At 61.0% G+C, this 52,669-nt stretch carries 60 protein-coding genes (2 of these 60 running past the window's edge); 37 read left to right on the forward strand and 23 right to left on the reverse strand.

Annotation, left to right across the window (positions count from 1 at the left end):
• Window positions 1–92: the 3' portion of a TM2 domain-containing protein gene (locus tag ACTJJ6_RS10055; RefSeq protein ID WP_015376761.1), read on the forward strand. 127 nt of this gene lie to the left of the window's left edge; the window shows 92 of its 219 coding nt (coding positions 128–219); its start codon lies beyond the left edge, outside the window; its stop codon occupies window positions 90–92.
• A 50-nt stretch (window positions 93–142) separates the two neighbouring features.
• Here ACTJJ6_RS10055 and ACTJJ6_RS10060 read toward each other — a convergent pair whose 3' ends face one another.
• Window positions 143–673, reverse strand: a complete 531-nt coding sequence (locus tag ACTJJ6_RS10060) for a hypothetical protein (RefSeq protein ID WP_164053956.1) — start codon at window positions 671–673, stop codon at window positions 143–145.
• Window positions 674–1,158: 485 nt separating this feature from the next.
• Here ACTJJ6_RS10060 and ACTJJ6_RS10065 point away from each other — a divergent pair, with 485 nt between their 5' ends.
• The gene (locus ACTJJ6_RS10065) at window positions 1,159–2,274 is read left to right on the forward strand and encodes a hypothetical protein (RefSeq protein ID WP_240430138.1); all 1,116 of its coding nucleotides are present in this window, start codon (window positions 1,159–1,161) and stop codon (window positions 2,272–2,274) included.
• A 3-nt stretch (window positions 2,275–2,277) separates the two neighbouring features.
• Here the strand turns inward: ACTJJ6_RS10065 and ACTJJ6_RS10070 are convergent, their stop codons facing one another.
• The 5 genes from ACTJJ6_RS10070 to ACTJJ6_RS10090 form a co-directional block, all read right to left on the reverse strand.
• Window positions 2,278–2,982 (reverse strand): hypothetical protein, encoded by a 705-nt coding sequence (locus ACTJJ6_RS10070; RefSeq protein WP_240430139.1) that lies wholly within the window; start codon window positions 2,980–2,982, stop codon window positions 2,278–2,280.
• A 16-nt stretch (window positions 2,983–2,998) separates the two neighbouring features.
• On the reverse strand, window positions 2,999–4,174 hold the full coding sequence (locus ACTJJ6_RS10075; RefSeq protein ID WP_240430140.1) for a hypothetical protein: 1,176 nt from the start codon (window positions 4,172–4,174) through the stop codon (window positions 2,999–3,001).
• Entirely contained in the window at window positions 4,171–5,457 is a 1,287-nt protein-coding gene (locus tag ACTJJ6_RS10080) for a hypothetical protein (protein ID WP_337055485.1), read from the reverse strand. The genes ACTJJ6_RS10075 and ACTJJ6_RS10080 overlap by 4 nt, the downstream gene beginning before the upstream one ends.
• Window positions 5,458–5,510: 53 nt before the next feature.
• Window positions 5,511–6,035 (reverse strand): cytochrome b561, encoded by a 525-nt coding sequence (gene cybB / locus ACTJJ6_RS10085; protein WP_079451037.1) that lies wholly within the window; start codon window positions 6,033–6,035, stop codon window positions 5,511–5,513.
• Window positions 6,036–6,304: 269 nt separating this feature from the next.
• A complete protein-coding gene (locus tag ACTJJ6_RS10090; RefSeq protein WP_049299715.1) occupies window positions 6,305–7,906 on the reverse strand; it encodes an ABC transporter substrate-binding protein in 1,602 nt (533 codons plus the stop codon).
• 174 nt (window positions 7,907–8,080) lie between these two features.
• On the opposite strand from ACTJJ6_RS10090, the gene ACTJJ6_RS10095 reads away from it, so the two are divergent.
• The gene (locus ACTJJ6_RS10095) at window positions 8,081–8,662 is read left to right on the forward strand and encodes a flavin reductase family protein (protein ID WP_440801296.1); all 582 of its coding nucleotides are present in this window, start codon (window positions 8,081–8,083) and stop codon (window positions 8,660–8,662) included.
• Here the strand turns inward: ACTJJ6_RS10095 and ACTJJ6_RS10100 are convergent.
• Window positions 8,659–9,039 carry a winged helix-turn-helix transcriptional regulator gene (locus ACTJJ6_RS10100; protein ID WP_049299714.1) on the reverse strand — a complete coding sequence of 127 codons (381 nt, stop codon included), beginning with the start codon at window positions 9,037–9,039 and terminating at the stop codon, window positions 8,659–8,661. The genes ACTJJ6_RS10095 and ACTJJ6_RS10100 overlap by 4 nt on opposite strands.
• An 84-nt stretch (window positions 9,040–9,123) precedes the next feature.
• Between ACTJJ6_RS10100 and ACTJJ6_RS10105 the strand changes: the two genes are divergently transcribed.
• Complete coding sequence (locus ACTJJ6_RS10105) at window positions 9,124–9,891, forward strand: NAD(P)H-dependent oxidoreductase (RefSeq protein ID WP_049299713.1); 768 nt, start codon at window positions 9,124–9,126, stop codon at window positions 9,889–9,891.
• Here ACTJJ6_RS10105 and ACTJJ6_RS10110 read toward each other — a convergent pair.
• Window positions 9,888–10,136, reverse strand: a complete 249-nt coding sequence (locus ACTJJ6_RS10110; RefSeq protein WP_016928938.1) for a hypothetical protein — start codon at window positions 10,134–10,136, stop codon at window positions 9,888–9,890. The genes ACTJJ6_RS10105 and ACTJJ6_RS10110 overlap by 4 nt on opposite strands.
• Window positions 10,137–10,328: 192 nt before the next feature.
• On the opposite strand from ACTJJ6_RS10110, the gene ACTJJ6_RS10115 reads away from it, so the two are divergent.
• The 3 genes from ACTJJ6_RS10115 to feaR all read left to right on the forward strand — a co-directional run bounded on the left by ACTJJ6_RS10115 (window position 10,329) and on the right by feaR (window position 12,519).
• Window positions 10,329–10,733, forward strand: coding sequence for an Exc2 family lipoprotein (locus ACTJJ6_RS10115; RefSeq protein ID WP_016928937.1), 405 nt, complete (start codon window positions 10,329–10,331; stop codon window positions 10,731–10,733).
• Window positions 10,734–10,840: 107 nt separating this feature from the next.
• Complete coding sequence (locus tag ACTJJ6_RS10120) at window positions 10,841–11,482, forward strand: DsbA family protein (protein WP_049299712.1); 642 nt, start codon at window positions 10,841–10,843, stop codon at window positions 11,480–11,482.
• A gap of 137 nt (window positions 11,483–11,619) precedes the next feature.
• Window positions 11,620–12,519, forward strand: a complete 900-nt coding sequence (gene feaR, locus ACTJJ6_RS10125; protein ID WP_049299733.1) for a transcriptional regulator FeaR — start codon at window positions 11,620–11,622, stop codon at window positions 12,517–12,519.
• 33 nt (window positions 12,520–12,552) lie between these two features.
• Here feaR and ACTJJ6_RS10130 read toward each other — a convergent pair whose 3' ends face one another.
• Together ACTJJ6_RS10130 and leuE are read right to left on the reverse strand one after the other, a co-directional pair.
• Window positions 12,553–14,052 carry an aldehyde dehydrogenase family protein gene (locus ACTJJ6_RS10130; RefSeq protein ID WP_016928934.1) on the reverse strand — a complete coding sequence of 500 codons (1,500 nt, stop codon included), beginning with the start codon at window positions 14,050–14,052 and terminating at the stop codon, window positions 12,553–12,555.
• A 159-nt stretch (window positions 14,053–14,211) separates the two neighbouring features.
• Window positions 14,212–14,850: a leucine efflux protein LeuE gene (gene leuE, locus ACTJJ6_RS10135; protein ID WP_049299711.1), complete on the reverse strand. Its 639-nt coding sequence runs from the start codon at window positions 14,848–14,850 to the stop codon at window positions 14,212–14,214.
• 237 nt (window positions 14,851–15,087) lie between these two features.
• Here leuE and ada point away from each other — a divergent pair, with 237 nt between their 5' ends.
• Window positions 15,088–16,143: a bifunctional DNA-binding transcriptional regulator/O6-methylguanine-DNA methyltransferase Ada gene (gene ada / locus ACTJJ6_RS10140; protein WP_110146715.1), complete on the forward strand. Its 1,056-nt coding sequence runs from the start codon at window positions 15,088–15,090 to the stop codon at window positions 16,141–16,143.
• A complete protein-coding gene (locus ACTJJ6_RS10145) occupies window positions 16,140–16,853 on the forward strand; it encodes a 2OG-Fe(II) oxygenase (RefSeq protein WP_440801302.1) in 714 nt (237 codons plus the stop codon). Before ada ends, ACTJJ6_RS10145 begins: the two co-directional genes overlap by 4 nt.
• Here the strand turns inward: ACTJJ6_RS10145 and tehB are convergent.
• Window positions 16,848–17,711 (reverse strand): SAM-dependent methyltransferase TehB, encoded by an 864-nt coding sequence (tehB, locus tag ACTJJ6_RS10150; RefSeq protein WP_016928930.1) that lies wholly within the window; start codon window positions 17,709–17,711, stop codon window positions 16,848–16,850. The two genes, ACTJJ6_RS10145 and tehB, sit on opposite strands and share 6 nt — an antisense overlap.
• Before the next feature lie 100 nt (window positions 17,712–17,811).
• A complete protein-coding gene (locus tag ACTJJ6_RS10155) occupies window positions 17,812–18,270 on the reverse strand; it encodes a GNAT family N-acetyltransferase (RefSeq protein WP_049299708.1) in 459 nt (152 codons plus the stop codon).
• A gap of 129 nt (window positions 18,271–18,399) precedes the next feature.
• On the opposite strand from ACTJJ6_RS10155, the gene ACTJJ6_RS10160 reads away from it, so the two are divergent.
• Complete coding sequence (locus ACTJJ6_RS10160; protein ID WP_079449625.1) at window positions 18,400–19,503, forward strand: DUF1615 domain-containing protein; 1,104 nt, start codon at window positions 18,400–18,402, stop codon at window positions 19,501–19,503.
• Window positions 19,504–19,558: 55 nt separating this feature from the next.
• Here ACTJJ6_RS10160 and ACTJJ6_RS10165 read toward each other — a convergent pair whose 3' ends face one another.
• Window positions 19,559–21,238, reverse strand: coding sequence for an alpha-keto acid decarboxylase family protein (locus ACTJJ6_RS10165; protein WP_016928928.1), 1,680 nt, complete (start codon window positions 21,236–21,238; stop codon window positions 19,559–19,561).
• A gap of 675 nt (window positions 21,239–21,913) precedes the next feature.
• Between ACTJJ6_RS10165 and ACTJJ6_RS10170 the strand changes: the two genes are divergently transcribed.
• From ACTJJ6_RS10170 to ACTJJ6_RS10185, 4 genes are all read left to right on the forward strand, one after another.
• Window positions 21,914–22,393: a universal stress protein gene (locus ACTJJ6_RS10170; protein ID WP_016928927.1), complete on the forward strand. Its 480-nt coding sequence runs from the start codon at window positions 21,914–21,916 to the stop codon at window positions 22,391–22,393.
• Window positions 22,394–22,549: 156 nt separating this feature from the next.
• Complete coding sequence (pagP, locus tag ACTJJ6_RS10175; protein ID WP_028128205.1) at window positions 22,550–23,140, forward strand: lipid IV(A) palmitoyltransferase PagP; 591 nt, start codon at window positions 22,550–22,552, stop codon at window positions 23,138–23,140.
• 126 nt (window positions 23,141–23,266) lie between these two features.
• Window positions 23,267–23,755 (forward strand): DUF2501 domain-containing protein, encoded by a 489-nt coding sequence (locus ACTJJ6_RS10180; RefSeq protein WP_033637239.1) that lies wholly within the window; start codon window positions 23,267–23,269, stop codon window positions 23,753–23,755.
• Window positions 23,756–23,805: 50 nt separating this feature from the next.
• Entirely contained in the window at window positions 23,806–24,069 is a 264-nt protein-coding gene (locus ACTJJ6_RS10185; protein ID WP_016928925.1) for a putative hemolysin, read from the forward strand.
• 36 nt (window positions 24,070–24,105) lie between these two features.
• Here the strand turns inward: ACTJJ6_RS10185 and ACTJJ6_RS10190 are convergent, their stop codons facing one another.
• Both ACTJJ6_RS10190 and ACTJJ6_RS10195 read right to left on the reverse strand, forming a co-directional pair.
• Window positions 24,106–24,630, reverse strand: coding sequence for a hypothetical protein (locus tag ACTJJ6_RS10190; protein WP_239505755.1), 525 nt, complete (start codon window positions 24,628–24,630; stop codon window positions 24,106–24,108).
• Window positions 24,572–24,862, reverse strand: coding sequence for a hypothetical protein (locus tag ACTJJ6_RS10195; RefSeq protein ID WP_228009799.1), 291 nt, complete (start codon window positions 24,860–24,862; stop codon window positions 24,572–24,574). The genes ACTJJ6_RS10190 and ACTJJ6_RS10195 overlap by 59 nt, the downstream gene beginning before the upstream one ends.
• A 34-nt stretch (window positions 24,863–24,896) precedes the next feature.
• Between ACTJJ6_RS10195 and ACTJJ6_RS10200 the strand changes: the two genes are divergently transcribed.
• Both ACTJJ6_RS10200 and ACTJJ6_RS10205 read left to right on the forward strand, forming a co-directional pair.
• Window positions 24,897–25,679: a DeoR/GlpR family DNA-binding transcription regulator gene (locus ACTJJ6_RS10200; protein WP_016928923.1), complete on the forward strand. Its 783-nt coding sequence runs from the start codon at window positions 24,897–24,899 to the stop codon at window positions 25,677–25,679.
• 2 nt (window positions 25,680–25,681) lie between these two features.
• Window positions 25,682–26,065 (forward strand): VOC family protein, encoded by a 384-nt coding sequence (locus ACTJJ6_RS10205; protein WP_049299704.1) that lies wholly within the window; start codon window positions 25,682–25,684, stop codon window positions 26,063–26,065.
• Here the strand turns inward: ACTJJ6_RS10205 and ACTJJ6_RS10210 are convergent, their stop codons facing one another.
• On the reverse strand, window positions 26,066–26,974 hold the full coding sequence (locus tag ACTJJ6_RS10210) for a LysR family transcriptional regulator (RefSeq protein WP_033634044.1): 909 nt from the start codon (window positions 26,972–26,974) through the stop codon (window positions 26,066–26,068). It lies immediately after the preceding gene.
• Between the two features lie 125 nt (window positions 26,975–27,099).
• Between ACTJJ6_RS10210 and ACTJJ6_RS10215 the strand changes: the two genes are divergently transcribed.
• The 5 genes from ACTJJ6_RS10215 (at window position 27,100) to ACTJJ6_RS10235 (ending at window position 30,074) form a co-directional block, all read left to right on the forward strand.
• Window positions 27,100–27,981 carry a pirin family protein gene (locus ACTJJ6_RS10215; protein ID WP_016928920.1) on the forward strand — a complete coding sequence of 294 codons (882 nt, stop codon included), beginning with the start codon at window positions 27,100–27,102 and terminating at the stop codon, window positions 27,979–27,981.
• 116 nt (window positions 27,982–28,097) lie between these two features.
• On the forward strand, window positions 28,098–28,724 hold the full coding sequence (gene ycaC, locus ACTJJ6_RS10220; RefSeq protein ID WP_004928476.1) for an isochorismate family cysteine hydrolase YcaC: 627 nt from the start codon (window positions 28,098–28,100) through the stop codon (window positions 28,722–28,724).
• Between the two features lie 154 nt (window positions 28,725–28,878).
• Window positions 28,879–29,208: a hypothetical protein gene (locus tag ACTJJ6_RS10225; protein WP_049299703.1), complete on the forward strand. Its 330-nt coding sequence runs from the start codon at window positions 28,879–28,881 to the stop codon at window positions 29,206–29,208.
• A 75-nt stretch (window positions 29,209–29,283) separates the two neighbouring features.
• The gene (locus tag ACTJJ6_RS10230; protein ID WP_049299702.1) at window positions 29,284–29,736 is read left to right on the forward strand and encodes a thiol-disulfide oxidoreductase DCC family protein; all 453 of its coding nucleotides are present in this window, start codon (window positions 29,284–29,286) and stop codon (window positions 29,734–29,736) included.
• Between the two features lie 86 nt (window positions 29,737–29,822).
• A complete protein-coding gene (locus ACTJJ6_RS10235) occupies window positions 29,823–30,074 on the forward strand; it encodes a hypothetical protein (protein ID WP_016928917.1) in 252 nt (83 codons plus the stop codon).
• On the opposite strand, the gene ACTJJ6_RS10240 is transcribed toward ACTJJ6_RS10235, so the two are convergent.
• From ACTJJ6_RS10240 to ACTJJ6_RS10250, 3 genes are all read right to left on the reverse strand, one after another.
• The gene (locus ACTJJ6_RS10240; RefSeq protein WP_440801314.1) at window positions 30,065–30,613 is read right to left on the reverse strand and encodes a GNAT family N-acetyltransferase; all 549 of its coding nucleotides are present in this window, start codon (window positions 30,611–30,613) and stop codon (window positions 30,065–30,067) included. The genes ACTJJ6_RS10235 and ACTJJ6_RS10240 overlap by 10 nt on opposite strands.
• Before the next feature lie 95 nt (window positions 30,614–30,708).
• On the reverse strand, window positions 30,709–31,452 hold the full coding sequence (locus tag ACTJJ6_RS10245) for a DUF2076 domain-containing protein (RefSeq protein WP_049299701.1): 744 nt from the start codon (window positions 31,450–31,452) through the stop codon (window positions 30,709–30,711).
• A gap of 107 nt (window positions 31,453–31,559) precedes the next feature.
• Window positions 31,560–32,363 (reverse strand): helix-turn-helix transcriptional regulator, encoded by an 804-nt coding sequence (locus ACTJJ6_RS10250; RefSeq protein WP_016928914.1) that lies wholly within the window; start codon window positions 32,361–32,363, stop codon window positions 31,560–31,562.
• 117 nt (window positions 32,364–32,480) lie between these two features.
• On the opposite strand from ACTJJ6_RS10250, the gene ACTJJ6_RS10255 reads away from it, so the two are divergent.
• Window positions 32,481–33,251 (forward strand): class I SAM-dependent methyltransferase, encoded by a 771-nt coding sequence (locus tag ACTJJ6_RS10255; RefSeq protein ID WP_143778585.1) that lies wholly within the window; start codon window positions 32,481–32,483, stop codon window positions 33,249–33,251.
• A gap of 57 nt (window positions 33,252–33,308) precedes the next feature.
• Here the strand turns inward: ACTJJ6_RS10255 and aqpZ are convergent, their stop codons facing one another.
• Entirely contained in the window at window positions 33,309–34,004 is a 696-nt protein-coding gene (aqpZ, locus tag ACTJJ6_RS10260) for an aquaporin Z (RefSeq protein ID WP_004940529.1), read from the reverse strand.
• A 425-nt stretch (window positions 34,005–34,429) separates the two neighbouring features.
• Here aqpZ and ACTJJ6_RS10265 point away from each other — a divergent pair, with 425 nt between their 5' ends.
• On the forward strand, window positions 34,430–35,791 hold the full coding sequence (locus tag ACTJJ6_RS10265) for an esterase-like activity of phytase family protein (RefSeq protein ID WP_049299699.1): 1,362 nt from the start codon (window positions 34,430–34,432) through the stop codon (window positions 35,789–35,791).
• Window positions 35,792–35,822: 31 nt separating this feature from the next.
• On the opposite strand, the gene ACTJJ6_RS10270 is transcribed toward ACTJJ6_RS10265, so the two are convergent.
• The gene (locus tag ACTJJ6_RS10270; protein ID WP_016928910.1) at window positions 35,823–36,998 is read right to left on the reverse strand and encodes a low temperature requirement protein A; all 1,176 of its coding nucleotides are present in this window, start codon (window positions 36,996–36,998) and stop codon (window positions 35,823–35,825) included.
• 309 nt (window positions 36,999–37,307) lie between these two features.
• On the opposite strand from ACTJJ6_RS10270, the gene ACTJJ6_RS10275 reads away from it, so the two are divergent.
• Complete coding sequence (locus tag ACTJJ6_RS10275; RefSeq protein ID WP_004940519.1) at window positions 37,308–37,592, forward strand: YdgH/BhsA/McbA-like domain containing protein; 285 nt, start codon at window positions 37,308–37,310, stop codon at window positions 37,590–37,592.
• A gap of 241 nt (window positions 37,593–37,833) precedes the next feature.
• On the forward strand, window positions 37,834–38,391 hold the full coding sequence (locus ACTJJ6_RS10280; protein ID WP_016928909.1) for a class I SAM-dependent methyltransferase: 558 nt from the start codon (window positions 37,834–37,836) through the stop codon (window positions 38,389–38,391).
• On the opposite strand, the gene ACTJJ6_RS10285 is transcribed toward ACTJJ6_RS10280, so the two are convergent.
• Window positions 38,392–38,853, reverse strand: coding sequence for a GNAT family N-acetyltransferase (locus ACTJJ6_RS10285; protein ID WP_049299698.1), 462 nt, complete (start codon window positions 38,851–38,853; stop codon window positions 38,392–38,394). It lies immediately after the preceding gene.
• A 219-nt stretch (window positions 38,854–39,072) separates the two neighbouring features.
• Here ACTJJ6_RS10285 and ACTJJ6_RS10290 point away from each other — a divergent pair, with 219 nt between their 5' ends.
• The 4 genes from ACTJJ6_RS10290 to aroL all read left to right on the forward strand — a co-directional run bounded on the left by ACTJJ6_RS10290 (window position 39,073) and on the right by aroL (window position 43,510).
• A complete protein-coding gene (locus ACTJJ6_RS10290; protein WP_048795154.1) occupies window positions 39,073–40,188 on the forward strand; it encodes an ABC transporter substrate-binding protein in 1,116 nt (371 codons plus the stop codon).
• Window positions 40,181–42,304, forward strand: a complete 2,124-nt coding sequence (locus ACTJJ6_RS10295; RefSeq protein ID WP_049191782.1) for a TonB-dependent siderophore receptor — start codon at window positions 40,181–40,183, stop codon at window positions 42,302–42,304. Before ACTJJ6_RS10290 ends, ACTJJ6_RS10295 begins: the two co-directional genes overlap by 8 nt.
• A gap of 53 nt (window positions 42,305–42,357) precedes the next feature.
• A complete protein-coding gene (locus ACTJJ6_RS10300; protein ID WP_049299697.1) occupies window positions 42,358–42,876 on the forward strand; it encodes a GNAT family N-acetyltransferase in 519 nt (172 codons plus the stop codon).
• A gap of 109 nt (window positions 42,877–42,985) precedes the next feature.
• Entirely contained in the window at window positions 42,986–43,510 is a 525-nt protein-coding gene (gene aroL, locus ACTJJ6_RS10305; protein ID WP_049299696.1) for a shikimate kinase AroL, read from the forward strand.
• Between the two features lie 36 nt (window positions 43,511–43,546).
• Here the strand turns inward: aroL and ACTJJ6_RS10310 are convergent, their stop codons facing one another.
• Window positions 43,547–44,290, reverse strand: coding sequence for a helix-turn-helix domain-containing protein (locus tag ACTJJ6_RS10310; RefSeq protein WP_049299695.1), 744 nt, complete (start codon window positions 44,288–44,290; stop codon window positions 43,547–43,549).
• 96 nt (window positions 44,291–44,386) lie between these two features.
• Here ACTJJ6_RS10310 and ACTJJ6_RS10315 point away from each other — a divergent pair, with 96 nt between their 5' ends.
• From ACTJJ6_RS10315 to ACTJJ6_RS10350, 8 genes are all read left to right on the forward strand, one after another.
• Window positions 44,387–44,791, forward strand: a complete 405-nt coding sequence (locus ACTJJ6_RS10315; protein ID WP_033641170.1) for a nuclear transport factor 2 family protein — start codon at window positions 44,387–44,389, stop codon at window positions 44,789–44,791.
• 47 nt (window positions 44,792–44,838) lie between these two features.
• Window positions 44,839–45,039: a YaiA family protein gene (locus ACTJJ6_RS10320; RefSeq protein WP_015376810.1), complete on the forward strand. Its 201-nt coding sequence runs from the start codon at window positions 44,839–44,841 to the stop codon at window positions 45,037–45,039.
• Between the two features lie 144 nt (window positions 45,040–45,183).
• Entirely contained in the window at window positions 45,184–45,684 is a 501-nt protein-coding gene (locus tag ACTJJ6_RS10325) for an RNA polymerase sigma factor (RefSeq protein WP_025301723.1), read from the forward strand.
• A 76-nt stretch (window positions 45,685–45,760) separates the two neighbouring features.
• The gene (locus tag ACTJJ6_RS10330; RefSeq protein WP_049299694.1) at window positions 45,761–46,714 is read left to right on the forward strand and encodes a FecR family protein; all 954 of its coding nucleotides are present in this window, start codon (window positions 45,761–45,763) and stop codon (window positions 46,712–46,714) included.
• Between the two features lie 156 nt (window positions 46,715–46,870).
• Window positions 46,871–49,570 carry a TonB-dependent receptor gene (locus ACTJJ6_RS10335; RefSeq protein ID WP_049299693.1) on the forward strand — a complete coding sequence of 900 codons (2,700 nt, stop codon included), beginning with the start codon at window positions 46,871–46,873 and terminating at the stop codon, window positions 49,568–49,570.
• 78 nt (window positions 49,571–49,648) lie between these two features.
• Window positions 49,649–50,215, forward strand: coding sequence for a hemophore HasA (locus ACTJJ6_RS10340; RefSeq protein WP_016928898.1), 567 nt, complete (start codon window positions 49,649–49,651; stop codon window positions 50,213–50,215).
• Between the two features lie 72 nt (window positions 50,216–50,287).
• Window positions 50,288–52,072 carry a type I secretion system permease/ATPase gene (locus ACTJJ6_RS10345; RefSeq protein ID WP_033634212.1) on the forward strand — a complete coding sequence of 595 codons (1,785 nt, stop codon included), beginning with the start codon at window positions 50,288–50,290 and terminating at the stop codon, window positions 52,070–52,072.
• On the forward strand, window positions 52,069–52,669 hold the start of the coding sequence (locus ACTJJ6_RS10350) for an HlyD family type I secretion periplasmic adaptor subunit (protein WP_033641167.1). The gene runs 731 nt beyond the window's last position; 601 of the gene's 1,332 nt are visible here — the first part of the coding sequence; its start codon is at window positions 52,069–52,071; its stop codon lies off the right edge, out of view. Before ACTJJ6_RS10345 ends, ACTJJ6_RS10350 begins: the two co-directional genes overlap by 4 nt.

Genomic DNA, 52,669 nt, shown 5'->3' on the forward strand with positions numbered 1-52,669 from the left:
TCCCGGCGATTGTCGGCTTTATCGAAGGCATTATTTATCTGTTCCAGTCGGAAGAGAAGTTCAACCAGAAATACAATCCTGGTCTGATTTAAGGCTTTGCTGGCGGCGCTTCCTGCTAAGGGAAGCGCCGTTTTTCATTCCGTTATTGTTTCTTCATCATCTTGCCGCGCATTTCTTCACTCATCATTTTATTCGAGCTGGAAATTACGCAGTTATATTGCTTGCCTTGGTTAATGATCATAAAGGTGCTGACCGGATTTTTAAAATCCTTGTCGATGGTGAAATAAATATAGGCCTGCGGCAATGCGGCCGGTTTAAAGGCGCCGAAGGCATACACATCCGCCAGGCCCAGCGCGGAGAGATCGACCGTCAGTTCCATGGGCTTCATGGAATCCGGCGATGGGAACATCGATTTGGCCGACATCATCATGGTGCTGCTGTTGATGGTGTAATCGGTTTTAACCTTCATGCCCATATATTTCGATTCCGGCATGGAAAGTTCTTTTTTGCAGGCGGCGTCATGCTGCGGCGCCGGGCTGCCGTTTTCCATCACGGCGTGCACGTGTTCCAGCGTCACTTCTGCGTTGCCGGTGGTAGGTTGCGCATCGGCCGCGTAAGCCGCGCCGCTTAAGGCGGCCACAGAGGTAAGGATAATGCCCGTAACGATTTTCATTGTCGATCTCCGGAAAGCTAATAATGATATTAATTGCGGTGTGTAGCCTATTGGCCTGATAAAACGCAAAGTGACCCGTTCCGTGGAGATAAAATAGCCTCGGAATTTTTATAATAAATAGCGTGTCACCCACGCGGTGCGCGAGGGTTGTTTAATTATATTGAGAGTCTTTATCTTTTGTTTTTCAGTCTGTTTACCTGCATATAAAGAGTATGTATAAACATAGTCAATGTTTAGAATATGCACAAATTATTGCGGTTTTTTTCACTTTCATTTTTCTATTTTTAACAGGGTTATAAATATTGCATTGAGAAACAAGGAGTTGTCTTTTCTACGTTAAAATCACGCAGTGAAGCATTATTTATGTAATCTTCATAGTCACAGAAATAACGCTGAAATTATTATCTTTCTATTTAACGGCTAATTATTCATGGCATAGGCTTCAACCCCTTGCGTTTCCTGCGCTAGAATCAGGCGGTTTTCTTGTGGAAAAGGATATCGTCATGGCCGCCTGGGCGCTTTTGATCGTCGGTTGGGTGTTGATTTGGCAGGATCACCCGGTTTGGGGTGTGCTGTGCATCGCGCTGTTTGCCGTGCTGCAATGGGTGAAGTACGCCGCTAAAAGCGAGCAAGAACCCGAAGAGGCGGCAGAGTGGCGCAAGACCGACTGGCATTCGCAGCCGATTGAAATGGCGCACGCCGGCGACAGCGACCGGCAGATTGGCGGCGTGGGGGAACTGGGCATGGGCGGCCCCAGCTTTTGGACGCTGCTGCTGCGCGACGGGGCGATTGTGCATGGCGCCTATGCCGCGCCGCAGGACGTGGACGACGGCAAGCTGCGCCTGATCCCGACCCGCGGCCGCGAGGGGGAGGAGCTGACGGTCTATGAGCCTGCTGCCCGGGTGATGTACGCGCTGCCGGCATTGACCGATCGCGAGCAGGACGCGTTGGCCGCCGGTTCCGCTGAGGCGCTGGCGCGGCTGCGGGCGACGTGTCGGCAGGTGGAGGCCACGCCGTTGCACCTTGTACGCGGTCTGTGGGTGCCGCAGTGGGTAGCGGATCCGGCGGATCGGCTGGAGATCGCCTTACCCAACGGCCGGATGCTGGCGGCGCGCTCGATGTTGCCGGCGGATCTGCGCCAGGCGGACGATCCTGCCGCGCTGCTGCACACGCCGCCTTATGAGCTGCTGCTGGATAACCGGCCGACCGATCGCTTCGTACGCGATCTCGAACGCGTGGCGGGATCCCCGTCGGGTGACGGCTTGAGCGTCGGCGGCTGCCAGTTCCACGGCGAGCATATCGTCGATGGTCTGTATCATCTGTACTTCGCCGGCGAGTGGTTCAGCCTGCTCTCTTACGCGCATAAACCGGCGGGCGGGCGCGGTTCGGACACCACCTTTTTCGTCGAGCGGGTCGAGCCGCAAGACGGCGGGGTTTTTGTGATTGAATGGGATGCTTACAGCGTGGGGCCCGACGGGCGTGAGCCGCGCGTGCCGGCCCCGCCGGTATTGGTTATCGCGGTGAGTTGGCAGGAAACGCCGCTGCAGTTGCCAACGGCCAACAACCGCGTGACCGTGCGCTTGCCCAACGCCACGGCGTAAGGCTTAAGGCAACACCCTGACTTCGCCGTTGTGCAAGGTCAGCACCGCGATTGGGCTGCCGGAGAAGCACTCCTTAAAGATCCAGTCGCTGGGCCGAAACGCCGCCGCAGGCAGGCCGGCTTGCCACTCCTCCCACTGCGGGGCCGGCTTATCCGGCGGTAAAGAGAAAGAGACCAGCCAACCGGCTTCGCAGTGCGCCATTTGACCGGTTGGGCGGGGGAAAGTATGCGCATCTGCCAGCTCCATCACCGGCGGTAAAACCTCGAAGGCGATGATCGGCACGCCGGCCACGCTCTGCGGCTGAGGAAAGCGCACGGCGGTTACACCGTCCATCGTGATGGGGCTGTCTTCGGTGCCGGGCTGGCGCGGCTCCTGCCGGTTTACCCAGCTTCCCTTTGGCAGGGTGATTTCGCCGAACGGCCTGGCCGCCTCGAGCGTCAGGTAGCTGCGCCGATTCCAGCGTTCTTCCGCCCGCTGGCTCTTGAGATCCTGGATGGCAATGTCGATCAGCATCAGCGCGAACGCTACCGGGTAGATCGCCAGCGCCGAGGCCAACAGATAGCCGCCCCAGGAAAGCGGCGGGCGCGGGCGGCCGCAGCGGGCGGCGGCATATCGCCAGCCCCACCAGGCGAGCAGGATGCCGGCGAGCAGCAGGGCCAATAACAGCGCCAGCAGGCCGGCGACGCCGGCGCCATAACCTAACAGCATGGCAAGTTCCTTATGTTCACGGCGTGGTGGAGCGATAGCGAATGAAGTAGGGCAGCGCCGGGGTCTCCCCGTCATCGCCATAGTGGCTTTCCGGTTCGATCACGGTTTGGCGTGCGTCGTCGCGCCCGTTGTAGCGGTACTCCAACGGCTGTCGGTAGCGCACTTCGGATGAGCGCAGATCGAAAATCAGCGAAAGACGGGCATCGCCGTTATCCGTTTGGGCGACCAGCTTATCGTTGCCCGCCCAGAGCTGATACAGCGATTTATCGCCGGTCTCCAGCAGCACCTTCAACTGCCCGTCGGATTGATAACGCAGAAGCTGATACACTCCTCTGTCCAGCGTTTGGGCGATCAGGTAGATGCCGCCGTCCGGGGCCTGTGCGCTTTCCTCCACGCGCACCAGCAGCCAATGCAGTTCAATCACCTCGCCGGTTTTACCGTTAACGGCGATGTGTAACGCGCCGGATCCGAGCACCGGGTTCATCCAGAAATGCACGCGATCGCCATCAACGGCGGTGAAGATCTCGGGTACGGATTTGCGCTTACCGGAGGCGTAAGCCGTCGGTGAGTCCTCCTCGCCGCGCTCAAAGCCCAGCAGTTGCCGCGCGTCCAGCAGCGCCGGCAGATCCAGCGTCTGCCGCCAATGGGCGCCGAAGTCCGGGCTGTAGAATACGCCTTCGGTGCTGATGAGATACAGCGCGCGTTTTCCCGGTTGCGCCACCAGTTTGCCGCCGACAAAGGAAGGCCGGTTGTCGTCGCCCTCCGGCCAGGGGATCAGCGCCCCGATGGTGCCCCGTTGCACATCAACCAGCCTGCGGCCCTTAGAGAGAAAAAGCACGCACTCCTGCTCGCCGCAAACCGCATCATGGATCAAGTCGTCGAGTTCCCCCAGCATCTGTAACCCTTTGGGGCCAGCAAACAGCACCTGGCTGAGGTAGTTGGCCGCCCAGTCGTAAAAGCTATTGTACGCGCGGTCTTCACTTCTTTTGCTGGTGAGCAGCAGGGCGCCGTCCTGCGCCGGGTAGCTGTGGATGAGATCGTAACGGGCTATCGTCGGCAACGCCTGGTCGCCCTGAGTCCATTGCCACTGCTCATAGCGTTGCTCAGGGGCGAGCAAATAGACGCCCAGCGCGCTGGCCAAAAACAGCGTCAGGATAATAAGGGGTCTTTTATAAAGCGCTAACGTCATCATTTCAGCTCCGTCACCTGAGCCTGCCGCCATAAACTGCGGCGCAGATTTCTCAGGTATTTAAACGTTTTAAACGTGCGGTGCTGGTCAAAAGAGTACAGGCGGCAGATCTGGGCGAACCCCTCGATCAACAGCGCCAGGCCGCTGACCATCAGCATCAGCAACAGAATAATCGGCGGCAATTCGCTGCCGAGACGCTTCAGGGTCCAGGCATCCAGGTGAAAGCCGGCCGGGGTATCGGCGTTATCCACCACCATCATGCCGAGCACAAAACACGCCACGATTGCCCCAAAAATGAAGACAACGCGCGCGCACAGGTTAAGGCCGGCTTCGGTGAAGTAGCGGCTGCCGCCGATGAGATAGGTTTGGCGATCGCGATGATTGATGATCCCACGCACTTTGGGCAACTCGGGAATGACGTCGTTCTCGCAATACAGCACCTGCAGCGGATCGCCTTTGGCGATGAAAAGCGGATGTTGCCGACGAAATACCGGATGCAGTTTGGTATTGGGGACATTGAGCGCGCGGGTCGTCAACGCAAAGTGCGTCTCCTTCTGGCGCCACGCATACGTATCCAAATACTGCACCTGCCGCGGGATCTCATATTGGCAGAGTTCGTAGTTCAGGGCGTTGACCGTCTCGATGTCGGAGGCTTCGACGCCCTCGGGGAGGGGGAACTCGGTTTGTGGCGTTGCGGGCACTGGCGCGGCGTCTGCCCGGACAGCCCGGTATTTGATGCCGGGGATTTTCAGGCTGAGCGAGCCGGGTGGCGTGACGTCTTGCCCCTGCAGCACGCGATCCAGCGCCCGGAGCAGGCGCCTGCGGCCGCGGTGCCCGATCAGCAGGAGCTCCGAACCGACGAACAGCACTATGCCGATGCCGATAAGGCCGGCGATGATGGCGATAAAGAACAGGACGATGGTCAGCCAGGAATCTTCCCCGTCCATGATGAAAAAGGCCGCCGGGAAACCGCCGGCCAGCACCGCGCCCAGCAGCAGCAGGGCGAAGTATTTCAGCTTGTATTTCAGCGTCCTGTCAGGCTCCAGCCGGCCTTTCGTGCCGTGCAGCAGCCAGTGCAGCCAGTAGCTGCCGTCTTGCAGGCGGTGGGCACCGATCTTCACCCGATCGCCGGCGGCGAGCCTGGCCAGCAGATTTTCGCTGTCGCTGAAGTCGTCGCGGTAAAAAAAGAACGTCTGGCCGGAGGCGATGATCCTCACCAGATTGTCGGGCGCCGTCTGCTGGCAGGCGCATTGTTCGACGGTCACATTAAAAAATTGGGTTTGCATGTCATTCCCTGTCAGTGGGCGTGGCCCGAAAATTCATCCCTGGCGCCGGGTATTCAGCGTTTTTTCATCAGCGGCAGCATGCGCACCAGCGCATTGTCCTTGACGATATAGTGATGGAACAGCGCGGCGGTGGCATGCAGGCCGATCAGCCAGTAGCCGAATGACGCCAGCGTTTTGTGCCAGCCGATAATCGTCCGCGCCTGCGGCCGATCGGCCACGTCGGCGAACGGCATCGGCAGGCCGAACAGAAACCACTCCTTGCCGCCCAGATAGCGCGAATACACCCCCAGCACCGGCAGTGTCAGCAGCAGCAGGTAAATCAGGGTGTGCGTCAGGTGCGCCAGGCCGGTTTGCCACTTCGGCGGTTTGGGCGCGATGGCGGGCGAGGGGCGGCGCCAGCGCAGGAACAGGCGGGCGATCATCAGCGCAAACACCGTTACGCCGCAGCTGAAGTGGGTGACAACCAGCACGTACCAGGGGGCGCTGCCCGGTTCGGCAAAGCCCCGCAGCTCGATGGTGACGCAGGTGATGACCAGCAGGATCGCCACCAGCCAGTGCAGGCGAATTTGCCACGGCATGTAGGTGTTCTGCACCGGGTTACCTTTTGATGTTAAAGGGTCTGTGCGCCGATGGTAACGAAATGTTACATCGGAGGAAAGCGCGTGCGCGCAATTTAGGCAAAACGCCAGCTTCAACTCACTTATTAAGCTATTGGCTTAGTGGGATATGCGCCTGGCGATAGGTGAGCGTCGCAAGTTATGAAGCTAATAAACGATAGGTTCAGAGGCTGGCAGCTTATTAAGCGATGAAGCGGATTACGCCGCAGCCCTCGCTGCGGCGCCTGAGATCAGTTCAATTTGGCCTTGGCGAAATCGCTGCCGTTCACGTCCACCACGTAGCCGCTCAGGTTGCTGCGGGTGGCGTAGAACACTTTGCCGGTGGCCAGCGGCAGCCACGGCGCCTGTTTGGCGAAGATCACCTGCGCCTGTTGATACAGCTTGGCGCGCGCCTGTGGCTGGTTCTCCTGGATCGCCTGCTGGATCAGCCGGTCGTAATCCTTATCGCACCAGCGCGCCACATTGGCGCCGCTCTGCACGCCGGCGCAGCCGAGCAGGGTGGCGAAGTTGTCCGGATCGCCATTGTCCGATACCCAGCCGTACAGCGCGCTCTGTTGCTCGCCTTTGCGCAGCCCGGCCAGATACTGGCCCCACTCCCAGGTGACGATCTTGGCCTTCACGCCCACCTTCGCCCAGTCGCTCTGGATCATCTCGGCGATGCGTTTCGAGTTCGGGTTGTAAGGGCGCTGTACCGGCATCGACCAAATGTCGGTTTCAAAGCCCTGTTCCAGCCCGGCCTGCTTCAGCAGCTCGCGCGCCTTCTGCGGATCGTAGGCGTACTCCGGCAGTGTGTCGTTGTAGCCCAGCATGCCCGGCGGCAGCAGCGAATTGGCCGGCGTGCCGCTGTCTTTGAACACCGCGGCGACGATCGCTTTCTTGTCTACCGCGTAGCTCAGCGCCTGGCGCACCAGCAGGTTGTCGAACGGTTTTTTCTGGGTGTTGAACGCCAGATAGCCGACGTTCAGCCCGGTAATGTCGTGCAGCTGCAGGTTGCCGTCGGCCTTGATGGCGGCGAACTGTTCCGGCAGCGGCGCGGGGATGATCTGGCATTCGTTGGTTTTCAGCTTGGCCAGCCGGGTTTGCGGATCCGGCGTAATCGAGAAGATCAGGTGCTTGCTGGCCACTTCGCCCTGCCAGTAGTGCGGGTTGGCGGTGTAGCGGATCAGCGAATCCTGCTTGTACTGCTGCAGCGCAAACGGCCCGGTGCCGATCGGCCAGTTGTCGACGTATTCCGGCGTGCCCTTTTTCAGCATCGCGTCGGCGTATTCGGCGGACAGGATCGAGGCGAAATCCATCGCCCAGTCGGCGACGAAGGCGGCGTTGGGCTGGCTCAGCGTGAAGCGCACGTGGTGCTCGTCCACCGCTTCCACCTTGGTGATCAGCTTATCCAGGCCCATGTCGGTGAAGTATTCATAGTTGCCGCCGGAGACCTTGTGATACGGGTTGGCGGGATCCTTCTGCCGCATCACGGTGAACACCACGTCTTCGGCGTTGAAGTCGCGCGTTGGGGTGAAGTATTTGTTGCTGTTGAATTTCACGCCCTGGCGCAGGGTGAAGGTGTAGGTCTTGCCGTCCGGGCTGACGCTCCACTCGGTGGCCAGCGAAGGGGCGGGCGTTTTATCGCTTTCGCGCAGCGTCACCAGGCGGTTGTACAGCACCTGCGAGGTGGCGATAAAGGTCGGCCCGGAGCTGGAGAGCTGCGGGTTGAACGATTCCGGCGAGGCGACGGTGCAGTACACCAGCGCATCGGAAGCGGCCAGCGCGCCGCCCGCCGACAACAGGCCGCAGCCGGCCAGCACCAATCCGGCGATAGGGTGTTTTAAAAACGTCAAGGCAAGATCCTCAGGTGGAATGAGCCGTTACCGGCGAATTGATCTAACTATAGATAACGGATGGCGAGATCGGGAACAAGCGCCTCATCGGTGCATTCTGTGCGCCCCGCGTTGCTTGCCTTTACGGCGCAGATCTACACTGCTGGGAAAACAGTCACTCGCAAGGATTTCCCGATGAGCCACTTTCGTCCTGTCGCCCTCGAACACGCCAGCCGCCTGCTGAACCACGGCCCGACGGTATTGATCACCAGCCGCAGCCGCGACGGCGCCAAACGCAACGTGATGGCCGCCGCCTGGTCGATGCCGGTGGAGTTCAGCCCGCCGCGCATCGCCATTGTGGTGGACAAAGGGGCGCACAGCCGGCAAATGATCGAGGAGAGCGGCGCATTCGGCATTTGCGTGCCGGCGGCCATGTTCATCGACGCCACCTACGCGGTCGGCAGCGTGTCCGGGCTGGATGACGACAAGTTCGCCCGCTTTCACATCGCCGCTGCGCCGAGCGCTACGCTGCAGGTGCCGCTGATCGAACAGGGTTGCGTGGCGTGGCTGGAGTGCCGATTATTGCCGGAAAGCGGCGCGCAGGAAAAATACGACACCTGCTTCGGCGAGGTGTTGAGCGCGGCGGCGGACGAGCGGGTGTTCCAGCAAGGGCGCTGGAACTTCACCGCCGCCAATTCGGATCTGCACACCATTCATCATCTGGGGGCCGGCAACTTCGTGCGCAGCGGCGAGACGCTGCGGGCCAAACCGCTTTAATCGGCTTCGCGCCCGCGGTCGGCATCATAGCGCTCGCGGGCGGCGTCCAGCTCGGGGAAATGGTATTCCGCCCATCGGTCCAGCGCCGTCAGCGTCTCGACCAGCGAGCGGGCGACGGCGCTGAGCCGGTATTCCACATGCGCCTGATTCTTTTCACTGAAATCCAGCCGTTCGAGCAGCCCGTTGCGTTCCAGCTGGCGCAGCGTTTGCGTCAGCACCTTCTGCGAAATGCCGTCGATGCGGCGCAGCAGCTCGCCGTTGCGCATCGGGCGCTGCGCCAGCGCAGGCAGGATCAGCATCACCCACTTGCCGGAAATCAGCGCCAGCGCATCGCGCGCGGAACACTTGCTCGAATAGACGTCGCCGGGATAAGCCATTGGGGGTTACCTTCAGGTGCGTAATTGCCAAGGGGGCGATAAAACCACAGCATAACAGCACCACCTTACAACGGGAGACACAGGATGAACGTGCTGATTGTGCTGGCTCACCCCGAGCCGCATTCTTTCAATGCCCATTTGGCCGAACAGGCGCGGCAGGCCTGGCTGGCGCAGGGGCATCAGGTGAAAACGGTCGATCTGTATCAGGAGGGGTTTGATCCGCGCGAGGGCGCCGGCCACTACCCCAGCAGAAAGCAGGCGGACAGGTTCGATGCGATGCAGGAACAGCGCCATCACTGGACGATCCAGGCGCTGCCGGTGGAGATCCGGCGGCATATTGAGCTGCTGCGCTGGGCGGATACGCTGGTGCTGCAGTTCCCTTTCTGGTGGTTCGGCGCGCCGGCTATCATCAAGGGCTGGATGGATCGGGTGTTCGTTTACGGCGGGATCTACGACAGCCGCCACCGCCATGAGAACGGCGTAATGCGCGGCAAACGGGCGCTGCTGACCGTCACCGCCGGCGCTTCCGCACAGGCCTGCGCGCCGAATGGGCGCGACGGCGACATGCGGCTGATGCTGTGGCCAATCATGCATGCGCTGCACTATATCGGCTTTAGCGTGCTGGAGCCGTTCCTGGTCTATGGCGTGCGCGGCGGGTTGGCGGGTGAAGCTCTGCAGGCGCAAAACGCCGCGTTGGCGCAGGTGACACAGGCGTACCGGGACGGTTTGAACGCGTTTTCCGCCTGGCCGGCGGTGCCGTTCAACCGCAATGAAGATTTTGACGCCGATCTGGCGCTGAAGCCCGGCGCGCCGGTGTACAGCCCGTTCGTGCGGCACTGCGATCCGGCTTAGAACCCGGCCTTCAGCAGTTCCTCGCGCAAATCGTCGATAATCGCCGGTTCGATGTCGGGGAACTGCTGCTGAATATCGGCGATGGCTTCGGCTACGCTGGGGCCGGCGAAAGTGCCGGAGAAGGGCACCAGCGGCAGATTCGCGTCGCTGTCCGGCAGTTCACCGCGGATGGTGCCGGTGATCATGCCCGCTTTTTTTTCCGCCGTGAGGTCGTACTCCCCCACGTTTTTGTCGATCGGTTTCATTGGCCGCCTCGCTGTCGGTGAGTGTTTACCCTGTCTGTTAAAGCATAGTGTTTCAGGCAATGAATACCAATCAATGTATATAATATTAATATAAAACAAAGTGATGCGCGATTTGTCGTTTGACGTTCACCGGGGGCCGGCGCTATGCTCGTGGCGCTAAAGGAACCTTCCTCACTGACAGGGACAGACGACATGAAAAGACTGAAAAGCGCGGCGCTGTTGTTGCCGCTGTTGGCGCTCAGCGCCTGCACTCATCACCTCAGCAGTGCCGAGCAGCATGCCAAACACTACGTTTATCAAACCCGCGACGACTTCGATCCGCAATTCCGCACCGATGTGAACGGCAGCATTAAAAACGCTGTGCCGATGTTCGAACAGTTCTACCAGCAGGGGAAAAAGGATCGCGCGGCGGGCGTGGCGCGCAGCGAGGCGCAGAAAAAGGCCGATTACCTGGCCAGCGCGGAGTTCCAGCAGAACATGGAACACAAAACCATTTTCATCAATCGCGCCTACAGCAGCGCCGACAATCCTAAGCGCCGCCAGGTGCTCTCGCAGGAAGCGGTGGGTGCCTATTGGGACGGCTACGAAGGACGCTGACTTAATCCCTCACAAATAGAAGGTAATAAAAACTGGTCTTCTGGCGGTTATTTGATTATAAAAACCGCCGCTAAGGACGATGTTCATAGATGAAACCAGGAGTGTTTATGTTGGCAAAAGTTAAGCGTTCGTTCGCCGCCGCCGTCGTATTGATGTTGGCGCTGCCCGCGGTTCAGGCCGCGGATTACCGTGCGGGCGAGCAATATACCCGGCTGGATAAGCCGGTGGCCGCCGCGCCGGCGGTGGTGGAGTTCTTCTCCTTCTACTGCGGCCCTTGCTATCAGTTCGCCGAAACCTACCGCGTAGGCGGCACCGTGGCGCAGGCGCTGCCCGCCGGTGAGAAAGTCACCAAATATCACGTCAGCCTGATGGGCAAACTGGGCAATGCGCTGACCGAAGCCTGGGCGGTGGCGACGGTGCTGGGCGTGGAAGACAAGATTGAAGGCGCGATGTTCGACGCGGTGCAGAAACAGCGCGCCGTCAACGGCGCCGACGATATTCAGCGGGTGTTTACGGCGGCCGGCATCGATGCCGCCACCTATGAAAACGCGCGCCACAGCCTGCTGGTCAAAGGATTGATCGCCAAGCAGAACGAAGCGGTGAAAGCGTTCGACGTGCGCGGTACTCCGTCGTTCTACGTGGCAGGCAAATACAAGATAGACAATGCCGGCATGGCCAGCACCAGCGTTGAAGGCTACGCCAAAGAGTACGCGGCGGTGGTGCGCTATCTGTTGGATACGCAGCCTTAAGGCGATGCCTCCCGGCGCCCGATGATCTGTGATCGCGGCGCCAAATCCCCCGCTCGCCATTGATTGTGTGTTAACGGATTGTTATGGTGTTTTTCTGTTCAACGGCGCAGCACCGCTGCTGTTTGAAGGGAGAGATCATGACGGCATTGGCAACGCTCCGGGACGTCGGCTTCGAAGAGTGGCTGGGGAAAATCAACACCGCCTGCGGCCGATTCTGCGCGAAAACGTTGGGGCCCGGCTTCAGCGGGGCGATGCAGGAGTTTCGCGCCCATGCCCTGCGCCTGAGCGTGGTCGACGTGTCTCAGGCCCGGCTGTACCGCACGCCGCGTGAGATCGCCCGCAGCGACGGCGCGCACTTTTTCACCGTCATCCAGCTGCGCGGCAGCGCGTTGATGGAGCAGGGCGATCGCCAAACGCTGCTCTCTCCCGGCGACATGACGCTGATCGATGCCTCACGGCCCAGCAGCTTCACCTTCCAGCGCGATTCGCGCCAAATATCCCTGTTGTTGCCGCGCGGCTGCCTGCCGCTGCCGCCGCCCTGCGCCCAGCGTCTGGGGGCCGAGCTCAGCGCGGTGCGCCTTAGCCGCCAGCTGGTGCTGAGCAGCATGCAGGATCCTCAGCTCGCCGCGGCGGAAAGCGAGGCGGTGCTGAATGCGCTGGCGGCGCTGCTGCGCCCGGCGTTGGCGCTCGAACAGGCGCGCCCAGAGGGACAACAATCGGTCTTCGACAAGGCGCTGGCGTTGATCGACAGGCATATTCAGTCGGCGCAGCTGCGCCCTGAGTGGGTGGCGGCCGAGTTGGGGGTGTCGTTACGCAGCCTGTATCGGCTGTTCGCCCGTCAGGGGCTGGTGGTGGCGCAGTACATCAGGAACCGCAGGCTGGATCTGTGCGCGCAGGCGCTGCGCAGCGCCGCCGGGCAGGAAAAGCTGGCCGGGGTCGGCCTCGACTGGGGCTTCGCCGATCACAGCCATTTCTCGACTGCTTTCAAGCAGCGTTTCGGCATGTCGCCGAGCGAATACCGTCGGCAGTATCAGTAAGTCAGGGCGCGGGCCAGGCCCGCGCCGCTTCACTCAATAGCGGATGCAGACCGATTTCGACTCGGTGTAGGCATCCAGCCAATCCGGGCCGAAATCGCGGCCGCTGCCCGACTGTTTGAACCCGCCGAACGGCATGTTCGGGTCGATCAGCGTATGGGTGTTGACCCACACGGTGCCGGCCTGAATGCGCGGCGTCAGCGCCATCGCCTGCTGCAGGCTGGTGGTCCACAGGCTGGCGGTCAGCCCGAAGTCGGTGTCATTGGCCTTGCTCAGCGCCTCTTCGGCGCTCGCCACACGGATCAGGTTGACCACCGGGCCGAACACTTCCTCGCGCGTCAGGTTCAGCCGATCGTCCGGGTTGATCACCAGCGTCGGCGGAATGTAGAAGCCGTTGGCGTCCGGCCCGGCCGCGCCGCCGATAAGCTCGGCGTTTTTCGCCCGGGCGTCGTCCAGGTAGGCCGCCACCTTGTTGCGGTGCGCGAGCGACACCAGCGGGTTGATTTGCGCGCCGGTATCCATCCCCGGCCCGACCGACAGCGATTTCACCGCCTGTTCGAATCCGGCTACCAGCCGATCATAAATCGGCGCTTCAATATAAATTCGCGAGCTGGCGGCGCACACCTGCCCTTGGTTGAGGAAACTGCCGAGCATCAGGCCTTCGATCACCTGCTGCGGATCGGCATCTTTCAGCACGATGGCCGGGTTTTTGCCGCCCAGCTCCAGCGTCACGCGGGTCAGGCGATCCGCCGCCGCGCGCGCGATGCTTTTGCCCACCGGGGTGGAGCCGGTAAAGCTGACTTTGGCGATCAGCGGATGTTCGGTCAGCGCCTTGCCGCACACGGTGCCGCGGCCGGTGACCACGTTGAACACGCCCGGCGGCACGCCGGCTTCGCTCGCCAGTTCGGCGATGCGCAGCAGGGTGAGCGGGGTGGTTTCCGACGGCTTGATGACGATGGAGCAGCCCGCCGCCAGCGCCGGCATCACTTTCCACATGCCGATCATCAGCGGGAAGTTCCAGGGCACGATGCCGGCGACCACGCCGATCGGCTCTTTGCGGGTATAAACCTGATATTTGGCGCCCGGCGGCATCGGAATGGAGACGTCCAGCGTCTGGCCGGTGATTTTGGTCGCCAGCCCGGCGGTGTAACGCATCCAGTTCAGGGTGCTGCCGACTTCGAAAGCGCGGGCGATGTTGATGGATTTGCCCTGCTCCAGGGTTTCGAGCTGCGCCAGCTCTTCGGCGTGCTGCTCCACCAGATCGGCGAAGCGCAGCAGGATGCGTTCGCGCTCTACCGGCAGACGCTGCGCCCAGACGCCTTCGCTGAAGGCTTTGTGGGCGGACTGCACCGCCAGCGCGACGTCGTGTTCGTTGGCGTCGGCGGTGGTGGCGATCTGCTGCCCATTGGCGGGGTTATACACCGCCAGGCGGCCTTCCGCGGCGGACGCGCGCCACTGGCCGTCGATATACAGCCCATGCTGACGATCGAGAAAACGCGACACGCTATCCAGCACGGCTACGGTATTGTCAGACATACATCCTCCGATCAGGCTCATCAGGTTATCGTTAACCCTGAGAGTCTAGATCAGCGGTAAAGCGGCGGCTTTGCTCTGCCTGACATTCGGTTTGTCCTGCGTGTCATTTTGCCGTGACGGAACAGTAAACCGCGGCCGGCGGGCGCCGGCCGGGAGGGATCACGAGCTCAGGGTCGCCAGACGGGTGGCGAAACCGAGGAACAGCAGGCCGATCAGGCCGTTGCCGAGCTTCGCCAGGCCTTTCTTGTGGTTGAAGAAATGCGCCAGCATCGCGCCGGAGAAGATCAGCGTGCTCATGTAGATAAAGCTGACGGCTTCGAGGATCAGCGCCAGAATGGTGAACGACAGCCCGGTGTGCGCGTAGTTGAAGTCGATGAACTGCACGAAGAACGACACGTAAAACAGAATAGCTTTCGGGTTGGTCAGGCTCAGCGTCAGCGACTTGCGCAGAATGCTGTGGCCGCCTTCAATTTGCTGCTGTTGCGCCTGCGCCTGCTGCACGAAGGTGGCGTAGAGGATTTTTGCGCCGAGGAACAGCAGGTAAATCGCGCCGAGAAAACGTACCAGGGTAAACAGGAACGGCGTGGTGCGGATCAGCGAAGCCACGCCGATATAGGCGCAGAAGATCAGGATCGCATCGCCGATAAACACGCCCAGCGCCGCGGTATAGCCGGCGCGCACGCCGCGCGATACGCCGGTTTTCAGCACGTACAGCGTATTCGGCCCCGGCAGAATGATGATGAAGACCACCCCGGCCAAATAGGTCCATAAATTCAGGACGCCAAAACTCTCTAACACAATAACCTCTCCATGCGCGCAACTAACAGGCAGAAACACTGGCCACGCCCGTGGCCGGCCGCGATCCTAACGCCGTGCAACCGGGTTGGCAACGTAATAAACTTCATGTTGTTGGTTAAAAATTGTCGAAACATTGTTGAAAACGTTGGCATCGAATTAAAAAGCAAGAGTCGGCGTGTTTCGCCAATGGCCCGTCACTATGCTGGTTAACATCGAAACCGCAGTGAGGAACGGATGATGAAAAACGTAATCGACAGCGCCGATCCGCGCTGGCTGGCGATCGTCAGCCGCGACAAGCACGCCGACGGCCGCTTTATCTACGCGGTGAAAACCACCGGCGTGTATTGCTCTCCTTCCTGCCCGTCACGCCAGCCGAATCGGCAAAACGTGGAGCTGTTCGACGATGCGGAGCAGGCGGAGGCGGCGGGTTATCGGCCCTGCAAACGCTGCCGGCAAGGGCTGACGCCGCTGACGGAACAGCATGCGCGGCAGATAGCCGCGGCCTGCCGCTATATCGAACGGGCGGAAAAAGCGCCGTCGCTGCAGACGCTGGCGCGCCACGTCGGGTTGAGCCAATACCATTTCCACCGGCTGTTCAAAGCGATCACCGGCCTGACGCCGAAAGGCTACGCCGATGCGCAGCGCAGCCAGCGCTTGCGCGCCGGTCTTACACAGCGGGAAACGGTGACCGACGCGATCTTCGACGCCGGCTATGGCGCCAATGGCCGCTTCTACCAGCAGGCCAACGCCGCGCTGGGCATGACGCCGAAGGCCTATCGGGCGGGCGGCAAAGGCATGCGCATCCATTTCGCCGTCGGGCGCTGTTCGCTGGGCGAGATCCTGGCGGCGCAGAGCGAGGTGGGCATCTGCGCTATTCTGCTGGGGGACGATGCGCAGCAGCTGGTGCAGGATCTGCAGGACAAATTCCCCAACGCCGAGCTGATCGGCGGCGATGCGCAGTATGAAGCGCTGATGGCGCAGGTGGTGGGCCTGATTGAAGCGCCGGAGAACGGGCTGGCGCTGCCGCTGGATATTCGCGGCACCGCGTTTCAACAGCGAGTCTGGCGGGCGCTGCAGGCGATACCGGTCGGCGAAACCGTCAGCTATGCCGATATCGCCCGGCGCATTGGGGCGCCCAAAGCGGTGCGCGCGGTGGCCGGCGCCTGCGCCGCCAACATGCTGGCGGTGGCGATCCCCTGCCACCGGGTGGTGCGCAACGACGGCGCCTTGTCCGGCTATCGCTGGGGCGTCGAGCGCAAGAAAGCCTTGCTGGAAAAAGAGGCGCAGCGATGAGCGGCGGGCTGGCGGCTCGGCTGGCCGAATTGGACTGGGCGGCGATCGAGCGCGAACTCGATGCGCAGGGCTGCGCGCGGCTGCCCGGCGTGCTCAGCCAAGAGCTGTGCCGCGAGCTGACAGCGCTCTACCCGCAGGATGCGCACTTCCGCAGCCGCATCGTAATGGCGAAGCACGGTTTTGGCCGCGGCGAGTACCGCTATTTCGCCTATCCGCTGCCGTCGCCGGTGGCCGAGGCGCGCAGCCTGATGTATGCACGGCTGGCGCCGGTGGCCAACCGCTGGAACGCCTTGTTGGGCCTGGCGGCGCGCTATCCCGCCGAACACGAAGCCTACCTGGCCGAATGCCACCGGGCCGGCCAACGGCGGCCGACGCCGCTGCTGTTGCGCTACGAAACAGGGGATTACAACTGCCTGCATCAGGATCTGTACGGCGAGCGGGTGTTTCCGCTGCAGGTGGCGTTTTTGCTCTCCGTCCCCGAACGGGATTTCACCGGCGGCGAATTTGTGCTGACCGAACAGCGGCCGCGGATGCAGAGCCGGCCGGAGGTGGTGCCACTGCAGCAGGGCGACGCGGTGGTGTTCGCCGTGCATCACCGGCCGGTGGCGGGAATGAAAGGTTACTATCGGGTCAATCTGCGCCACGGCGTCAGCCGGATACGCACCGGCCAACGCCATACGCTAGGGGTGATCTTTCACGACGCGCTATAGCTTGCGCGCCAGCAGGGTGGCGAAGCGCAGCGAGATGCGGTTGCCGTTGGCGTCGGTCTTATGCAGTTGGCCGACGTCTTCGTTGTATTTGAGGATTTCCCAGTCGCGATAATAATGCTTCAGCTCACCCGGGCTGAAGGTGAACGGGAACGGCAGCGGGCAGGGATAATCTTCGGTATCCATCGCCGCCACGATCAGGTTATGGCCGCCGCGCACGGTGCTGTCCTGCATGTTTTGCACGATATGCGGGATTTGCTGCCGCTCGAGGAACATCAACACCACGGTGGACAGGATGAAGTCATATTCGCCGCTGAAGCGGTGAGTATTGAGATCCTGCACCCCGGCGCGCAGGCGGGTCAGCTGCTCGGCGTCGACGATCTGGTTGAGGCGAGCTATCGACGGCGCGTGCTTGTCCCAGGCGGTGACGTCGAAACCTTTCAGATTGAGATAGAGCGAATTGCGGCCGCCGCCGCAGCCCAGATCCAGCGCCTTGCCCGGCGCGATGCGCGCCGCCGCCTCGATCACTTCGGAGTGGGTGCGCGTCAGTTCGTATTTCTTGTGGTAGTAATCTTCCGGCGTGCAGTAAAACGCCAGCCGGCAGGTCATGTCGTCCGAGAAGGAAACGATGCGATGCCACTGCTGCGGCGCGATAAACGGCGGCTGGCTTTCGGGGCTGAACTGCCAGGTTTCGGTGGTGGCGCCGTCTTCGGTCATCATGGCGAACGTCAGGTTGCCGCTCAGCACGGTGAGCTTCGCCCAGGTGCCGCTCTGGGTGTTGTGGCGCTGGCGGAAGGCTTCCGGCAGCGTATCGCTGTTCCATTCCGGCAGGGTTTTATAGCAAAGCAACTGCTGCTCCATAGGGGGCTCCTCTGGCTGGGTGAGCAAAGTGATTTATATGATGTATATAAAATACATCTTTATGCGTCATTTGAAAATCCCGAGCTTCGATAACCTATTGCTACAAACGGCGGCGCATACGGGTGGTGACCGCATCGAAACCTAACTTGGAATACAGGCGTGCGGCCGTCGGATTATCGTTGAACACCGTCAGTTCGGCATATTCCGCCCCCTGTGCTCTCGCCGCGTCCAGCACCGCGTTTAGTACCCGTTCGCCATAACCTTTGCCACGCCAGGCGTGTGTCACTTCAAAATCATAGATAAACAGCTGCTTACCGAAGGTTCGTTGCTCAATGGCGTACCAGACGGTGGCGATGCTGTCCTCGACATTCGGCAGTCTCGCGCATACCAACCGTTGATCGGGCATCGCCAGCCCTCGTTTGAAATTGGCTTCGGCCTCGATCAACGCGTGTTCCTGGCTGAGCTGAAACGAACGCGCCAAATCGTCTGCGTAAGCCTTTACCCCGTATTTACGGTAGTGATCCAGTTCCTGCGTCGTCATTTCTTTGAGTTCGATCATTTTGTTCTCCCTGCGTTGTTGGGTATTTCCCGGCCCACCTGTGCGGCGGAACGGGTATATTTATACTGGATTGTGCGCGGCGGCTGGGCTAATTTCAGTGCTGTTCATGTCATCACGTTCAGGGAAAAGATGCCGATACCTCGTTTATTCCACCCGATGCCCTTCCGTTGGCTGAGCCTGGCCGCGCTGCTGGCGCTGGCGGGCTGTACCAGCAAGACCACCACCACGGCGCCGGCGGCGCGTCCCGCCGACGTCAAAGCCCGACTGATGACGCTGATCCCGGCCAACGCCGGCGATCGTCAGGGCTGGGCCACCGATATTACCGCCGCCTTTGCCGCGCAGGGCATCGAACCGAGCGATGAGAACCTGTGTTCGGTGCTGGCGGTGACCGAACAAGAGTCGACGTTCCAGGCTAACCCGCAGGTGCCGGGGCTGCCGAAGATCGCCTGGAAAGAGATCGACCGCCGCGCCGATCAGATGCACATCCCGAACTTTTTGGTGCATACCGCGTTGAAGATCTCGTCGTCGAACGGCCAGAGCTACAGCGAGCGTCTGGATAAGGTGCGCACGGAGAAGGATCTGAGCGATATCTTCGATGACATGATCGACCGCGTGCCGATGGGACAGAAACTGTTCGGCCATTTGAACCCGGTACATACCGGCGGCCCGATGCAGGTGAGCATCGCCTTCGCCGAGGCGCACGCCAAAGGGTATCCTTATCCGGTCGACGGCTCGATTCGCCGCGAAGTTTTCAGCCGGCGCGGCGGTATGTACTTCGGCATTATGCATTTGCTGGGGTACCCGGCCGATTACAGCCGGCCGATTTACCGCTTTGCCGACTTCAACGCCGGCTGGTACGCCAGCCGCAACGCGGCGTTCCAAAACGCGGTCAGCCGGGCGAGCGCCATTCCGCTGGCGCTGGACGGCGATCTGATCGACTTCAGCAGCGACAAGCCCGGCTCGACCGAGCTGGCGGTGCGCACGCTCGGCAAGCGCCTGAACATGAGCGACAGCGCCATTCGCCGGGCGCTTGAGAAAGGCGATACGGCTGACTTTGCCGATACCGACCTGTATAAGAAGGTCTTTGCGTTGGCGGGCGGCAAGCTGCCGCGTGAGATGCTGCCGGGCATTCAGCTGGAAAGCCCGAAAATCACCCGCAAGCTGACCACCGCCTGGTTCGCCAAGCGGGTGGATGAACGCCGCCAGCGTTGCATGGCGCGCGCCGGCGGGTAACGGCATGAAAAACGCCGCCGGCAGCCTGAACCACCGGCGGCGCGATCATCGCGTCTCAGGCGCTGCGGCGCGGGTTGGTCAGGCCGAAGTTAAAGCTGTTGCAGCGATTACAGAACTCTTTCATCACTGGCGGCGTGTCCATCATCGGCACTTTCACCTCGATAAACGCCAGCCGATCCTGCCGCGAGGCGTGTTCCAGGGCCATTTCCAACTGTTGTGTGGTTTCCACCGCCACGCTGAACGGCTGCGCCTGGGTATTCAATACCGCCGGCAGTTTGGCGTAGTCCCACGGGCTGATGTCGTTGTAGGACGAGTTTTCGCCGAGGATATAGCGTTCGATGGTGTAACCGTCATTGTTGATCAGGAAGATGATCGGTTTTTGTTCACAGCGCAGCAGGGTGGACACTTCCTGCGCGGTAAGCTGGAAGGAGCCGTCGCCGATGAACAGCAGGTGACGGCGTTCAGGAGCCGCCATCAGGGTGCCGAGCAGCGCCGGCAGGGTATAACCGATCGAGCCCCAAATCGGTTGGTTGACCACCTTGACGCCGCCCGGCATGCGCATGCCGCCGATGGCCGCGCCCGAGGTGCCGTTTTCCACCACCACCACATCATCCGCCTGAATGAAGCGTTGGATCCGCCGCCACAGATAGGCCTGGTCGAGAGGCGCGTCGCTCGGCGTCGCCAGCTTGTCACGCGGATCGGCCAGCGGTGATAAAGGCTGCGCCGGCGCGTCTTCGCTCAGATCCAACAGCGCCTGCAGCAGATCCGCCGTCGACACCGCCGGGTAGGAAGTCTTGTCCAGCGTCATCGAGAACGGCTGAATATCTACCTGAGCGGCGGCGGGAATTTGCTGCGAGAAATAGCCGGTGGTGGAGTCCACCAGACGCACGCCGAAACTCAGCACGCAGTCCGAGTGGGCCATGCGTTCATAGAGTTCGGGGCGCGATAGGTTGCCGCTGTAGCCGCCCATCCAACCGGCGGTATCTTCCGGAATAATGCATTTGGCGGTTGGCATATTGGTCAGCGGAATGGCAAAGCGGTGAGCGACGGCGATAACCTGCTGCTGCAACCGATAACGATCCACCATTTGGTCGACCAATATGATCGGGCGCTGTGCGCGTTTTATTTTGGTTAACAGCGCCATCGCCGCTAATTGCACATTGTATTTATCGCTCGCCGGCAACTGCGGCGGTGCTGCGGCTGCGGCAACTTCAATTTCGACATCGCAAATATCAGACGGCAGCTGTAAATATACCGGTTTCTTCTCTATCCAGGCGCGAGAAATAACGCGTGGAATTTCCTGAGCGGCATTTTCCGGCGTGATCAGAGCCTGAGCGACGGTGAATTGTTTAAAGCAGTTCATGACGTTGTCGAAATTGCCGTCGCCCAGGGTATGGTGCAATAGCTGATGATTCTTCATCGCGTGCAGCGGCGGCGTGCCGGCGATGCAGACCACAGGTGAAGATTCGGCATAGGCGCCGGCGATGCCGGACAACGCGGCCAGATCGCCGACGCCGTAGGTGACGATCAGCGCGCCGGCGCCTTTCATCCGTGCGTAGCCGTCAGCGGCGTAGGAGGCGTTCAATTCATTGCAGTTGCCGACAAATGTCAGCCGTTCGTCGCTTTCCAACAGCTCCAGCAGGCTGAGGTTATAGTCGCCGGGCACGCCGTAAATACGATCGACGCTCAGGGCATGAAGCTGTTGCAGAATGAATGACCCGATAGTTATTTTCATTGATTGCTCCGGATTATTTATCTTTATTTTGTCAGGCGAAAATCAGCAAAAATAAATTGCTGGCGATGTTGTGTCGTTAGCATTAACAGTTATTTAAAGTCTCGGCTTGTTCAAGATAAGGAGGGCGGCCGGTGAATAGGCGGTTTGTATTCGGCGCTTTACGCGAATGAGTAATACATAAAAAGTAGGGTTATTGGATTTTGGGAAGAGACGGTATTTTTCATTGACGGTATATCGGCAGAGAAGCGGCGGCGCATTGGCATTTATCGTGATGCAGGGCGAGACATCCGGTACTTTTGACGCCGCGTTAAATCCCATCGGGTGGCGTAACGCTTTTTGCCTGGGAAAGAAAAGCAGAACCTGGCGTAAAGGGGGATTTTGGTGATCCGCCGCACGCTTATTTCATGAAACCACTCTGTAACTAATAAAAAACAAAAAATTAACAATGAGGTTTTTTTATTCGGTCATGGTTGTCAGTTTTGCTTTACAGATGCCGCAATGCGCGCCGCGTCGGGCTGGTGTAAAAATGGGCCGTCACGGGCGTTAATATAACGTGGCGGTCATCACATTCTGTGGGAAGTGATACGTAAACTTTTCTCTACGTGTGCACGGATGGCGTATACCTACCAGAGGGGATCATGTCCCATTAGCGCTGGCCTGAGAGGGGGAAGTGTGATGAAAGGCTATCGACATATTTTGGTACTGATTCATAACGAGCGTGATGGGCTGCCGTTGCTGAGTCAAGCGGCGGCGATGGTGCGCGGGCAGCCAATCGCCCTCACTGTCGGCCATCTTAACGCCGACTATGCGGAACTGGAGTACGGCAGCGATGCGTTAATCAAGGATCGCCAGGCGCAGGAAGTGATCGCCGCCAAGGCGATGCTGAGCCGGTTGGTGAGCGCCGTCGATGTGCCGGTCGCGGTCAAGGAGATTGTCACCATAAGGCGCTTTAAGGACGTGAGCGATTTTATTCACCAGGCCGGCATCGATCTGGTGGTGGTCGGGCACCAAAACCGCCTGTTCGGCCTCTATTCCTCTTATTCCCTGGCGTTTGTGAACCGTCTCGATGTCGATGTGTTGGTCAAGCACCTTGCTCGCGAGTCGCGTGCGACAAAGCGGACTTTTCCCACGGTTTTGCCGCCCGAAAGGCGATAGCATGCGGATATCGGTACGGTCTGTCATGAATTATTGGGCATTTTCCGGTGCTAAACTTAACCAAAGCACAACGGGCGTTGGATAAATTAGATACGGCTTGATCTTGCCCAAGCTATCGGTAAAAATCTGCGGCCGTATTTTTACAGGAGCTTTACGATGTTTCTAAAACGGACTCTTTTGGCGTGTTCTCTGGCGTTGATATTTCCTGCACTGCCTTCTTACGCTGAGGTTGGTGCAGAAAGTGGCAATGCCGCACAGGCTGAAAAACCGGGTTTATGGCAGCGTTTTACCGATAACGTGGCGGAGACCTGGAACAACTCGCCTAACCACGATCTCTATATCCCGGCCATCACCTGGCACAACCGTTGGACTTATGATGATGAGCATATCGATAAGTACAACGAACGCCCGTGGGGCGCCGGTTACGGCATCTCCCGCTACGACAGCGACGGTGACTGGCACGGCATCTATATCATGGCGTTCAAGGACTCCTTCAACAAATGGGAGCCGATCGGCGGTTACGCCTACGAGAAGATCTGGCGCCCGCTGGATGACAAGGATTTTCGCCTGGGGCTGGGCTTCACCGCCAGCGTCACCGCGCGCGACAACTGGAATTACATCCCTATTCCGGCGCCGCTGCCGCTGGCCTCTATCGGCTATCAGCGGCTGACGTTCCAGGCGACCTACATTCCCGGCACCTATAACAACGGCAACGTGTTCTTCGCCTGGCTGCGCTGGCAGTTCTAAACTTCCTGAATTCCGAAAAACGGCGCGGCGGCGAGATAAAAGGAACTTGTCGCCGCCGACGGCGTCGGAAGGGTATCCCGGCGCGCTGCGCCGATTGCATGCCGTTATGACAGGAGTTTCACCACTATGATCACCAAACATCGTTTATTGCTGGCTTTGGCGCTGTCCGCTACCCTGGCCAGCGGTGCCTCCCAGGCCGCCGGGCTGATGGATTCCCTCAGCAGCGCAGCGGGCGAACTGAGCAAGTCGGGCGGCGACAGCAGCGGCGGCATGTCGCTCTCCTCGTTGACCGGCCTGCTGAACGGCGGCGACAAGGCGTTGAGCTCCAGCAGCATGACCAATGCCGCCGGTATCCTGCAGTACTGCGTGAAAAACAATGTGCTGTCGGCTAACGGCGCCGAAGGGGTGAAAGATCAGCTGCTCAGCAAGCTGGGCATCACCAGCACCGAAAACGCCAAGAGCCAGGATTATCAGCAGGGCCTGGGCGGCTTGCTGCAGACCGGCGAAGGCAAGAGTCTGGATCTGAACAGCCTGGGCACCTCGCAGATCACCGAGAAGGTGAAGCAAAAAGCCTGCGATCTGGTGCTGAAACAGGGCAAATCCTTTATTTCATGATGAGCGAACGGCGGAGCGCTCCGCCGTTCGTTTTTGCATAAGCTGAAAAAATGAAAAAAACGTTGATGCTTTCCCTGCTGGCAGGGATGACGATGTTGCAGGGGTGTTCCGTGAAATCCAATGAGGCGCCGCCACCGCCGCAGGTGAAACCGATCGGCATGGCGAACCCGGCCGACGTGTACTGCACCCAAATCGGCGGCAAGTTGAACGCCAAAGAGAATGCGGCAGGCCAGTATTCCACCTGTACCTTGCCGAGTGGGCAGGAAATTGAAAGCTGGGAACTGTTCCGCCGCGATCATCCGGTGAAAAAGTAACCCTATGCGGCGCCGGCTCTTCCGCCCGGCGCCCGATCAGAATTGGCGATCGCCTATCGGCTGCAGCTGCAGGCTGCCATCCTTCTGTGGCGTCAGCGGCATGCGCCAATCGCGCTGTTTATCCAGGTTGAACGGCCGGGAGCGGAACATGCAGCCGGTCTTGATGTTCTTGATTTTCATCACGTGTTCCGCGTCCGCATTGATTTTTACCTCGAAGCTGCCGGCGGGCGGAATAAAGACTTCCGCCAGCTGTTGCGGCGCCGCCGGCGTTTCCAGTTTGACCAGCACCGCGAAATCGTTGCCCTGATTATCCAGCGTCAGCCGATGCAGGCCGGATGCGGGCAGCCGCGTCGGCTGATGCAGATAACCGGCTGAGGCGGGCCACGGCTGGCCGGCATTGTCGTGCAACGGCCCACCGCACTGTTCGCGCGCCTCTCGCAGCGGCATTTCGCGCTTGATTGCGCGATTGTAATCGGCGGGGGCGGCGAGGCTGAATTCGTCGTCATATTGGTGGGCGTGCAGATAGCGCTTGGCGCCGAGCACCCCAACGGCGACCAGCATGAAGAACAAAAATATCCTCAGGCGATTTTTGAAAATCAGTCCGAACAGCTTCCCGGGGAGTTGAAACAGCCACCTTGCGATCGTCAATAACATTGTTTTCCCTTAGCGCCCAAGCCGTTACGTCTGCGGTAACTTCGCTTGCCTCAGTATAGCCAACATCCCGCAGGCGAAAATCCTGCCCGGCGATTTTTCTTCCGCCCTGGATTGTACGTTTTTGTTTGTTTGTGTACATTTATGATCACTTTTAGCGTCACCGGATTGACATGATGTCCAAACTGTTACCGAATGAGCGTCACCAGGCCATTCTTGACACGCTCCGCCAACAGGGGCGGGTGCTGGCCCTGGAGATGGCGCAGCGGCTGAACACCACCGAAGCGACCATCCGCCGCGATCTGCGCCAGCTGGCGGCGCAGAACCTGTGCAAACGCATCTATGGCGGCGCGCTGGCGCCGACGCCGGCCGAGGGGCCCGTTGCGACGCGCATTGCGCTCAGCGGTGACGAGAAGCTGGCGCTGGCGCAAACCGCGCTGGGGGTGATCGGTGAAGAACAGCTGATCTTCCTCGACGCCGGCAGCACCCACCTGTATCTGGCGGATCTGTTGCCGCGCGATCGGCGTTTAACGGTGGTGACCAATGCATTGAGCATCGCCGGCAAAATGCTGGAGCGGCCGGGGATCCGCACCATCCTGATCGGTGGCGAGTTGGATGCGCAGGTCGGCGGCTGCGTGGACGCCAAGGCCGCGGAAGAAATCGACGGTTTCCATTTCGATTTGGTGTTCACCGGCATTTGCGCCTACGACCCGGCCGGCGGCTTCTCCGCGTTGAGCTACCAGGACGCCACCTTCAAAAAGCGGCTGTTGACGCGCGCCGGCAGCGTGGCGGTGCTGTGCACCCGCGACAAGCTCAATACCTACGCCCCGTACCCCTTCCTGCCCGCCGGGCGGGTGGATCATCTGGTGACGGCGCGCGGCGCGCACCCGCAGCTTGAGCTGCAGGTGGCGCAGGGCGGCGGCCAGGTTTGGCACAGCGATTTACCGACCGGAGAATGATGATGAAAATAGCCCATGTTGCTCTGTGGACCCGTGACATCGACGCGCAGCTGGCGTTCTGGCAGCGCTATTTCAACGGTGCAGCGGGGGAGGAGTACGTCAGCCGCAACCGGCCGGGGTTCGTTTCCCGCTTCGTCAGCCTGGCGGCAGGGCCGACGCTGGAGATCATGCGCGTGCCGACGTTGCTGCCGGCGCAGGCGCAGGAGGAGCGGGTCGGTTGGGCGCACATCGCGCTGTCGCTGGGGGATGAGCGGCAGGTCGATCGGTTGGCGCAGCGCGCGCAGCAGGAGGGCATTTTGCTGTCCGCGCCGCGCTGGACCGGCGACGGTTTCTACGAGGCCGTCATTCGCGATCCAGACGGCAATGCGATCGAAATCACCGCCTGATCACTCTTCTTCAATGCTGGCGAACTGCTCGCCCAGATAGTCGAGCAGCAGCCGCACCGCCGGGAGCAGGCCGCGGCGCGACGGGTAAACCGCATGCACCACGCCGCCCTGCGGCTGCCAGCCCGGCAACAGTTGCACCAGCTCGCCGCGCAGCATGTCGTCGCGCATCATCATCGCCGGCAACTGGACGATGCCGGCGCCGGCGATGGCGGCGGTGCGCAGCATCAGCATGTCGTCGGTGACCAGCCGCGGCGTGTGCTCCCACTCCACCCGTTCACCCTGCGGGCCGGTCAGCCGCCATTGGTGCTGACCGCGCGCCGGGCCGAGATCGAGCGTCGGGTATTTACGCAGGTCTTCCGGCGTGTGCGCCGGCCCGAGGGTGCGCACCAGCGCCGGGCTGGCGGCGACGCACCAGGTGCGCTGCGCCAGGATTTTCAGCACCAGATCGCTGTCCTCCAGCGGCGGCGGCCGCACGCGGATCGCCAGATCCAATCCTTCCCCCACCACGTCCACCCGGCGGTTGGTGGCCTCCAGATGCACCGTCACCTTGGGATAATCGGCCATAAAGGCCGCCACCATGCTGCCGACGCGAGTGTGCAGGATCGCCACCGGGCAGGACATGCGCACCGTGCCGCAGGGCTCGGCGCGCGTCTGTTCGATCGCCTGCTGCGCCGCTTCCGCTTCCACCAGCATCGCCTTGCAGTGCGCGTAATAGGTTTGGCCGACCTCAGTCACCGAGAAGCGCCGCGTCGAACGCTGGATCAGGCGCACGCCCAACCGCTCCTCCAGCAGCGCCACGCGGCGGCTGAGCTTGGATTTGGGAATGCCCAGCGCCCGGCCGGCGGGGGCGAATCCCTGGTGATCGACCACGCTGGCGAAGAAAAACAGATCGTTCAGATCGGTCAGCATCGTATCCCTTATCGTTCTATCAGTAGAACGCTGAGTGTACATCTTGCCTACTACTGCAGCAAACTCCGGCGGATTAAACTTCTGACATCAACTTAAGGCCGTGAGGTCTGAAACGGGAGTTCAAGATGAAAAAAATCCTCGGTATTCACAACAGCCCGGAAGCACATTGGGTCGGTAACGGTTTCCTGGTGAATTCGCTGTTCTCTTATAACGATTTGGGGGCGGAAATGAGCCCGTTCCTGCTGCTGGATCACGCGGCGCCAACCAAATTCCGCTCCGCCTCCGGCACCCGTGGCGTGGGTCAGCACCCGCATCGCGGGTTTGAAACGGTGACCATCGTCTATCAGGGCGAAGTGGAACACCGCGACTCGACCGGCAGCGGCGGGGTGATTGGCCCCGGCGACGTCCAGTGGATGACCGCCGCCTCCGGCATCCTGCACGAAGAGTTCCATTCGCGGGACTTCTCGCGCAAGGGCGGCACCATGGAAATGGTGCAGCTGTGGGTCAACCTGCCGGCCAAGGACAAAATGGCCGAGCCGGGTTACCAGACGCTGTTGAACGCCGATATTCCGGTGGTTCCGCTGGCGGACGGCGCAGGGCAGGTGCGGGTGATCGCCGGTGATTTTGGCGGCCACGCCGGCCCGGCACGCACTTTCAGCCCGCTCAACGTGTGGGACATGAAGCTGAATGCCGGCCATACCACCACGCTGACGGTGAAAGAAGGCCATACGCTGGCGCTGGTGATGCTGCACGGCGCGATCCTGGTCAACGGCGAAGACGTGGTACGTGAAACCCAAATGGTGCGTTTCGACCGGGCGGGGGATTCGATCACCATCGAAGCCAACAACGACGTCGCGCTGCTGGTGCTGAGCGGCGAACCGATCGATGAGCCTATCGTCGGCTACGGCCCGTTCGTCATGAACAGCGACGCGGAAATCCAGCAGGCGTTCCGCGATTTCAACAGCGGCAAGTTCGGCAGCATGAACGCCGAAGCGAGCGCCGGTTGAACTTTGGCGCCTGGGGCGGGCCGTGTTTCCCGGCTCAGGCGCTACACTTAAACCTCAACGCCCCGCCGCAAGGCGGGGCGTTCCATCCGCAACATCAACCCCACAGGAGTAAAACCATGACTGCAAACTACAAGCGCCTCGACAAAGACCAGGCCGCCGTATTGCTGGTGGATCATCAGGCAGGGCTGCTTTCGCTGGTGCGTGATATCGATCCCGATCGGTTTAAAAACAACGTGCTGGCGCTGGGTGATTTAGCGAAGTACTTCAACCTGCCGACCATTCTCACCACCAGTTTCGAAAACGGCCCCAATGGCCCGCTGGTGCCGGAACTGAAAGCCCAATTTCCCGATGCTCCCTTTATTCCGCGCCCCGGCCAGATCAACGCCTGGGACAACGATGACTTCGTCAAAGCGGTAAAAGCCACCGGCCGCAAGCAGCTGATCATCGCCGGCGTAGTGACCGAAGTGTGCGTGGCATTCCCGGCGCTGTCGGCGCTCAATGAAGGTTTCGAGGTCTTTGTGGTGACCGACGCCTCCGGCACCTTCAATGAGCTGACGCGTCAGTCGGCCTGGAGCCGCATGGAAGCCGCCGGTGCGCAGCTGATGACCTGGTTCGGCGTCGCCTGCGAGCTGCACCGTGACTGGCGTAACGATATCGAAGGGCTGGGCACGCTGTTCTCCAACCATATCCCGGACTACCGCAACCTGATGACCAGCTATAACACGCTGACGAACGGTAAGTAACGCGACGACCCTTTACCCAACCTTTCGCCTTTCATCACGTTAGACACGGGATGTAAGCAAAACGCAGTGAGGCGAAAAGGTAGCGAAAAGCGGCTTTCTCATGGGCCGGGGGCGGGGTAGCGTAATCCCGAACCCGGCAAATGAGGCTAATTCAATGAAACAAGCAATCAAGATCCTGGCGCTGCCCTGCATGGGCATGGCGCTATTGTTCAGCGCGAGCGCGATGTCGGCGCCTGAGAAGCCTGCGGCCAACGCGTTGCCGCCTTTGATGGATGCGCCGATGCGCATGCCGCCTTTCCCGGGCGGGCACCCGCCCAAGCCGGGATTCTGCCACGGCGGCGAGCTGTTCTGCGCCACCTCGGCCAGCGACAATCCGGTGGAAACCATCAACAAACTGACGGCGGTAATCCCGGCGGGCAGCGCCAAACATTACGAAGTGCGCGTCGCGGTGGTGGCCGTGCCTGACGCGCCGCCTGCGTCTTAACGAGCCCTGTCATCCCGTCCTGGCCTGGGCGCGCCAGGCGCGTTAGGCTAAGGAGAGCGGTTCTCGGGAGGCGGGATGACCCTTTTATCACAGCTGCCTTATCTCCAGCCCGGCGATCGCGCGCTGTTGTTCGACGGCGAATGCAATCTGTGTCACGGGCTGGTGAGATACCTTATTCGCGCCGATCGGCAGCGGCGCATTCTGTTGGCGACGGTGCAATCCGTCGAAGGGCAGGCGATCCTGCAGGCGCTGGGATTGCCGACCGATCGATTCGATTCCGTGGTCTATGTTGAGCAGGGGCGCTGTTGGCTACGTTCGGCGGCGTTGTTTCAGGCGCTGCGCCAATTGGGATGGCCGTACCGCGCGCTGGCGCTGGCGCGTTACCTGCCGCCGCGACTGGCGGACAAGGTCTATGATGCGGTCGCCGGCAATCGCTACCGGCTGTTTGGCCGCAACGACGGTAGCGGCCTGCCGGGCGCCGATCAGCCCGGGCGTTATCTGTCTCGGCGGCGGGAGCCGCCGGCCTGAGCTTTACGCTTCTTTACCATCCAATCGCTTGAAATATCAGCACTCCAACTCCATATAATGGAACGTTCAACCAACAAGGAGCGCGTATGGGAATCAGTGAAGAAGAGCGCATTCGCCGTTTGACCCAGGAGAAAAACGACATGGGCAATACGGCGAAATGGGTGGCGATCGTTTCCGCCGTGTACTTTGCCTTGATGGTGTTTTACGGCCACCCGACCGGCGTGTTGGCGATGTCGGGCGCGGTGTTCATCGTGTCGACCACGACCTGGCTAAAGAAGCGTCAGAAGGTCAAATCTTATCGCATGGCATTGGCCAAAATCAGCGACGATCAGCCCTGATAGTCGCCGCGCTTTAGTGTGTACACCAGGCTCGGCGCGGCGCCGGGCACGTCATCCAGCGTATCCACCCGCCGCATGCCGATCTTTTCCAGCACTCGCCACGACGCCTGATTCTCCGCTCGCACAATGGCGGAAATTTCCTCCATCGCCAATCCGACAAAACCATATCGCAGCGAAGCCCGCGCCATCTCGGTGGCCAACCCCATGCCCCAGACGCGTGTATCGAATCGATAGCCGAGGTTCACGGTGCGCTGCGCGCCGAGCGGTTTCCAGGACAATCCGCCAAAGCCGATAATCCAATCCGGCCGTTCGCGCAGGGCGATCGCCCAGGAACCGTAACCGTGTTGTTGCCACCCGAAAATCCTCTCTTGCAGCGCCGAGGCGGCCTGCGCTTCGCTGGTGAGCGGGCCGGCGGGATTGAAACGCTGGGTTTGCGGATCGCCGAAGATGGCGTAGAAACGTGCGAGATCCGCCATCACCGGCGGGCGCATCTGCAGGCGTTCGCTGAAAAAAGGGTCTGAAGGAGTAAGGCTCATCATCGTTTCTCCCGGCTGGATAAATGAACAGTGTTCACTGTAGACCAGATTGGTGAAACGGGAAATCCCCCTCTGCGGGTGAGAGGGGGCGAAGGGAATTACAGGAAGGAGTCGTCGTCGTCGCTGTAATCGTCGTCGGCGTAATCCGTGTCGTCCTGATAGCTGGCGTTCTGGAAGCCGTTGTCCTGGTTCAGGAAGCTGCCACCATCGCCGTTGTTGAAGGTATCGAGGTTGTTGGAGGCGTCGAAATTGCGCATTGCGCTGTCGTCCAGCGGCGCCGGGGTTTCCTCGATAATATTTACGATTTCCTGTGGTTGCGAATGGCGGAACATGCCGGTCAGCATGTCGGCCAACACCACGCCGCCAGCGACGCCCGCCGCCGTTTGCAAGGCGCCTCCCAGGAAGCCGCCGGCGCGTGAAGGCGCCGCCTGCTGCGGTTGGGCATAGGCAGGCTGCTGCTGCTGCGCGTAGCCCCCCTGCTGCGCGTTGTTCCAGGCCGCCGTATTTTGCTGCTGTGCCTGATACTGTTCGCGCGGGCTTGGCGTGCGGCTGCCGCCGCCGAACAGACCGGCCAGGAAGCCGCCGCTGCTCTGCTGGCCGTTGGCGGTTTGCTGCAGCTGTGCCACCTGAGCCTCCAGCTCTTTGACCCGCTGATCCATCTGCTTGAGCGCCGCCTCCTGAATAATCATCGCCTGCGCCATGTAATAAGGGGCGGAAGGCTGCTCGCGAATATGCTGGTTGATTTGCTGCTCTGCCTGGAGATCCCGTGGGCCCGTCTTGGTCTCGGCGTCTTTCAGGCGGCCAAACAGACCATCGATAAGGCGTTGTTCTTCGGATTGCATAGGAGTACCTCAGGAGATAAATAACGGTGCTGGATGATCATTATCATCGGTATTAATCACCCTAGCGCGTTTACATGAACCAATAAATAAATGGCGGGTAAACTTGCCTATGAATTTGTTACCAATTGCGGCAGCGGGATGAGCATCACCAGCTTCAAACCGGCGTGTTCTGCCGGGTGGAAGGTCAGTTGGCGATAGCGCAGTGCGCCTTGCCGAGAATGTTCGAACGCTCTTTCGCCGCCTTCGCGCGCCATGACGTCATGTTGCTTCCACCAGTGATTAAAGTCCGCGCTGTTGTGCGTCATGTTGCGCACGAAGGCGCGCATCTCTTCGGTATTTTGATGATGGCTGGTCTCGGCGCGAAACTCGGCCACCACGCGGCGAGCGCGTTCCTCCCAATCGCTGACCAGCGTTTTCGCCAACGGGTGGAAGAACATGAAGTGCAGCAGGTTGGGGCTGTTGGCCACATCCAGCCAGCCGCTGAACAGCGCCGCCGCCTGCGGGTTCCAGGCGACGACGTTCCAGGTCACGTCCAGCAGGTAGCAGGGCACCGTCATCTGGTGCACGCTTTGCAGCACCGCGTCGTTGGCGGTTTCGCGGTGTGTTTCCTGCTCGGGGTCGGCGACGCGCGCGAGGGTAAACAGGTAGTGGCGTTCGGCCGGGCCGAGCCGCAGCGCCTTGGCGATGCGTGCCAGCGTATAGGGGGAAATGGATACCTCGCGGCCCTGTTCGATCCAGGTATACCAGGTGGCGCTGATGCCGCTGATTTGCGCCAGCTCTTCGCGCCGCAGGCCGCTGGTGCGACGGCGCGAGGAGCTGGGCAGGCCGAGCATTTCCGGCGTGATGCGTTCGCGGTGCGCCCGCAGGAACGCGCCGAGGGCCTTTGGCCCGGATAAGGCTTCTGATGTCATAGCGTGGTACCTATTTATACCAGGATAACTGCTCATATTGTACCCGTATAGTAGCCTGATTATAGTAGCCGAAAGCCTTCAGGCACAGGCGCAAGCCGGATAATAACGGGAGCAAACATGAGCATCAGCAACAGCCATAAAAATGCGGTAGACCGGCAGTTCGGCGAGCAGGCCAACGCCTACTTAACCAGCGCGGTACACGCGCAGGGCAAGGATTTGCAACGCCTTGCACAGTTACTGGAGCCGCACGCCGACGCGCGCCTGCTCGATCTGGGCTGCGGCGCCGGGCACGCCAGCTTCACGGCGGCGGCCAGGGTGACGCAGGTGGTGGCCTACGATCTGTCGGCGCAAATGTTGGCGGTGGTGAAGCAGGCGGCGGCGGAAAAAGGCCTGAATAACATTCAGCTGCAGCAGGGCGTGGCCGAGTCTTTACCGTTTGAAGACGCCAGCTTCGATCTGGTCATCAGCCGCTATTCGGCGCACCACTGGCACGACGTCGGCCAGGCGCTGCGCGAGGTCAGGCGGGTACTCAAACCGGGCGGCAGAGCGATCTTTATGGACGTGGTCTCGCCGGGGCATCCGCTGCTGGATATCTACCTGCAAACCGTGGAAGTGCTGCGCGACACCTCGCACGTGCGCAATTATGCGCCGGGCGAGTGGCTGACGTTATTGACCGAAGCCGGGTTGGTGGTGCGTGAGGTGACGTCGGATCGCTTGATGCTGGAGTTCGGCAGCTGGGTGGCGCGCATGCGCACGCCGGCGCATTTCGTTACCGCGATCCGCGCGCTGCAGCAAAGCGTGTCGCAGGAGGTGGCGGCGCATTTCGCCATTCAGCCGGACGGCTCCTTTACCAGCGATATCATGATGTTTGCAGTGACGAAGGGCTGAAAGCAACGGGGCAGCCGATGAAGGCTGCCCCGTGAAACGCGATCGACTGCGATACGCTTATTTTTTGTCTTCCAGCAGGCAGCGGTAGATCAGGCCGCCGATAATGCCGCCGACCAGCGGCACCAGCCAGAACACCCACAGCTGCTGCAGCGCCCAGGTGCCCTGGAAGATCGCTACGCCGGTGCTGCGCGCCGGGTTGACGGAGGTGTTGGTCACCGGGATGCTGATCAGGTGGATCAGCGTCAGCGTCAGGCCGATCGCCAGCGGGGCAAAGCCTGCCGGCGCGCGCTTGTCGGTCACGCCGTGAATAACGATCAGGAAGAAGGCCGTCAGCACCAGCTCAATCACGATCGCGGCTTGCAGAGAATAACCGCCCGGTGAGTGTTCGCCGTAACCGTTGGAAGCGAAGCCGCCTGCGGTGGCGTCGAAACCGGCTTTGCCGCTGGCGATCAAATACAGCACCGCCGCTGCGGCGATACCGCCGATGACCTGAGCGATAACGTAAGGAATCACGTCTTTCGCCGCGAAACGGCCGCCGGCGAATAAGCCGACGGTGACCGCCGGGTTAAAATGCCCGCCGGAAATATGGCCGACGGCATAGGCCATCGTCACCACGGTCAAACCGAAAGCGAGCGCGACGCCGAGGAAACCAATACCCAGCTGTGGGAATGCCGCTGCCAATACTGCGCTACCACAACCACCAAACACCAACCAAAATGTGCCAAAAAATTCAGCAAAAAGTCGCTTTGACATAGATTCCATCCTGCGGAATAGACTAACGGGCGTTAGCACTAAAAACTATAGAACAGCTTTTTGAGTTCATGCAGATATTCTATAGAATTTTCTTAATGCACCTTGAATAACGGCGGTATTAAATCCCTGGTATTTTATTTTGTCTATGAGAAAAACACCGTTTTTCCCCGTGCCGACGTGCGTTTGCCGTTTTTTTTATCTTTACTATAAGAATTTACCCTAAGCAAAATGGCGGGGTATTTTCGGGCGGTTTTTTCCAGCGGTTTTCTCCATTCAATACGCTCAGGTTAATTGCTAATTTCTATTTGCCAGCCAACCTTATTGCTTGTTTTACATTTGACGCAGCGCCTGTTGTCATCTAAGTGTCATGCTAAATTAATATCTTCTTCTGCCTGATAACGCTTCATTCAACCTCGGGTAAAAACATGAGAATAAAATCGCTCTCCCTGCTGTTGGCTTCGCTGTTTCCTGTATTCACCTACGCTGCAGATATTGAGGTGGCGCGTTATGTGGTCGGCTTCCCCGGCGGGGAGCGCGTCGCCTATCAGGGGGCGTTTGCCAAGCATTTCCCGCAGGGGCTGCCGGTGGGGATCGGCTCAGGGCTGTCGTTCAATCGCAAGCAGGGCGACGATCTGGTGCTGACGACGCTGACCGATCGCGGCCCGAATGCTGATGCCCCTGCGGTGGGCAAGCAAGAAGCCAAGATTTTCGCCAATCCGCAATTCACGCCTCTGTTGATGGATATTCGCATCGGCGGCGGCAAGGCCGTGGCCGAGAATGCGCGGCCCTTGCATGACGAAAAAGGGCCGATTAGCGGGCTGCCGCTGCCGAGCGAGCTGATTGGTTCCACGAACGAAGTGGCGTTGAACGACGCGCTGCAACCGCTGTCCGGCGATCGCCGCGGGTTGGATACCGAAGGCATCATCGGTGATGGCAACGGCGGCTATTGGCTGTGTGACGAGTATGGCCCGTTTCTGATCCACGTCGACGACAAAGGCAAAATTCTCGCCAAATATGGCCCAACGCCGCAGGCCGGCGAGCAGGCGGTGGCGAGCGGTTTGCCGAACATCCTGAAGTGGCGCCAGCCTAACCGCGGTTTTGAGGGGCTGACTCGGATGCCGGATGGGCGCATTCTGGCGGCGGTGCAGAGCACGCTGGATGTCGATGGTAAAGGCAAAAACAAGGCGCAGTTTACCCGGCTGGTGAGCTTCGATCCGCGCAGTGGCAAAACTGCGATGTATGGCTATCCCATCGATATCGACCGCTATAAAAAAGCCAAAGACGCCAAGATTGGCGATGTCGTGGCGTTGGACAACCAGCGCATCCTGTTGATTGAACAGGGAACCGGTAAAGATAAGACGATGATCAACAAGATCTATCTGGTGGATCTCGCGCAGGCCAGCGATCTGAGTACGTTTGATGGCCAGGATAAAGCGCTGGAGTTCGACGACGCGCAAGATCTGGCTAAACGCGGCGTGAAGCTGGCGCAGAAACGGGAAGTGGCGGATCTGCGCCAGTTGGGCTGGCGCCAGGAGAAAGCGGAAGGGCTGGCGCTGATCGACGATCGCACGCTGGCGGTGATCAATGACAACGATTTCGGCTTGCAGGCGAAGCTGGTGGATGCGTCGCCAAAGAGCAAAAAAATCGGCGACTACCAGTTGGAGAAAGAAGGGCGGTTGAGCCTCGACGGCGACAAGACCGACGCCCGTATCGAATTGCGCCCTCTGGAGCAGCCGGAGTCGCTGAGCGAGCTCTGGGTGCTCACCTTGCCGCAACCCTTGAAGTGATCGAGAGGGGGCGACAGCGCCCCCGTTCGCTTCAGGCTTCCGCGTGCCGCTGCGGCGCTCTGCCGCGCGAGATGCTCTCCCACACCGCCACCACCACCATGATCAGCGTCGTCAGGCCATTGACCATCAGCAGATCGGTTAAATAGGCGACAGGGGCCAATACCGCCAACGCCAGCAGCCCAACCAGGTGCGACAGCGGGAAGCGGCGATACACCAGCCGTTTATACAGCGCGTTGGCGAACAGGTAGAGCGCCGGGCCGAGCAGTAGCACCGCCGCCGTGGCGTGTTGGATGCGGCCATCGGGATGGGCGATCACCAGCTCGTTGGCCACGGCGCAGACGATGATGGCACCCACCAGCGCGACGTGCACGTAGTGGAAATAAGCGCCCAGCTGGCCGGGGTTTTCCGCCTGGCTGATGGCGTGGCTGCCTGCTTTGCTGCTGGTGTCGAAGTAAACCCACCACATCGCCAGGCTGCCGAGAAAGGCCACCAGCGAGGCGATGAGCACCGGCAGACTCCAGCTTTCCATCTCGCTCAGGGTGGCGCCGGTGATCAGAATGGTTTCCCCCAGCGCCACGATAACGAACAGCTGGCAGCGCTCCGCCAGATGGTGGCCTTCGATGGTCCATTCGCTGCTGCTGTCCGAGCGCCCCAGCACCGGCAGACGGAAGCCGAACATCGGCGAGACGTATTCGCACAAGACGGCGATCGCCCACAGCGCCAGGCGGGCGTTGCCTTCCTCCAGCCCACCGGCGATCCAGAAGACGGCGGAGATGCACAGCCAGCCGAGGATGCGGCGAAAGTTCTGTTTCAACGGGTGACCAGGCGCCAGCAGGCGCAGCACCGTGACAGAGCGGCCGACCTGAATGGCGACATAGAACAGCGCGAAGATCAGGCCGCGCTCGCCAAACGCCTGTGGCAGCGCGGCGGCGGCGAACAGCCCCAGCAGCATGATCGCGAACAGCAGCAGGCGGATCTGACGGGTATCCGGATTGAACCAGTTGGTGACCCAGGCGGTGTATTGCCAGGCCAGCCAGACGGCGAACCACAGCAGCAGGGTTTCCAGCGCGCCGGTCAGCGTCAGATGATGCAACAGATAGTGGGAGAGTTGGGTCACGGCGAAAACGTAGATCAGATCGAACAGCAGCTCGGAAAATGACACCGAAGCGCCCTGACCGTCACGCACGCGCAGCAGGTTTTGCGACATAAGCGTTCTTCCTTAAAAGGGTAAGCCACAAAATCAGCGTAGCTCAGCGCGCTCCGGTGGGTAAAAAATCTTAAATAGACGCAGCGCGCGTTCTTTCTTTCACCCTGCCTTTAATTGTTCATCAAATAGGGGTAAGGTGAAGCCTATAAAGCCACTCTCGCCTGAAAATACACACCTGCTCTCACTTCCTCCTTATTCTCCTCACAATGATTGATGTTCTTTACGTTGCATGACGTCCGTTTTCATTGGCTGGCGGATAATTAACATCACTGACAACGAGCTAATAAACAAGAACACCTGGAGTCAATCATGAAACTCATCCCAAGCATCGCAGCCGTATTGATCGCCGCCGCTTCCTTCTCCACTTTCGCCGCGCCGCTGTCGTCGGTGAAACAGGTCAACAGCGAGCAGGCCGCCAATCTGCAAAGCATCGGCGTCGTGTCGGTTTCCGGCATTAGCGGCTCACCGCATGATGCCATCACCGCCCTTAAAGAAAAAGCCGCGGCGGACGGCGCCAGCCATTATCGCATTATCGGTCTGGACACCCCCGGGGATTCCAGCAACTGGCGCGGCAATGCGGAAATTTATCGCTAAGCATTGGTTTTTTTACGCTCTGGCCGCGGCAACGCGGCCAATAAAATAAACGGTCGCAATAATTATCTGAATAGTCGGTGTATAAAAGACTTATTCTCAGGTCATTATTACGGCCGTTTTTCTTTGCGTGCCGTTGATGAGGTTGCATTTTATTACAACTGTGTCTGCCGCTTTCGGAATCATGTTAATGATTACTTAAGAAATTCGGCTCACATTGAGGGCTTAACCCAAGGAGGCCTCAATGTTAAATGCGACCCGGCTGCAACTGATGAATCACTTCGCTTACCTGCAGCAATTTATGGCTTCACCGCGCACCGTCGGTACGCTGGCACCTTCTTCCCCGTGGCTGTGTCAGGCGATGCTGAACCAGATTGAATGGACCCGGGCGCTGTCGATCGCGGAACTGGGGGCGGCCGACGGGGTGTTGACCAAACGCATTTTGGGGCGGATGCGCGCCGATGCGGCGCTGGAGGCTTTCGAAATCCAGCCCCATTTCGTGCATCGGCTGCGCGGGATAGACGATCGGCGGCTGCAGGTGATGGGCCATTCGGCGACCCGGATGGCCACGGATTACGACGTGGTGTTTTCCTGCCTGCCTCTGCTGTCGATCCCGGTCAGGATCAGCGTGCGCATTCTTCAGCAGGCCCGGCAGCGGCTGCTGGCGCGCAACGGCACGCTGGTGCTGTTCCAATACAGCCACCTGTCGGAAAAATTGCTGTCCCGCTATTTTCACTGGAGGCGCCTGCGGGTGGTGCGCAACTTCCCGCCGGCGCTGGTGTATGTCTGTACGCCGCGTTAGCTACAGCGTTTTCGCCATCACCACCACGTCTTCGTCATGCTGCCGCCGGCGTTCCAGAGGTTGCCAACCCCAGCCGGCGTACAGCGCTTCCGATTTGTCGGTGATGAGATGCAGAACCGAGTGATGGCGCTGCCGTGCCGCCTCGACGATGGCCATTTCAAGACGGTGGGCGATGCCCTTGCGGCGGTGATCGGGATGCACGAAGACGCCGGCCAGCCACGGGGTGAGATCCTGGCGCTGATGGTCGTCGCTGGGCCACAGGCTGGCCATGCCCACCGGACGATCGCCGTCGATCATCATCAGCGTCAGGTGGTCGTCGCTTGGCCGGCTGCATTGGGCGAAACGCAGCTGGGTGCGCGCCAGCGAACCGCCGCGCTGTGAGCCCCATTGGCCGAAAGCCCAGGCGGCGCACACATCGGCAAACTGCGGGCACTCCGACAGCGGAATGATGCGTTGAGTCATGGCGGTCTCCCGGTTTTTTTGCTGTTTCCCCCTCCTATTTAACCGATTTTTCCGCCATTTTTTTAACTTTTTAAAGCCGCTATTTTAGCGGTTTCACGGTGTTTCACCGCGTGCCCGGCACCGTTTCCCGGATTTCTTTTGGCAATCGCGGCGTGGGATTGCAAGTGCTAATGAGAGTGATTATCATGCGCACACTATTTCCCCCGTTTCGGCTCAATCATGCGCAATTCCCTCATTTTACTGCTGCTTTCCCTGTGGTTCGGCGTGTTCTCCGCCCAGGCGAAGACGGTGACCGATATCACCGGCCGCCAGGTCGCGGTGCCGGACAACCCGCAGCGCATCGTGGTGGGGGAGAGCCGCATGCTGTATACGCTGGCGCTGCTGGAGCCGGGCAACCCGGCGCAGCGCATCATCGGCTGGCCGGCGGATCTGGCGCGCTTTGATGCGCAAAGCTGGCAGCTTTATACGCAGAAGTTTCCCCAGATAGCCCAGATCCCCGTCATCAGCGGCAATAACTTTCGCCAGGTCAACATCGAAAGCCTGCTGCAGCTGAAGCCGGATCTGGTGATCCTGGCGCGCTACGCGCGTGAAGACGGCGACAACGATCGGCTGGTTTCCGCACTGAGCAAGGCCGGCGTGGCGGTGATCTACGTCGATTTGCGCATCGATCTGCTGAACAACACCGTGCCGAGCGTGCGGCTGCTGGGCGAAGTGCTCAACCGCCAGCAGCGCGCCGAGCAATTCATCACGTTTTATCAGCAGCATATGGCGGTGGTTCAGCAACGGCTGGCGGGCTATCAGGGACCGAAGCCCAAAGTGATGCTGCACCTGCATCTGGGGCGGCGCGACACCTGCTGCACCACCGCCGCGCACGGCAATCTCGGCGATCTGCTGACCTTCGCCGGCGGCGACAACATCGCCAACGCCAGCGTCAAAGGGGTGTATGGCGAACTGAACCCGGAAACCATTCTGAGCGCCAATCCTGACGTGTACCTCGCCACCGGCATGGCCGGCCCGCAGGGCAAACGGCTGTCCGATCTGCGCCTCGGGCCGCAGGTCAGCCCACAGGAGGCCGCCGACAGCTTCCGCCGGCTGATCGCCAAACAGCCGATGCTGACCAACCTGCAGGCGGTGAAAAACCACCGCGCCTGGAGCGTCTGGCACAATTTTTACCTCAGCCCGTACCATGTCGTGCTGGTCGAGATGTTCGCCAAAGCGTTTTACCCGGATCTGTTCGCCGACATCAACCCGCAGCAGACCTTCCAACAGTTGTATCAGCAGTTTTTGCCGTTACCTTTTTCAGGGACCTATTGGAGTCAGTTAGATAATGAATAACAACAAGCGCGGCTGGTGGTGCGCATTGCCTTTGGCGGCCTGCGCGACATCGCCGGCGTGGGCGGCGGAAAAAGCCGCGCCGCAGGAAGAGAACCTGGTGGTGGTCGGCCGCAAAGACGCCGACGGCGTGCAGAGCTATCAGCCGTTGACCAGCGTCACCGGCACCCGCAGCGAAACCAACCTGCTGAATGTGCCGCAAGCGATCGACGTGGTGCCGCAACAGGTGATTGCCGATCAGGCTGTCAGCAGCCTGGACGAAGCGCTGTACAACGTCAGCGGCATTACCCAGGCCAACACGCTGGGGGGCACCCAGGACGCGGTAATGAAACGCGGCTTCGGCGACAACCGCGACGGCTCCATTCTGCGCGACGGCGTGCGTTCGGTGCAGGCGCGCAACTTTACGCCGACCACCGAGCGGGTGGAGGTGCTTAAGGGGCCTGCCTCGATGCTGTACGGCATGGGCGAGCCGGGCGGGATGATCAATATGATCACCAAAAAACCCCAGCTGCAGCAGCACACCCACGTGGAAGGTTGGGGCAGCAGCTTCAACGGCGGCGGCGGCCAGCTTGACGTTACCGGGCCGCTCGGCACGTCGGGATTTGCCTATCGGATGATCGTCGATCACGATGAAACCGACTACTGGCGCAACTTTGGCCGCAATCGCCAGACGGTGATCGCGCCCTCGCTGATGTGGTACGGCGAGAACACCACCGTGCGGTTGGCCTATGAACATATGGAATATCTGGTGCCGTTCGATCGCGGCACCATTATCGATTCGCGCACCGGCAAACCGGTGAATACGCCGCGCGATCGCCGTTTCGACGAAGCCTATAACGCCACCCGCGGCGATCAGGACAGCGTCACTCTGCAGATCGATCAAACGCTCAATGAGCGCTGGAAAAGCTCGCTGACCTACGCCTACAGCCGCAACAGCTACAGCGACAACCAGGCGCGCGCTACGGCGCTGAACCCGGAGAGCGGCGCATTGAGCCGCCAGGCCGACTCGACCGCCCATGCCGTCAGCCACGCCAACGCGGTGCAGCTGACGCTCAATGGCGACGTGGACTGGGGCAGCATCAACCACCAGATGCTGTTCGGCTTTGATTTTGAAGATAACCGTACCTACCGCGGCGACATGATCCGCGGTAAAAAGAACAGCGATTTCAATATCTATCATCCGGTATACGGCCTGATGCCGCCGTCGACCGCGGTCAGCGCCAAAGACAGCGACCAGCGGGAAAATCTCACCAGCTACGGCTGGTTTATGCAGGACTCCATCCAACTGACAGATAAATGGCTGGTGATGGGCGGGCTGCGTTACGACGCTTTCGACGTCTATGCCGGCAAGGGGCGGCCGTTCCAGACCAACACCGACAGCTCGGACGGCAAGCTGGTGCCGCGCGCCGGTGTGGTCTACAAGCTGACGCCTTACGTGTCGCTGTACAGCAGCTATACCGAGTCGTTCAAGCCGAACTCTTCCATCGCTACCCAAATTGATTCGCTGCCGCCGGAACAGGGCAAGTCATGGGAAGTCGGCGGCAAGCTGGCGCTGCCGAACGGCGTCACCGGCACGCTGGCGCTGTTCGACATCACCAAACGCAACGTGATGGTCAATGAGCTGGTGGAGGGCGAAACCGTGACGCGCACCGCCGGGCGCGTGCGTTCGCAGGGCGTGGAGCTGGACGTGGCCGGTAATCTTACCGACTCGCTGAGCCTGATCGGTTCCTATGCGTATACCGACGCCCGCGTGGTGGACGATCCGGACAACAAGGGCAAAGAGATGACCAACGTGGCGCGCCATACCGCCTCGCTGTTCCTGACCCAGAACCTCGGCAGCCTGGGCCTGTACAGCGGTGATGAGGTGCGCATTGGCGCCGGTGCGCGCTACGTAGGGCGCCGCCCGGGCGACGCCGCCAACAGCTTCTACCTGGATAATTACACCGTTGCCGATGCGTTCGCCGCTTACACCATGCCGATCAACGGCTATCGGGTGAAATGGCAGCTGAACGTGAAGAACCTGTTCGATAAAACCTACTATCCGTCCAGCGGCGGCAATCTGCGCGTGGCGGTGGGGGAACCGCGTGAGGTGGTGCTGCGCGGCAGTATCGATTTCTGAGCCACGGGCGGTGAAATTTGCTTAAATAACCGCCCCAACGTTAAGGAGAACCCATGAGCCTGCAGATCCGTTTGGCGCAGCAGCAGGATATCGCGCATCTGATGGCGGTTGAGCGCTCGGCGGCGCAATTGTTTCGCCAACAGCCGGAATGGCGCTTTATCGCCGAAGGCGAGGTGATGGCCCCGCAGCAGCATGCCGCGTTTATCGCCGAGCGCCGTGAATGGCTGGCGGAAAGCGACAACGGCGAGTGCGCCGGTTTTATCGCCGTGCTGGCTCAGGGGAAAGACTGGCATATCGCCGAATTATCGGTCGCCGGTGCCTGGCAACGGCAGGGCGTCGGCCGCCGCCTGATCGGCGCGGTGGCGGAAGAGGCCAAACGGCAGGGGGCCGACCGCCTGACGCTCACCACCTTCATTGAGGTGCCGTGGAATGCGCCTTACTACCGGCGGCTGGGATTCCGGCCGCTTGACGATGCGCGGCTCACGGTCGCCCTGCGGCGGCACCTGGATGAAGATCTGGCGCACGGCTTTGCCGTCGGCAGTCGCTGTGCCATGGAATTTACACTATCGTAAATATTGAAATACAGAGCGGGCAGGGTATGATGCTGCCACCACGCCATCGCACCCGCTCGGTATTTTGGTATGCAATGCACTCAAGTCACCGCATAAGGGACAACCCGTAATGACACAAACCCTGTTCATGATAGGCGCTCGCGGAGCCGGCAAGACCACGGTAGGCAGCGCATTGGCGCTGGCGTTGGGCTATCAGTTCGTCGATACCGATCTGTTTATGCAGCAGGCGGCGCAGATGAGCGTAGCGGAAATGGTCGAGCGCGAGGGCTGGTTGGGGTTCCGCCGCCGCGAGACCATCGCGTTGCAAACCGTGACCAAGCCGTCAACTATAGTTGCCACTGGCGGCGGCGCGATCCTGGCGGAGGAGAACCGTCAGTTTATGCGCCAGCATGGCACCGTTATCTACCTGCGCGCGCCGGCCAGAGTGTTGGCGCAGCGGTTGGAAGAGTACCCGGAAGATGCGCAGCGCCCGACGCTCACCGGCAGGCCGATCGCCGAGGAGATGCGCGAGGTGCTGGCCGCGCGCGAAGCGTTGTATCAGGAGGCCGCGCATTACGTGATGGATGGCGCCGCCGATCCGCAGCGGGTGGTGGAACAAATCCTCGCGGTGCTGCCGCGTGAGACGGTGAAGTAACCCTTTCTTCTCTTCGGGCGCTGGGCGCCCGTTTTCTTATTCCGCTTGCCGAGCCGGTGCAAAGTACGCCCCGGGCGTGACGCCGAAGCGGCGGCGAAAGGCGGCGATGTAGGCGCTGACGTTATCATAGCCGCAGGCGTCGGCCACCTCGCCAACCGCTTTGCCGCGTGATAATCCCTCCAGTGAACGCAACACCCGCGCCTGCTGGCGCCACAGCGCGAAGCTGATGCCGGTTTCCTGCAGAAAACGGCGGCTCAGGGTGCGCGGGCTGAGCCCGGCCCAGACGGCCCAGTCGCGCTGGCTGCGCGGGCTGGCGGGATCGTTCAGCAGCGCACGGGCGATGTTCAGCAACCGGGCGTCCTGCGGCAGCGGCAATTGCAGCGGCGCGCGGCTTGCCGCGTGCATTTCGTCCAGCAGCACCTGCAGCAGCCGCCGTTGCGGCGCACTCAGCGGGCCGGCGGGGAACTGCGCGATGCGCGCCACCAGGGCCTGCAACAGCGCAGAGGCCGTGAACAGCTGCGGCAGCGGCGGCATCTCCGGCACGCTTTCCCTCGGCAGATACAGACTCCAGCCCGCCACGTCGCCGCAGGCCAGCGCCTGATGGACGCATCCCGGCGGCAGCCAGCCCAGCGTGCCGCCGGTGATCGCCCATTGCCGGCCCGGGAGTTCCATTGCCAGCATGCCGCGCGTCAAGAGATAGATCTGGCCGCCTTCGTGCCGGTGCCAGGGCGTCAGGTGCTTTTTTTCATGCTGAAGGCGTTGGCTGCGGATCTGCGTCATGTTGGCCGTTTAACGTTATTGAAAGTCTTGATGTGGTTATTATGCCATCGCCTGGCCGGGATAGGATCGCCTTTCACCCTATTTCGGAGAAATGTGATGACTCAACTTACCCCGCTGAATCTGGTGCTCGATACGCTGCAGCAGGTGATCGCCAGCCCGGAGCATCGGCCGACGCAGCTCGCTGCCCGTTTCAGCGCAGGCTACCGCCAGCAGGTGGATGGCAAGGTGCTGAACTTCGAGCAGTTTGAGCAGCATATGGCGCTGCTGAAGCGGCAAACCCGCCGCATGACGCTGAGCGTGATCGCGGCGGCGGAGCAGGGCGAGGCGGTGCTGACCCACCATCTGGTCGAGGTGGAAAAGCGCGACGGTTCCCGCAGCCGCGTGCGGGTGCTGGCGCACTTCACCGTGCGTGAAGGGCGTATTTGCGCCTGCGACGAATTGACCGAGCTGTTGACGGGCGCCCCCGGCGATCGCGATCTTGGCTCGCGCGTGTCGGAATGAGGGCGACTGCTATACTTGCTACTGTGTGAAACACACGGGAGAACGGCATGCGCGAAAATGATCAACCTGCTTATCCGCGGAGCGCCCGCGTCGTAGAGGTGTTTCGGGGTGACCCGAACCTGCATCTGCGCCGTTTTGAAGTGCGCACCGACGACATTGAGCCGAATACGCTGCTCAGTGAACATGAAACCGAGCAGGAAGCGCTCGACGCCAAGCACCGCTATGAAGACGAGGCGCTAGAGCACTGACCTGCAGCCCAGCGGAAACCGGCGTCAGGCCGGTTTCCTGTTTATCCCCGCCGTAGCACATATTTCCCAGAACAATATTGATAATGATAATCATTTATGTGATTTTTATCGCCCCTATTGGGTGTTTCACTTCTGGGAAAAGAGATGTCCAATTCCGAGTTGCAGGCGCTGTTTCTGCGCCATATGCGGCCGCTGCAAGCCTATTTGAACGCCAAACTGCGCGACCCTCAGCTGGCCGCGGATTTGGCGCAGGAAAGTTTTACCCGCCTTACCGAGCAGTATCCGCAGGGTAACATTCTCGATATTGAGGCCTACCTGTATAAAACCGCCAAGAATCTGATGCTCGACCATCTGCGCCAGCAGCAGCGGCGGCAGACCGAAGCGGTCGAAGACGACATTCTGGCGCAGTATCCTTCGGGTGAACCGGCGCTTGAACAACGGGCGATCGATAGCCAACTGCTGCAGTTGTTACAGCAGGCGCTGGCGGACATGCCGCCGCGCACGCAGCAGATTTTCCGCCTTAACCGGCTCGATGGCCTGACCCAGGCGCAGGTGGCGGCGCAGCTGGGCGTGTCGCTCAGCACGGTGGAAAAACACCTGGCCAGCGCGCTGGAGCGGCTGATGGCGCGGATGGAAGAACAATAATGGCAATTTTTTTACGGGTTTATCCGCGCTCAGACGTCTTAACCTATAACCAGAAAAAACAGAGGTCTATGCCATTATGAAACCGCTAACCGCACAGGCGCGACAGCAGGCGGCCGCCTGGGCCGTGAGTCTGGCCGAAGGGGCGCTGCCGGCCGATCGGCGGCGAGCGTTGGACGCCTGGCTGGCCGCCGATCCGCAGCATCCGGCGGCGCTGCGTCAGGCTCGCCTGCTATGGACGACGCTTGGGCAACTGCCGCCTGAGCAGCGGCAGGCGTTACAACCGCAGGTGGCGGCGCTGAAAACGCCATCTCGCCATCGATGGCCCCGCTGGGCGGTGGCAGCGGCGGTGGCGCTCGCCGTTTCATTCGGCGTTTATCGCGGGCCGGATCTGTGGATCGGCCTGCAGGCCGATTATCAAACCGTTCGCGGTGAGGTGCGCGAAGTTGCGTTGCCGGACGGCAGCCGGGTGGCGTTGGACAGCGGCAGCGCGATCGCGCTGGCGTATTCCGCAGACGAGCGCAAGGTGCGGCTGCTGAGCGGCGCCGCCTATTTTATCGTCGCGCCGTTGGGCGGGGCGGAACGTCGCCCTTTCAGGGTGGAGGCGAAAAACGGCGTCACCCAGGCGCTGGGCACCGAGTTCAGCGTGGCGCGCACTGAACAGGGCGTCGACGTCAGCGTGCATCAGCACAGCGTGCGGGTGACGCTTGAGCGCGGCGAGCGCTCGCTGGTGGTCGCGCAACGCCAGGCGGCGCATTACCGCAACGGGCAGCTGCAGCTGACGCGGCAAACGGCCGGTGATGACGCCTGGCGACGCGGCTGGCTGGTGATCGACCGCCAACCGCTGACGCAGGCGCTCGCGCAGCTCAACCGCTATCGCGAGACCCGCATCGTGGCGGTCAATCCCACGCTAAGAACGCGCACGGTCAGCGGCGTGTTCGCGCTCAATAAACTCGACGACGGCGTCGGCGCCATTCGTCAGGAACTCTCCGCCCGCCAACTGAATCTCCCCGGCATCACATTGCTTTACTGAGCGGCCAAGGCGGGCCGGGATGCCCGTTTCGCCGCTATTTTCACTTTCTGTAAAAAATCTTTACGGGTTTTTGCCTCCCGGAACGTCCTTATGTTTAAACGAGATTGATTTCCATTATCACTTGGTTTGGCATTCTTTCGGGTGGAACACACACGCATGTTTATTCACAAGGGAACCACGCCGGCCGGCCGATTGGCCACGGCGGTACGCGCCGCGCTGGCGGCGATGATGTTGACTCAGCCGGCGGTAGCGCTCGCCGCCCAGGCTGAGGCGAGCAGCGCGCAGGCCGCGCAGCAAAAGAATTTCAACATTGCGGCGCAGCCGCTGCAGAGCGCCATGTTGCGCTTCGCCGAGCAGGCCGGCATGCAGGTGTTTTTTGACGAGGTGAAACTCGATGGCATGCAGGCGGCGGCGCTGAACGGCAGCATGAGCGTAGAACAGGGCCTGCGGCGCTTGATCGGCGGCAATCCGGTGGCTTTCCGCCTGCAGCCGCAGGGGCAGATCGTATTGAGCCGGCTGCCGACGGCGAACGGCGACGGTGGCGCGCTGGCGTTGGACAGCCTGACGGTGCTGGGCGCCGGCGGCATCAACGCCAACGATTGGGTTTACGACGAACCGCGCTCGGTCAGCGTCATCAGCCGCGAACAGATGGACAACCGCCCGGCGCGACACGCGGCCGATATTCTGGAGCAGACTACGGGAGCCTATTCCAGCGTCAGCCAGCAAGATCCTGCGCTGTCGGTCAACATCCGCGGCATACAAGACTATGGCCGGGTGAACATGAATATCGACGGCATGCGGCAGAATTTTCAAAAGAGCGGCCATGGCCAGCGTAATGGCACCATGTACATCGATTCCGAACTGCTGTCCGGCGTGACCATCGACAAGGGCACCACCGGCGGCATGGGCAGCGCCGGCACGCTCGGCGGCATCGCCACCTTCAATACCGTCAGCGCGAGCGATTTCCTGGCGCCGGGCAAAGAGCTGGGCGGCAAGCTGCACGCCAGCACCGGCGATAACGGCACCCACTTCATCGGCAGCGGCATACTGGCATTGGGCAACGAAACCGGCGATATCCTGCTGGCCGCCAGCGAACGCCACCTCGGCGACTATTGGCCCGGCAACAAGGGTGACATCGGCAACATTCGCATCAATAACGACACCGGCAATTACGATCGCTACGCCGAGAGCATCAAGAACAACAAAATCCCCGACACCCATTACCGCATGCACTCGCGGCTGGCCAAGGTGGGCTGGAATCTGCCCGCCAACCAGCGCCTGCAGCTGAGTTATCTGCAGACCCAGACCGCATCGCCGATCGCCGGCACCTTGACTAACCTGGGCACTCGCCCGCCCTATGAACTGGGCTGGAAACGCACCGGCTACACCGACGTGATGGCGCGCAACGCGGCGTTCGACTACAGCCTGGCGCCGGAAGACGTCGACTGGCTCGATTTTCAGGCCAAGCTGTATTACGTCGATACTCAGGACGACAGCGACACCTACAGCACCAGTTCGCTGCTGGACAACGGCTACGCGACGCGCACCCGCCTGCGTACCTATGGCGCACAGGCGCAAAACACCTCGCGCTTCAGCCTGGCGCCGGGGCATGACTTCCGCGCCAATTACGGGCTGGAGTTCTATTACGACAAAGCGACCAGCGACTCTTCTCGCCAAGGCATGGAAGGGGTGACGCCGGCCGGCAACCGTTCGGTAGCCAGCCTATTCGCCAATCTGACCTACGACTACGACGGCTGGCTGACGTTGGAAGGCGGGCTGCGTTACGACCGCTATCGCCTGCGCGGCCAGACCGGCCTGAGCTATCCGGATTTGGCCAAGGATGGGCAACGCTACACGATTGACAATCCTTGCAAAGCGTTGCGTCTGACCGGCTGTTCAACCACCACCCGCGAAGATTGGGACGTGGATCGCGATCAGGGCAAGCTGTCGCCGACGCTGGCGGTGGCGGTGCGCCCCGGCGTGGAGTGGCTGGAGCTGTATACCACCTACGGCAAATCCTGGCGGCCGCCGGCGATCACTGAAACGCTGACCAACGGCAGCGCGCACAGTTCTTCCACGCAATACCCCAATCCGTTCTTGCAGCCCGAGCGTTCGCGCGCCTGGGAAGTCGGGTTCAACGTGCAGCAGCCGGATCTGTGGTTTGAGGGCGATCGGTTGGTGGCCAAGGTGGCCTACTTCGACACCAAAGTGGATAACTACATCAACCTGGCGATAGATCGCAATAAACCGGGGCTGGTGCAGCCGAGCATCGGCAATGCCGCTTACGTCAACAATCTGTCGAAAACCCGCTTCCGCGGGCTGGAGTACCAGCTCAACTATGACGCCGGGGTGTTCTACGCCGACCTGACCTACACCCACATGATCGGCAAAAACGAGTTCTGCTCGAACAAGGCCTGGTTGGGAGGGCGTCTGCGCTACGGCGACGGCTCGCGCCGCGGGAACTTCTATGTTGAGCCTGATGCCGCTTCCAATGACTTCGTCACGTGTGATGGGGGGACGCAGTTCGGCTCCGCCGCCTACCTGCCGGGCGATCGCGGTTCGGTGACGCTGGGCGGGCGTGCCTTCGATCGCAAGCTGGACGCCGGGGTGACCGTACGCTTTGCGCCGGGTTATCAGGACAGCTCGGTACCGTCCAACTACCCGTACCTGGCCGACTGGCCGAAGTACACCCTGTTCGATCTGTACGCCAGCTACAAGCTGACCGACAGCCTGACGCTGCGCGGCTCGGTGGAGAACCTGACCAACCGCGCCTATGTCGTCAGCTACGGCGAGACGTTGGCCAATACCCTGGGGCGCGGCCGCACCGTGCAGGGCGGGGTGGAATACCGTTTTTAAGCAGTAAAAGGGCGTTGCTCATCCTTGAGCACAAGGGCCGCCTCGCAAGGGGCGCCGTTCATCAATGGAGATAGAGAAATGGCATTTTCAGTCAATTATGACAGCAGCTTCGGCGGTTACAGCATTCATGACTATCTGGGCCAGTGGGCTTCGACATTCGGTGATGTCAATCACACCAACGGCAATGTCACCGACGCCAACAGCGGCGGCTTCTATGGCGGCAGCCTGTCCGGTAGTCAGTATGCCATCAGCAGCACGGCAAACCAGGTGACCGCCTTCGTGGCGGGCGGCAACCTGACCTACACGTTGTTCAACGAACCGGCGCATACCTTGTACGGCCAGCTGGATTCCCTGTCCTTCGGCGACGGTTTGAGCGGTGGCGATACATCGCCGTACAGCATCCAGGTGCCTGACGTCAGCTTTGGCGGCCTGAACCTCAGCAGCCTGCAGGCGCAGGGTCATGATGGCGTGGTGCACCAGGTGGTGTACGGCCTGATGTCCGGCGATACCGGCGCGCTGGAGACCGCGCTGAACGGCATCCTCGACGACTACGGCCTGAGCGTCAACTCCACCTTCGATCAGGTGGCGGCGGCGACGGCGGTGGGCGTGCAGCACGCCGACAGCCCGGAACTGCTGGCGGCCTGATCGCGGCCGTTTGCCCGCCGGCGCCGTGCGCCCCGGCGGGCGTTTTCTCGTTTTTAGCCGATGGAAAACGCCATGAAAAACGCCGTCAGGCGCGGAGAAGTGATGAGCGTGCTGGCCGCATACCGGCGCGGATTTTGGGGCATCGCGCTGTTTACCGCGGTGATCAACCTGCTGATGCTGGCACCGGCGCTGTACATGCTGCAGGTCTACGATCGCGTGTTGCCGTCGGGCAACCGCATGACGCTGGCGATGCTGACCCTGATGGTGGTCGGCCTTTACCTGTTTATGGGGCTGCTGGAGTGGGTGCGCAGCCAGGTGGTGATCCGCCTCGGCGCCCAGATGGATATGCGCCTCAATCAGCGAGTCTACGACGCCGCCTTCGAAACCAATCTGAAAACCGGCAACCCGCTGGCGGGGCAGGCGCTGAACGATCTGACCAACCTGCGCCAGTTCGCCACCGGTAATGCGCTGTTCGCCTTTTTCGATGCCCCCTGGTTCCCGGTTTATCTGCTGGTGGTTTTTCTGCTCCACCCCTGGCTTGGCGCGTTGGCCAGCGCCGGAGTAATCGTGCTGGTGCTGCTGGCCTGGCTCAATCAGCGGGTGTCGCAAGCGCCTCTGGCGGAGGCCGGCCGGGTCGCGCTGAGCGCCACACAGCAGGCCAACGGCAATCTGCGCAACGCCGAAGCCATCGCCGCCATGGGGATGCTGACCGACTTGCGCCTGCGTTGGCTGCGGCAGCATCAGCAGTTCCTGCTGTTGCAGAACCGCGCCAGCGAGAAAATCGCCGCCGTCACCGCCTGGTCGAAAACCGTGCGGCTGGCGCTGCAGTCGCTGATGCTGGGCTGCGGCGCGCTGTTGGCGGTCAGCGGTGACATTACGCCGGGCATGATGATCGCCGGATCGATCCTGATCGGCAGGGTGCTGGGGCCGATCGATCAGCTGATCGGCGCCTGGAAGCAGTGGTCATCGGCGCGCCAGTCCCTGCAGCGTCTGGAGGTGATGCTGGCCGCTAACCCGCCACGAATACCGAGTCTGCCGCTGCCGGCGCCCGGCGGCGCATTGACCGTGAGCCAGTTGACCGCCAGTGCGCCCGGCGGCACGGCGCCGGTGTTGCATGGCGTCAGTTTTCGTCTGGAAGCCGGCGAGGTGCTGGGCGTGATTGGCGCGTCCGGCTCCGGCAAAACGTTGCTGATGCGCCAACTGGTCGGCGCGCTGACGCCGATCAGCGGCGACGTGCGGCTGGACGGTGCAGACATTCAACAGTGGGACAAGCAACAACTCGGGCCGCATATCGGCTACTTACCGCAGGATATCCAGCTGTTCGCCGGCACCTTGACGGACAACATCGCCCGCTTTGGCCAGGTCGACGCCGAGAAGGTGGTGGCCGCGGCGGCGCTGGCCGGCGTGCATCAGCTGATCCTGCATTTACCGAAAGGCTATGAGACCGAGCTGGGTGAAGGCGGCAGCGGCCTGTCCGGAGGCCAACGTCAACGGGTGGCGCTGGCGCGCGCGCTGTATGGATCTCCGGCGCTGGTGGTGTTGGACGAACCGAATGCCAACCTCGATCGCGAAGGGGAAGAGGCGCTGCAGAGGGCGATCGAAGCGCTAAAGGCGCGCGGCACCACTATCGTGTTGGTGACCCACAAACCGGCGATCCTGGCGACCACCGACAAATTACTGGTGCTGACCGCCGGCCAGGTGCAGCACTTCGGCCCCAGCGACGCCATCCTGAAAAAACTGCCTGGTTTTGCGCCCGCCGCTGCCGCCGCTCCGGCCAATACCGGGCGCAGCAACGGCGGCTTCAACGTCAATTACGCCAATTTCGCCAAAACGGCCAGCGGTGAACGAAAAGTATGAGCAATCAGAGTGTGATCCCCGGCGATATCGACACCCTTTCCCGCCAGTTTGACGAAGGGCGCCATCTGCGGCTCGGCGGCTGGCTGGTGCTGCTGGGATTTGGCGGCTTCCTGCTCTGGGGGCTGTTGGCGCCGTTGGATAAGGGCGTGCCGGTTTCCGGCAGCGTGGTGGTGGCCGGTAACCGCAAGGCGGTGCAGCACCCGAGCGGCGGCGTGGTATCGCAGATTCAGGTGCATGAGGGTGACCGGGTCCGCGCCGGGCAGGTGCTGTTACTGATGGATACCGTCGACAGCCGGACCCAGCGCGATGCGCTGCGCAGCCAGCAGTTGAGCAACGCCGCGCAGCAGGCGCGGCTGCAGGCCGAGCGCGACGGTCTGCAGGCGATCGCTTTCCCGCCATTGCTGCAAGCGCGGCGAGAAGAGCCGGAGGTGATGTCGCTGATGCTGCTGCAACAACAGCTGTTCACCAGCCGCCGTGCGGCGCTGCAGAGCGAGCTGGCGGCGATCGCGGAGAGCATCGCCGGATCGCAGGCGATGTTGGAAGGGGTTCGGCAGTCTTACGCCAGCAAGCAACGGCAAAAGGCCATGTTGCAGGAGC

Origin of the sequence: Serratia sp. 22278 (genome assembly GCF_052045405.1) — a bacterium.
GTDB lineage: Bacteria > Pseudomonadota > Gammaproteobacteria > Enterobacterales > Enterobacteriaceae > Serratia > Serratia marcescens.

What these genes read in the sequence shown, in the direction of transcription:
- ACTJJ6_RS10240 (WP_440801314.1), bottom strand. Translation starts at nt 30,613, where the DNA reads ATGATGAGCCTTACTCCTTCAGACCCTTTTTTCAGCGAACGCCTGCAG.
- ACTJJ6_RS10215 (WP_016928920.1), top strand. Translation starts at nt 27,100, where the DNA reads ATGAAAAAAATCCTCGGTATTCACAACAGCCCGGAAGCACATTGGGTC.
- ACTJJ6_RS10170 (WP_016928927.1), top strand. Translation starts at nt 21,914, where the DNA reads ATGAAAGGCTATCGACATATTTTGGTACTGATTCATAACGAGCGTGAT.
- feaR (WP_049299733.1), top strand. Translation starts at nt 11,620, where the DNA reads ATGACGGCATTGGCAACGCTCCGGGACGTCGGCTTCGAAGAGTGGCTG.
- ACTJJ6_RS10200 (WP_016928923.1), top strand. Translation starts at nt 24,897, where the DNA reads ATGTCCAAACTGTTACCGAATGAGCGTCACCAGGCCATTCTTGACACG.
- ACTJJ6_RS10155 (WP_049299708.1), bottom strand. Translation starts at nt 18,270, where the DNA reads ATGATCGAACTCAAAGAAATGACGACGCAGGAACTGGATCACTACCGT.
- ACTJJ6_RS10345 (WP_033634212.1), top strand. Translation starts at nt 50,288, where the DNA reads ATGAAAAACGCCGTCAGGCGCGGAGAAGTGATGAGCGTGCTGGCCGCA.
- ACTJJ6_RS10270 (WP_016928910.1), bottom strand. Translation starts at nt 36,998, where the DNA reads ATGTCGCAAAACCTGCTGCGCGTGCGTGACGGTCAGGGCGCTTCGGTG.
- ACTJJ6_RS10180 (WP_033637239.1), top strand. Translation starts at nt 23,267, where the DNA reads ATGATCACCAAACATCGTTTATTGCTGGCTTTGGCGCTGTCCGCTACC.
- ACTJJ6_RS10145 (WP_440801302.1), top strand. Translation starts at nt 16,140, where the DNA reads ATGAGCGGCGGGCTGGCGGCTCGGCTGGCCGAATTGGACTGGGCGGCG.
- ada (WP_110146715.1), top strand. Translation starts at nt 15,088, where the DNA reads ATGAAAAACGTAATCGACAGCGCCGATCCGCGCTGGCTGGCGATCGTC.
- ACTJJ6_RS10115 (WP_016928937.1), top strand. Translation starts at nt 10,329, where the DNA reads ATGAAAAGACTGAAAAGCGCGGCGCTGTTGTTGCCGCTGTTGGCGCTC.
- ACTJJ6_RS10185 (WP_016928925.1), top strand. Translation starts at nt 23,806, where the DNA reads ATGAAAAAAACGTTGATGCTTTCCCTGCTGGCAGGGATGACGATGTTG.
- ACTJJ6_RS10095 (WP_440801296.1), top strand. Translation starts at nt 8,081, where the DNA reads ATGAGCCACTTTCGTCCTGTCGCCCTCGAACACGCCAGCCGCCTGCTG.
- ACTJJ6_RS10190 (WP_239505755.1), bottom strand. Translation starts at nt 24,630, where the DNA reads ATGCTGGTCGCCGTTGGGGTGCTCGGCGCCAAGCGCTATCTGCACGCC.
- ACTJJ6_RS10165 (WP_016928928.1), bottom strand. Translation starts at nt 21,238, where the DNA reads ATGAAAATAACTATCGGGTCATTCATTCTGCAACAGCTTCATGCCCTG.
- aroL (WP_049299696.1), top strand. Translation starts at nt 42,986, where the DNA reads ATGACACAAACCCTGTTCATGATAGGCGCTCGCGGAGCCGGCAAGACC.
- ACTJJ6_RS10160 (WP_079449625.1), top strand. Translation starts at nt 18,400, where the DNA reads ATGCCGATACCTCGTTTATTCCACCCGATGCCCTTCCGTTGGCTGAGC.
- ACTJJ6_RS10120 (WP_049299712.1), top strand. Translation starts at nt 10,841, where the DNA reads ATGTTGGCAAAAGTTAAGCGTTCGTTCGCCGCCGCCGTCGTATTGATG.
- ACTJJ6_RS10225 (WP_049299703.1), top strand. Translation starts at nt 28,879, where the DNA reads ATGAAACAAGCAATCAAGATCCTGGCGCTGCCCTGCATGGGCATGGCG.
- ACTJJ6_RS10295 (WP_049191782.1), top strand. Translation starts at nt 40,181, where the DNA reads ATGAATAACAACAAGCGCGGCTGGTGGTGCGCATTGCCTTTGGCGGCC.
- ACTJJ6_RS10130 (WP_016928934.1), bottom strand. Translation starts at nt 14,052, where the DNA reads ATGTCTGACAATACCGTAGCCGTGCTGGATAGCGTGTCGCGTTTTCTC.
- ACTJJ6_RS10310 (WP_049299695.1), bottom strand. Translation starts at nt 44,290, where the DNA reads ATGACGCAGATCCGCAGCCAACGCCTTCAGCATGAAAAAAAGCACCTG.
- ACTJJ6_RS10195 (WP_228009799.1), bottom strand. Translation starts at nt 24,862, where the DNA reads ATGTACACAAACAAACAAAAACGTACAATCCAGGGCGGAAGAAAAATC.
- ACTJJ6_RS10060 (WP_164053956.1), bottom strand. Translation starts at nt 673, where the DNA reads ATGAAAATCGTTACGGGCATTATCCTTACCTCTGTGGCCGCCTTAAGC.
- ACTJJ6_RS10340 (WP_016928898.1), top strand. Translation starts at nt 49,649, where the DNA reads ATGGCATTTTCAGTCAATTATGACAGCAGCTTCGGCGGTTACAGCATT.
- cybB (WP_079451037.1), bottom strand. Translation starts at nt 6,035, where the DNA reads ATGCCGTGGCAAATTCGCCTGCACTGGCTGGTGGCGATCCTGCTGGTC.
- ACTJJ6_RS10290 (WP_048795154.1), top strand. Translation starts at nt 39,073, where the DNA reads ATGCGCAATTCCCTCATTTTACTGCTGCTTTCCCTGTGGTTCGGCGTG.
- ACTJJ6_RS10110 (WP_016928938.1), bottom strand. Translation starts at nt 10,136, where the DNA reads ATGAAACCGATCGACAAAAACGTGGGGGAGTACGACCTCACGGCGGAA.
- ACTJJ6_RS10315 (WP_033641170.1), top strand. Translation starts at nt 44,387, where the DNA reads ATGACTCAACTTACCCCGCTGAATCTGGTGCTCGATACGCTGCAGCAG.
- ACTJJ6_RS10280 (WP_016928909.1), top strand. Translation starts at nt 37,834, where the DNA reads ATGTTAAATGCGACCCGGCTGCAACTGATGAATCACTTCGCTTACCTG.
- aqpZ (WP_004940529.1), bottom strand. Translation starts at nt 34,004, where the DNA reads ATGTCAAAGCGACTTTTTGCTGAATTTTTTGGCACATTTTGGTTGGTG.
- ACTJJ6_RS10255 (WP_143778585.1), top strand. Translation starts at nt 32,481, where the DNA reads ATGAGCATCAGCAACAGCCATAAAAATGCGGTAGACCGGCAGTTCGGC.
- ACTJJ6_RS10205 (WP_049299704.1), top strand. Translation starts at nt 25,682, where the DNA reads ATGAAAATAGCCCATGTTGCTCTGTGGACCCGTGACATCGACGCGCAG.
- ACTJJ6_RS10325 (WP_025301723.1), top strand. Translation starts at nt 45,184, where the DNA reads ATGTCCAATTCCGAGTTGCAGGCGCTGTTTCTGCGCCATATGCGGCCG.
- ACTJJ6_RS10075 (WP_240430140.1), bottom strand. Translation starts at nt 4,174, where the DNA reads ATGATGACGTTAGCGCTTTATAAAAGACCCCTTATTATCCTGACGCTG.
- ACTJJ6_RS10210 (WP_033634044.1), bottom strand. Translation starts at nt 26,974, where the DNA reads ATGCTGACCGATCTGAACGATCTGTTTTTCTTCGCCAGCGTGGTCGAT.
- ACTJJ6_RS10265 (WP_049299699.1), top strand. Translation starts at nt 34,430, where the DNA reads ATGAGAATAAAATCGCTCTCCCTGCTGTTGGCTTCGCTGTTTCCTGTA.
- tehB (WP_016928930.1), bottom strand. Translation starts at nt 17,711, where the DNA reads ATGGAGCAGCAGTTGCTTTGCTATAAAACCCTGCCGGAATGGAACAGC.
- ACTJJ6_RS10100 (WP_049299714.1), bottom strand. Translation starts at nt 9,039, where the DNA reads ATGGCTTATCCCGGCGACGTCTATTCGAGCAAGTGTTCCGCGCGCGAT.
- ACTJJ6_RS10335 (WP_049299693.1), top strand. Translation starts at nt 46,871, where the DNA reads ATGTTTATTCACAAGGGAACCACGCCGGCCGGCCGATTGGCCACGGCG.
- ACTJJ6_RS10275 (WP_004940519.1), top strand. Translation starts at nt 37,308, where the DNA reads ATGAAACTCATCCCAAGCATCGCAGCCGTATTGATCGCCGCCGCTTCC.
- ACTJJ6_RS10230 (WP_049299702.1), top strand. Translation starts at nt 29,284, where the DNA reads ATGACCCTTTTATCACAGCTGCCTTATCTCCAGCCCGGCGATCGCGCG.
- ACTJJ6_RS10300 (WP_049299697.1), top strand. Translation starts at nt 42,358, where the DNA reads ATGAGCCTGCAGATCCGTTTGGCGCAGCAGCAGGATATCGCGCATCTG.
- ACTJJ6_RS10105 (WP_049299713.1), top strand. Translation starts at nt 9,124, where the DNA reads ATGAACGTGCTGATTGTGCTGGCTCACCCCGAGCCGCATTCTTTCAAT.
- ACTJJ6_RS10250 (WP_016928914.1), bottom strand. Translation starts at nt 32,363, where the DNA reads ATGACATCAGAAGCCTTATCCGGGCCAAAGGCCCTCGGCGCGTTCCTG.
- ACTJJ6_RS10235 (WP_016928917.1), top strand. Translation starts at nt 29,823, where the DNA reads ATGGGAATCAGTGAAGAAGAGCGCATTCGCCGTTTGACCCAGGAGAAA.
- ACTJJ6_RS10330 (WP_049299694.1), top strand. Translation starts at nt 45,761, where the DNA reads ATGAAACCGCTAACCGCACAGGCGCGACAGCAGGCGGCCGCCTGGGCC.
- pagP (WP_028128205.1), top strand. Translation starts at nt 22,550, where the DNA reads ATGTTTCTAAAACGGACTCTTTTGGCGTGTTCTCTGGCGTTGATATTT.
- ACTJJ6_RS10080 (WP_337055485.1), bottom strand. Translation starts at nt 5,457, where the DNA reads ATGCAAACCCAATTTTTTAATGTGACCGTCGAACAATGCGCCTGCCAG.
- ACTJJ6_RS10245 (WP_049299701.1), bottom strand. Translation starts at nt 31,452, where the DNA reads ATGCAATCCGAAGAACAACGCCTTATCGATGGTCTGTTTGGCCGCCTG.
- ACTJJ6_RS10320 (WP_015376810.1), top strand. Translation starts at nt 44,839, where the DNA reads ATGCGCGAAAATGATCAACCTGCTTATCCGCGGAGCGCCCGCGTCGTA.
- ycaC (WP_004928476.1), top strand. Translation starts at nt 28,098, where the DNA reads ATGACTGCAAACTACAAGCGCCTCGACAAAGACCAGGCCGCCGTATTG.
- ACTJJ6_RS10285 (WP_049299698.1), bottom strand. Translation starts at nt 38,853, where the DNA reads ATGACTCAACGCATCATTCCGCTGTCGGAGTGCCCGCAGTTTGCCGAT.
- ACTJJ6_RS10070 (WP_240430139.1), bottom strand. Translation starts at nt 2,982, where the DNA reads ATGCTGTTAGGTTATGGCGCCGGCGTCGCCGGCCTGCTGGCGCTGTTA.